The following is a 57,671-nucleotide window of genomic DNA, read 5'->3' as shown; positions in this document are numbered from 1 at the left end:
GCCTTTAACTTCAACAACTTCGTACTTATTCAGCTATTGACTCAAGGCGGTCCAAACATGATTGGTACGTCTGAGCCAGCTGGCTACACCGATCTTCTTGTGAGCTACACCTACCGCATCGCATTTGAAGGTACAGGTGGCCAAGACTTTGGTCTAGCAAGTGCAATTGCGACACTTATCTTCTTACTAGTGGGTGCATTGGCGCTAATTAACCTACGTTTCACTAAGCTGTCTCAGGATTAAGGAGAGATTCCAATGGCAATGGTACAAGGTAAATCACTTAAATACCGTGTATGGGCAACGCACATTATTATGTGGTTGTTCCTAGCAGCAATCATCTTTCCTTTACTGATGGTTGTCGCAATCTCATTTCGAGAGGGTAACTTCGCAACGGGCAGCATTATTCCAGATAACCCGTCACTAGAGCACTGGAAACTGGCACTTGGTTTCTCGGTCACGAATGCGGATGGTTCGGTAACTCCGCCACCATTCCCTGTTCTAACTTGGTTGTGGAACTCAGTGAAAGTCGCGGGTATCTCATCGATTTTGATTGTGGCACTGTCGACGACATCGGCTTACGCGTTTGCTCGTATGCGCTTCAAAGGTAAGAACACCATCCTAAAAGCGATGATGATCTTCCAGATGTTCCCTGCGGTATTAGCACTGGTCGCACTTTATGCTCTGTTTGATAAGCTAGGTCAGTACATTCCGTTCTTAGGTTTGAATACCCACGGTGGCTTAATTTTCTCTTACTTAGGTGGCATTGCTCTGCACGTTTGGACGATTAAAGGTTACTTCGAAACGATCGATAATTCGCTGGAAGAAGCGGCCGCTTTAGACGGTGCGACACCTTGGCAAGCGTTCCGTTTGGTATTGCTTCCATTGTCGGTGCCTATACTAGCGGTGGTATTTATTTTGTCGTTCATTAGTGTGGTAGGTGAAGTTCCGGTGGCATCTTTACTACTTTCTGATGTAAACTCGTATACATTAGCGGTTGGTATGCAGCAATACCTTTACCCACAGAACTATCTATGGGGTGATTTTGCAGCAGCAGCAGTTTTGTCTGCACTACCAATTACCATCGTATTCTTGCTTGCACAGCGCTGGTTGGTCGGAGGATTGACCGCTGGTGGTGTGAAAGGTTAATAAGAACGATAAGGGCGACCGCTTGGTCGCCCATTTTGTATCTCACTTAACAATTTTGGTTTGGCCGCCGATCAGTTAAGCATGAGTACAAGACTGGCGTTACGCATAGCTGGCTGTTAGCTAGATTCCTTACTATTTCACTACTAACAGTTTTTGTAACCAAGACCCGGCTTTGTCCCGGGTTTTTTTATGTCCGCTATTCGGCCAGTAGTGTCAGTATATGAGACACCTTTGTGGATACTAGTAAGCTCAAACCCCAATGCGAGCAACTCAAGGTTATCCTTTGTAACTGCAGGGGAATTTGCATTCAGATGAGGCATACACCACGTTATGTAGGCTAAAGCTCGCGACTAGAAGGTGCGCAGCCGAGGTGGCGAAGTAGGACGTATAAGCTTTCTTGCGAGAGGGCGACTTTTCGAAACAGATCGGCAAAAAGGGGATCACCACCAAAACATGCCTGAATGTAATGATTTATCTCGCTATCCTCATAGCCTTCCACATACATGGTACGGACCCATTGGTACTCTACGGCTTTAAGGTTTGATAGTGTCGTTTCGCTGAGGGTAGTGCCACCGAGGTTCAAGAAATATTCCTTCATGTTTCTGTTTCGCTAGCGGATTTAAACAGACCAAGATGAAAGAAAAATGACAAAGCGGATTAATGACAGTGCGCTAACAAAATAGAGGCCGCAGCCTCCATTGTTTTAAGTTAAGCGTTAAGGCTATTTGAGATATTTAACGTGCGCTTCCATTTCTTCGCCAATTTGCTTACGCATGTTCATCAGTCGAATCGCAGAATCTCTCAGCTCAATATCTTCATCCGTTTCTGGCACCCACTCAGGGACTTCAGTCGGCTTACCATTTTCATCTACCGCGACCATGATAACGATACAATGGGTGGTTAGGCGGTTTTTGAGATCTTTAGGGTCGCTTGCTTGAACATCAATAGCGATGTGCATTGAGCTTTTACCCGTATAGATGACCTTAGCGCTTACTTCGACCAAGTTACCTACGTGGATCGGTTGTACAAAACGAATCCCACCTGCGTAAGCCGTAATACAATATTTACCACTCCATGCAGCGGCATTGGCATAAGCGGCTAAGTCGATCCACTTCATTACGGCACCGCCGTGGACTTTACCACCAAAATTTACATCACTCGGCTCTGCAAGAAAACGTAGTGTAGTGTTGCGTTGACCAGTACTCATTAGTCAATCCTTTGTTTTTATTGATTTACTCTTTGATAACAAACCAGTAAATAAACTGCAATGACTATTTGAGCTTAGGTGAAAAATAGAAAGAGCCGCAAATTAATAGCGGCTCTTTTCATAAAGGTGAGTGGAGGTAACCAATACTAGCTTTTAGGCGTCATCACTTGATCCATGATGGTCATGCTTTGCTCAAAGTATGGGTTATACGTTAAGCGAGCATGCGTTTTACCCGGCTCGATGTAACCCCACGCTGAATACCAAATCTCTACACCTTGAGCACATTGATCCCCAACGCTTTCGGTTTGTCCGTTACTGCAAATTAAGTTGCTACCACCAATGCCGTAATTCGGGTTCTGAGGTGAAAACAACAGCCCCATGTGTGAACCATTCGAAATGCGCTGCTCAGGCAACTTCATGGTGAATCGAGTTGATCGCTTGTCACTTAAATCGTGCTCACCTTGCCAGACAATATGGCTATTTGGGTTGAGCATTTGGTTAGAGAAGGTATCAATTGCAAACTGAGTATTGATCACCTTATCCCCTTCACTCATCAGCATAAACACAGGCTTGCTGTACTGCTTACCTTCGAGTTGCTGCTGAACCACTTCCGAAGTCTGATAGTAAACCGCGGCAGCGCTCATTGGTAGTGAGTTATATCTCAGAGGGTTATCCTCAGGATCTTGATCCGCCCACGTGACGAAGTGGCTCGCTAAACCTGCAAATTGCACGGCAGTTGAATTTGGCTGCAATGCCGGGGAAAACAGCAATAGACCGTTGATCGAATCATCATTCAATGCTTCTGACGTGACTAGGTTTGCGCCGGTTGAATAACCGCCCAGCCAGACAGAATCGGTATCTTTTTTAAGAAGTTCAATATGGTGATGAACCACGCCTTGCCAATCTTCTAAGGTCGGTAGCTGTAGATCGCCGACTTTGCTCGCATGACCAGGCAGCAAAATAGTCCTGATCAAATAGCCTTGTTCAGCTAGGTGCGTTGCCACATCTACAAACGAATAGGGAGAATCCCCTAAACCATGGACAAGTAAAACACCTTGGCCATTAGGCTCGGCAGGTCGATACTCTTTTGGTGCAACCAAATCGAGCTCAGTGGACTTATCATTGGTGATGAACAGTCGATTATCAGTCAGCCAGTTCTTCGTCTCGTCTATGTATTGTTTGAAGCTCTCTTGAGAGTAGCTCGGGAGATGTTCGGCTTTTTGGAAAGCTGGATCTTGCGGCTGTGCAGTGCAGCCAATCAAAACAGTTGTGGCTGCAGCTGCGAGATAAAAAGCAATCGCGGTTTTCTTGCGCATCATATATTCGAGCTTTTCCCTTTTACTTTGATACGTCTTCATATTCTCCCTCAAGCACAGAAGAGTTTTGTGACTGCTGTGGTGAGAAAGGTGAACGATTCATTTTTAGTGATTTCTCAATCTTTTTACCTGTAATAAGCGCTGCGATGGTGAGTGGAATCGCAAGAATCAAGGTAAATACCAAGGTAAACATGCCAATGAAAAGGGCCAAAACGCCTGAAATTACTCTATTCATAATCAATACCTCTTAGTTATGTTGTCACAATACTGCAAGTTAAATGAATCAAACATGAACAAAGACAAAAAAGCCACTCATACCGAAGTAAGAGTGGCAAATAGGGGATTATTATTCGTTATAGTGTTGTGGAGCTTTGCTTATAGCCAAATGGCGTAAAGCGATATTTCTCTGTGGTTACTTAGTTGGAAACGTCTTGTAACGTACGCCCATCATCTGTTCCATACAGTGAACAACCTGACAGCTGTAACCAAACTCGTTGTCATACCAAATGTACAGTACGCAGCGGTTATCTTGAGCGATCGTAGCAGCGCCATCAACCACGCCTGCAAAGCGAGAGCCGACTAGGTCAGTAGAAACAATCTCTGTCGATTCGGTGTAGTCGATTTGCGCAGAAAGCTCAGACGTTAGTGCCATTTCACGAAGGTAATCATTAAGCTCGTCTTTATCAGTGCCGTGCTCAAGGTTTAGGTTCGCAATTGCCATAGAAACGTTTGGCGTTGGAACGCGAATCGCGTTACCTGTTAGCTTGCCCGCGAGTTCTGGTAATGCTTTCGATACCGCTTTCGCTGCACCAGTCTCGGTTAGTACCATGTTCAATGACGCGCTACGGCCACGACGCTCGCCTGAGTGGAAGTTATCAATTAAGTTCTGATCATTGGTGAACGAGTGAACCGTTTCAATGTGACCTGAGATAACGCCGAACTTATCGTTCATTGCTTTTAGCACAGGTGTAATAGCGTTCGTCGTACAGCTAGCTGCAGAAATGATGGTGTCTTGTGATTCAATCACATTGTCGTTCACACCAAATACAACGTTTTTGATGTCACCTTTGCCCGGTGCAGTAAGAAGCACTTTCTCTGCGCCTTTACAATCAAGGTGCTGGCTTAGGCCTTCCGCATCACGCCAAACGCCTGTGTTATCGACAACCAGTGCGTTGTTGATGCCAAAGCTTGAGTAATCGACCTCTTCTGGCTTGTTAGCATAGATAAACTGAATGTAGTTACCGTTGGCGATGATCGCTTTGCGCTCTTCATCGACAATAATGCTGCCATTGAACTGACCGTGTACTGAATCACGGCGAAGTAAGCTTGCACGCTTCTCTAAGTCGCCTTTCTTACCACCACGAACAACCACAGCCCGCAGTCTTAGCGGGTAACCAGGGCCTGACTTTTCAACAAGTAGGCGAGTAAGCAAGCGGCCGATACGACCAAAACCATACAGAACCACGTCACGAGGCTCAGTAACCGTTTCGCCGTTCATTGCACCCATAAGTGCAGTATGCAAAAAGTCTTTTACACCGTGCTCATCATCGCGACCTTGCCAGAATTGATGCGCCAGTTGACCAATATCGACACGGCATGGAGAAAGCTCCATTTCTGATAGCGCTTTGATTAGAGGAAGAGTTTGCTCAGGAGTAAGAGCCGAGCCTGTGTAGCGGCGAGCCAAGCGGTGAGTCTTAATAATATCGATGGTTGCTGCGTTAACCAGTGTCTTACCAAAAAGTAATACTTCAACGCCTTTATGACGGTACAGTTGACCAAGAAGGGGAGAGATAGTTTCCGCAATCGTTTGGCTCGTTTGCCAATCTAAGAGATGTTTCTCTGGACTCATTGTATTGTTGGACCTTTCACGTTTTGGGGGACTGACTCTATTTCGCCTTGTAGGGAGGTGAACAGAGGTTGTATTCATTTTGTAATTTTTATGCGGCAGGATTGTAAGGGCTAACATCTTATTCTGCTAGAAAAAATAATACCGGTCGATTTTGCTGCTCAATAGGGATGGTTTGGCAAATATAACTAGCTATTGTCCTAGATATCTAATATTGACATTTGAAAACTGCGGCGCTTATTTCGCGAATAAAAATACTTGAAGCACATAAATTATGTAAATGATGATTTAGTCATTGGATTCAATAGTGATTGAGATCGCTTAAAACACCTATTTGGTGAACGAATAGCTGTGTCGATAGTGTTAAGACTAAAGAATGGTCCAGATAGGCCGGTTTTATTGCTTTGTGCAGAGGTGAGTGATCACGTTTTTGACACTTGGGTCGCCATCAAGTGGCTAACTGGAAGTCATTAGAAAAGAGAGAGGAAGAGAAACTAAGCCACATTTCTGTATATGAAGACTACGCAGCTTAGCTTTTAGGATGTTGTTAGTGGCTTATTCGTTATCAGTAAGATCAGACAGCGGTAGCCAGTTTACCTTTACACCCGCTTGCAAGAACATCTCTTGGCTCACTGTAATCTTGTCACCCCAGCGAGACAAAAAGTCAGGTGTCTGCTCAGGACAATGAACCGCTGAAATGCCTGTTTGAATAATCTTTGCCGCACAGTTAGGGCATGGGAAATGGGTTACCCAAATTTCACAGCCATCAAGATCACGTTTGGCAAATAGAATCGCATTTTCTTCCGCGTGCAGCGTTTTCAAATACTTCATTTCACGGTCATCGGTCATTGCACTGTCGGAAATACCATGAGGGTAGCCATTAAAACCGACAGATACGATGCGATTCTGTTTAGTAATAACAGCACCAACTTGTGTCGATGGGTCTTTACTCCAAGAGCCAACAAGTTCTGCCATTTGGTAAAAGCGTTGCGCCCATTTTGAAATCATTCAATCAATCCTCGGGAAAGAATACTTAGCTCAGGCTAAGCGAAATAAGTAATGTGATGTAGATCTAGTAATAATATCCTAATTTCCCTAGAGATAGTCCAGAAAAAAGCGCATAAACCGAGTGTTTCTTTACGATCGCATCACATTGAGTGACTTAGGTCACGAGGAATGTGGCAGGCTAAATTGAACCAGTAGAGCATTCGGCTATAGCCTTTGTGAGAGATCTCTTACAAGGATGTGAGCGTTGTGATTGACTTGGGTTAGGATTAAAGTAGTGGTTGGCTATAAGTTATTGAATTAAAAGGGTTGCAATTGTTCTGGTTGTTTTTTGAACTGCGAGTTTGGCGATATTAGCCATTGTGAAAAACGGCCGATCGCATAATCTTAAGTTGTCAGCAGGAAGCAGACACGGAACAGGAAAGACCCAAGGACAGGTCATCTTCAGGACGAAGATTCGATTATTTAGGATGAATGATCGGCATGGAAAGCGAAGGACATTGGCTGGACGCTAGTAACTAGGATGGTTACACAAGGATAGGCAATGGACACTTAACGGACTAAGGCAATTTCTATCAGGATGATAGAGTCAGGACACCGCTTAAGGATAAGTGATGAGAGTTAGCGAGGATAGCTAACGGGCTGGATTGCCAAGGACACCGCTAGGATGGCGATGATAAGGAAAGTGCTGAAGGATTCAGCGTACTATCAAGGAATAGATGCAGGGAGCACCTATTAGTAGCCGGATTGCTGCGAGTAAGAATAGAACCCCACTAGGCGAAAGCTTAGTGGGGTTTTTCTTTTGCCTAAACGAAAGTGCTCAGGCTAGACGAACAAAAAATGGGAAGCCGAAGCCTCCCATTGATGTTTGATCTGTTCTTTTTCTTAGCGTTTGAACGTCACTTGTTCTTGCTCACCAAGATGAATCTGTGTTGTTGCAGGTTGCGTTTCTGCGATCACTTTACCGTGACGAACAGAGTAACGTACAGGCACTTGGCGGCGCAGCGCATCGAAGCCATTTTCAGCAGGCAGAATCAGTAAGCTACCAGGCTTACCTGCTTCAATACCGTGTTTGTCTTGGATATTCAGTGTACGAGCTGAATTATCACTGATTAAGTCAAGACCGTTGTTGATTTGGTCGTAACCCATCACTTGGCTAACGTGCAGACCCATGTGCAAAACTTGTAGCATGTTCGCTGTGCCTAGTGGGTACCAAGGGTCAAACACATCATCGTGGCCAAAACAAACGTTAATGCCAGCGTTCAGCATCTCTTTTACTCGTGTCATACCACGGCGTTTCGGATAGTCGTCAAAACGGCCTTGCAGGTGAATATTCACCAGTGGGTTAGCCACAAAGTTGATGCCAGACATTCTTAGTAAACGGAATAGACGTGAAGCATAAGCGCCATTGTAAGAGCCCATCGCTGTTGTGTGGCTAGCCGTTACTTTATGGCCCATCTCATATTTGTGCGCCAGTGCAGCCAGCGTTTCAACGAAGCGAGATTGCTCATCATCGATTTCATCACAGTGAACGTCGATCAGGCGATCGTATTTGCGTGCCAATTCGAACACATAGTGCAGAGATTCCACACCGTATTCACGAGTGAACTCAAAGTGAGGGATAGCACCGATAACATCAGCACCGAGCTTAACCGCTTCTTCTAGCAGCTCTTTACCGTTCGGGTAAGAAAGGATGCCTTCTTGTGGGAATGCAACGATTTGGATGTCGACCCACTCTTTCATTTCTTCACGTACTTCGATCATTGCTTTTAGTGCAATCAAAGTAGGGTCAGAAACGTCAACGTGTGTACGAACATGTTGAATGCCGTTAGCGATTTGCCATTTTAGAGTCTGCTTTGCGCGAGTTTTTACATCCTCGATTGATAGCATCTCTTTACGCTCAGCCCAACGTTCAATACCTTCAAACAAAGTACCAGAGATGTTCCAGTTTGGTTCACCGGCTGTTTGAGTGGTATCTAGATGAATATGAGGCTCGCAGAAAGGGGCAACCGCAAGGCCACCCTCTGCATCAAGAATATCGCCTTCAAAAGCAATATCCGCATCGTTTTCAAGAATTTGCTTGAATTGACCGTCTTCAATCAGGATCTGCTTGAGACCTTCTTGATTGCGTAGTGTCGCGTTTTTGATCAATAGCGTTGTCATGATGCTTCCTTACGCTGTTTGTGCTTTCAGCGCTTGTTTGTTTAGTAGTGAATTAAGTACAACATAGCTTAGTGCGCCGCCTAATACCGCGTTTAGAGGCACAACACCTGGGATGAATTTACCAGCAGCAACACCGATAGCGACTGCGATAATACCTGCCCAGTTAACCGGTTGGAATTCCGCTTTTTCGAAGTTCTGGTAACGTTTACGGTTCAATAAGAAGTCCGCAATGATGACGCCACCAATCGGTGGGATTGCCATTGAAAGGAACGTTAACCAGCCTACGAAGTTATTGTATAACCATAGTGCGAAGATGGTGCCCACAAGACCGTTGATGATTGACATTGCGGTACTTGAGCGACCAGTAATGTTAGAGAAACCAAGGCCTGATGCGTACAGCGCGTTTTCGTTGGTTGTCCAAATGTTTAAGCCAAGCACAATGATAGCAGGCAGTAGTAAACCTTGCGCAATCATTACGTCAGAAATATCAGCTTGACCGGTTGCAGCAGCGCCAGCAGCACCAAAGATAAACATCAGTGAGTTACCGATAAAGAAAGCGACCATTGTCACTAACACTGCGCTCGCCGGCTTTTTGCCAAAGCGCACGAAGTCAGCGGTTAGCGTACCGGCACTAACGAATGAACCGACTACCATGGCAAGTGCAACAGAAAAATCCATTGGTGTTTCTGGCTGAATCAGTTTGAGTTGTTCTAAACCGCCAATGCTATCAACTGCCATCGAAACAGAGTAGCTACCTAAAATGGCAATGGCAGGTACGGCAATCGCAGACAGAATCATGAGCGCTTTGATGCCGAAGTAAACTGTCGCGGTCATCAGTAGACCAGAAACGATAATCAGCGTGTTGGTATCAATGCCCGTCGCTTTTTGTACTGGAATAGCAAACATGGCAACGCCCACGCCAAACCAGCCAACTTGTGTACCGCCAAGAAGCGCAGAAGGAAGCCAAGAGCCTTTAGTACCAAAAGAGAAACGAGCAAGAAGGTGAGTAGAGAGACCAGTAGAAGCGCCGATGTAACCAAGAAAAGAAGTGTAGATGCCGAGGATTAGGTTACCAATAAGAACAGCGAGGAGGAAATCGTTAAATGAAAGACCAGTACCAAGAGAACCACCAGTCCACATACTTGCAGAGAAGAAAGTGAGTCCTAACATTACCATTGTTAATGAAGCGACGCCTTTCCTTGCCGTTGTCGGCACGGGTCCGAGACTGTAATTATTGTCCGCAGCCATATATAACCTCCGCAAATAGATTATCAATACAAATTGTGTGTAAATTTCGGGTAAACGGCCGGTATTATGGTGATCTAAATCACGGTGTCAATGTCTTTTTGACAAATAAATCACTTGTTGATAATTTTTGGAAATAAAATTAATATTTTCAATTGCTTATGATTTTAAAGACGTTGTCATTTATTTAGATTGTTCCTCTCATGTCTGAAGTAAAATTAAAGTTTCAGGGGGCTTTTAGGATGAATGCACTGAGTTGAGTGTGAATGTTGTTCTATATATTTTGGGGGGCTGAGTTTCAATAATGAAGATGCATCGCAAACGTTACCTTAAGAAAGGCGTGACTTTCACCCTAAGTTCTTGGGTGTAGAGTTTGATTTTTGATGTATTGGGTCTGAAACTTTGATGTAAGCACTAAAAGTGAGTGTTATGTGTGTGTGGAGATGAAAAAAAGGCCAACCTCAATGCTTGAGATTGGCCGATATACGTGTGAACAAAAAGGTTCACTAACAACGTCAGTTGGCTAGGTGACCCTCGGCTTAAGAAGGGTCACTAATACAACTGCATGATGTGTGCCAAGTTTAATATCACCATATTGCTCATTATCTGGACGAAAAACAGCAATATTCCGCTGATTATTTGCATATTGAAAATGCATCTTGCAAATAACCACTATTTTGCTAATGATATTTAACTTATTTGTCAGAGCATCACTAGGCTTGCTGTGCCCAAGAAAGCAAAGAAGCCAACCACATCGGTTACCGTTGTTAACACCACTGATCCGGCGAGGGCAGGATCAAGTTTCAGCTTATCGAGCGCAATAGGGATCAAGACACCAAACAGCGCAGCTGTGATGATGTTCACTACGATCGCAAGGGCAATGGTGGCACCAAGAATCGGAGACTGGAACCACAGCCCAGCGAGTCCACCGATGATCACCGCCCATAAAAGGCCGTTAATTGCACCGATGCCGATTTCGTTTCTTAATAATGCCCAACGGTTCCCTGAGGTGATCTGGTTTAACGCCATAGCACGAATCATCAGTGTTAGAGTCTGGCTGCCTGCAATACCACCCATTGACGCAACAATTGGCATTAAGACCGCAAGAGCGACAACTTGTGCAATCACGTCTTCAAACAGGCCAATCGTGACAGAGGCGAGAATGGCGGTCATCAAGTTGATACCAAGCCAAACGCCACGTTTTTGTGAGCTCTTAATGACCGGAGCAAAAAGGTCATCCCCTTCATCCATACCGGTACCAGCCATCAAACGAGTTTCGTAGATCTCTCGTTGGGTACTGATGGCGAATTGCCAATCGACTTCACCGACTAACAGTTGCTCGTCATCGGTGACAGGCATCGCTGATAAAGATGAGTGCTCTAGAGCTTCAATACTTTCGGCGAGGGTCAGCTTAGCGTTGAGTGTCACGACATTTTCAATCGCTAGGCTACGTAGTCGGTCACTTGGTGAGGCACGTAGTAAGTCAATGTAGCTCACTACGCCGCGAAACTGCTTACGTTTATTGATCAAGTAGATCTGTTGTGGGGCGTCATAGCTGTAACGCTCCATCAGGATTTTGGCCTTCTCAACTGAAATATTGAATGGCAGCGTGACAACTTTACGCTCAGCCCAGCGGCCTAACTCGTCGTCATCATATTCGTTCGCTTGGTCATACAGCTCTAACTCATCTTTTTCGATCAGTTGTAGTGCTTCGTTGATGATCTCTTCTGGAAGCGAATCTGCCCATTCTATCAAAGAGAGGTTATCAAGCTTGGCAAGCGTAAGCTTTAGCTCGACTTCGGAAAGTTCATCAATGATGGAGTAACGTACTTCGGCACGCGCTTCGGTCAGAACTTCGATATGCAGCTCAAGTGGAAGACCACGCCATAGCTGTACACGTTCATCAATCGGGAAGGCTTCTAAGATCAGAGCGATAGAGCCAGCTTCTAAACCTTCTTCAATCAGCTGGTTTAAGATGGCACTTTGCTGTTCTGGCTCGGCTTGAGTAATACTTTCAATCTGAAAAGATAAGTCTTGAAATTCACTCATCTAAAATGCTCCGTATTGGTACGGTTATAATTCCATGAGTGCGTTATCTTAGCAGAAACGAGCGGGTCTAGAAGGTAAAAAGAATGCAAAAAGCCCAGTAATACTGGGCTCTTAGAGGTTAGATGGAATAGAAGAAGTAAAGCTGCGACTTCATTCGGATGATAATGCCACGGATTACATCCAAAAAGGCCATGAAGCTGATCGGCTTTTCTCCGCTGACCCAAGCCAGTCCAACCGAACCCACAGGAATGTCGTAGCCCTCAGGTTCGTGAATTTTAAGACGCACGAAATGGTGCTTGTTTTGTAGGTTTTGGCCTGTTGTTTGGCGCACTGATTGGTCTAAGCCCAATAGGTTACTTTGCGCTTCGCCTGTACCTTCGACAATCCCTTCCACTTCAGCGGTAAAGATGGTGCCAGGGTAGACAGATGAGGCAAATTCAGCGACTTGACCAGGCTTCACGTTGCGAATCGCTTGGTGATTCACTCTCATCAAAACGTACTTCTCTTCTGTGTACATCTGTAGGCGCGGCATCATCGAGACACGTTGGCCCTCACGCAGAATAAAGTTAGTCACAAAGCCATCGGTTGGCGCATAGACATTGGTGCTATCGAGATCCCACTGTGCTTTTGCTAACTGTTCTTGAGCTTTCTGCCAATCAGCCTGTTTGCTCTTAGCCGCCAGTTTAGACTTGCTGATCGCCAGTTTCGCTTTGTCCGTTTCCACCTGTTTGGTTTTTAGTTCAGATTTAATGGTGTCAATATTAAGCTTGGCTTTAGCAACCGCCGTTTCTTGCTTATCAATATCGCTGTCAGTGATGGTGTCTTTCACTACACGGTTTTGATCTTGGTAACGCTTAAGCATTTTCTTTTGCAGATCGTAGTCGACTTTCGCCATCGCCAGTTGGCTTTCCGTCGTCGTCAGGTCTTGCAACATGGACGCGTAAGTCGCTTTCGAAATCGCAATGTCTTCCTGTGCGACCTCTACCGCGACTTGAGCGGCTTCTTCGCTTACTTTCGCTTGGTTGTAAGCAATCTGGTATTGAGTATCGTCAATTTGATAGATCAACTGACCTTTTTCAATTTGCTGGTTTGGCTCGATATAGATCTTGTCTACTTTTCCGGTCACGTTAGATGAATCAGGACGCAATTGAATGTGCGGAGACTGAACCACAGAACCACCGGAAAGATCCATCGGAGTAAAGTTGATTAAGCCCACCCAAACGAACATTAACCAAGACGCACCACCGAGGTACGCAAATCCTTGGGTGAACTTGTTCCACGGCATACCGACCAAACGAAGTAGGTAGATGAACAACGCCCATACTGCTAAGCCTTCTAACATTACGCTTCCTCTTGTGTTGATTCGTGTTTTGGCGCATGACGCCAAGTGTCACGTAAGTTAACGATGGCTTTTTCCATATCAACGAAGGCAAGGATGACGGCAACCACCCAAACCCAGTGCCAGATAAATCCTATCCATGTGAGTGCCGTTATTAACCCGATTTGATGGTGATCTTTGCTGTGTGCTTTATTGATTGGCAGTTCGTGGAATTTCCAGAAGCCGTAAATAGCGGCGCCAACCGTACCGATCAAGACAACGGCTGCTACAACGTGCAACGCAGTATCGGCACCAGTGCCAACAAAAGGGACGCTCAATAGACTCATCTAAGTCTCCAAAATTTCTAAGAGTTGGTAATTGTGATCAAGATTTGCCAACCTTTACTTTTTGTGACAGATTGAATCAAAAGTTAGACCTATATGATGTGATCGGTATGAGTCAGGTTCGATTTATTCGTACGCTGGGTATTAAACAAATTCACCACCTCGCAAGACGCCGTTATGGCATTGACGCACAAGGGCTACATATCCCTGAAAGTGCGTTTGAAAATGACATGACGTTACTCCCGCTTTCGGAAGTTAATCGTTGGTATGAAGAGGTGGAAAAGCGTACAGGCAATCCTGATATTATGCTCGAGTTAAGCCGTGAGCTCGACCTAGAACGTGTGGGCGCGATATCACGCTGGTTTCTTTCAGGCAGTGACTTAGCATCGACATTTCGCCGCATCAACTATGGATTGAGCTCCCTTCAGTCAGGAGCTTATCTTTCGGGATCTCAAAGTGGTTCTATCTTGAAGTGGATCTACCACAACCCTTACATCGAACCACAGTGCAAAGTTCACGATAGCATTCGTGTCGCCGTGTTCATGACCAAGATCTTGCGAGTCTATTTGGGTGAAGATTTCTCTCCGATGCGGGTTTTGATTTCTGGAACACGAAAAAACAGCGCTAAGTATGAGTCTTACTTTGGTTGTACTGTGGAGTGGAGTCAGCCCAAGACCGAGATTTGGTTTCACGCTGATCTTCGTTTAGCGACTCGGCAAAAAACGCAGTTTTCACAACGTCGCCTCGCCATGAACTTTTCAGATTTGGATGAATTTCTCAATATGCCGGAGCCTGACGATGAGGTGAAAGTGATCTATGAAGTCATCAACTACAGTCGTCACTACGGCTTACCGACTCTTGAGCGAGTGTCAGGGCTATTGGGTCTATCCACCCAGCAATTCCAACGCAAGCTACATGGCTTTGGCATGAATTTTACCACTGTCCTGGGCTATGTTCTGAGTAATACCGCGGTGACTCTGCTTGGTAAAGGTGTCTCAGTAGAAGAGGTCGCACAGCGTCTAGGCTATCAAAACTGTGCCAGCTTCAATCGTATGTTCAAAAAGCACCGTGGGTTAACGCCAAAGCAGTACATTCAGCATTTCCACGATACTTTCTAGAGAGCGATTGGGTGATTGATAGAGTGTGGCTAACGGTTATGCCAGCGCTTGCCGTAAGCGGTGCTGTAATCGGGCTCTGGCAAATGCGTCGAGGCTTCAACCGGTTCGAGCGGTCCAACGACTGTTCGATAAGGTAACACCCCGGCCCAAGCCGGAAGGTCTAAATCTGATTTATCATCATTGACACCAAAGTTGCTGATTTTGACTGACGCCTCGGTTAAAGGCAGTTTGAGCACCATGGTTGCCGCAAGCTCTTTGTCATTGCTCAGGCGCACGTGCTGGGTGCGACCTGGGGCGATATGCTCGACAAAGTGATTAAGCACTCGATCTTTTTCTTCTTTCTCTTCCACCTGTTCAAACCCGCCAAATACCACTGCAGAACGATAATGTGCGCTGTGGTGAAACGCAGAACGGGCCAGTACCCAACCATCAAACAAGGTAAAGGTTAAGCAAGTTTGCTCGCCCTTTTTTAGATCTCTCATCAGACGACTGTTATTGGCTCCATGGATATAAACGTGGTTGTCGACTCGCCAGGCCAGCATTGGAATGACGATAGGGCCGTTAGTCGAGTGGATGCCGATATGAGCAATAAGAGACTCATCAATAATGGCGTTGAGTTGCTCAGGGTCAAACACCGCTTTATGTTGCCCTTTGTTGATTTCAGTTCTTTTCGTTGTCGATAACATTGCGTAGCTTCCATTCTTAATCACTTGAATGGTTACAAGGTATCGTTGAAGTGGTACTTTGATTAGAGCCAGTTTTTAATTATGGATGGATCCAGTTTGGCGTTTATAGACAGTGGTGATTTAGCCCTAAAACGTGACACTAGCCCGTTACAAGAACAACTTTTTCATGCGATCAGAGATAAGATCGTCAACCACCTCTGGCCGCTAGGAGGTAAGCTTCCATCGACACGCAAACTGGCCGGAGAACTGTCTATCAGTCGTAATACGGTGATCGCCGCTTATGAACAGTTGGTTGCTGAGGGCTATCTTGAAAGTCGTGTGGGGTCAGGGTTTTTCGTATCGGTCGATTTACCAGAGCATTATTTACACTCCAGTAAAGAGGGAAAAGAAACAGGCTCTGCGCAGAGTGTTCGATCTGAACCGAGCTTAATCAACCAACCGTTTTCACCGGGCGTGCCAGATCTCGCTCAGTTCCCAATTGAGAAGTGGCAACGATTCTTACAGCGTCATGCTAGCCGAGTCAGCTTACTTGGAAATCAAGATGTGCAAGGCAGTCTGGCATTGCGAACGGCACTTGCACAGTATCTATCGACCAGCCGTAGTGTGTCTTGCTCGCCTGACCAAATCATCATTACCTCTGGCGCACAGCAGGCTTTGTATATTGCCAGCAGTGTGGTTTTGCAGCGCAATGATTCTCTACTTATGGAGCAGCCCGGTTACACCCAGATGAGCAAGGTATTAAACCTAAAAGATATCGATGTGACACCTCTTAGCGTTGAGGCTCGTCAAGGGTTTGATTTGCAGCACGTCGTTTCAAGCGAGGCGAAAGCCCTCTACATCACGCCAAGCAACCAGTACCCAATGGGGACAACGTTAAACACCGAGCAGCGAATAACTCTGATTCAATGGGCAGTGGAAGGAAAGCGTTGGATCATTGAAGATGACTACGACAGTGAATTTCAGTTTGCACATCGCCCATACGCCAGTTTGCAAGGGGTGGCCCATGATATCGGTGGCGCTGGGCAAGTGATTTACATTGGTTCGTTCAGTAAGGTGATGTTCAACGGCTTAAGGCTTGGTTATATGGTGGTACCAGAGCCGCTTGTTGCTCCCTGTTTGGCGATCAAAGATGCCACAGCGGGCGACACGCCAACTCACACGCAAGAAGCGTTGGCCGATTTTATTCGTGAAGGCGACTTACTGCGCCACATTCGAAAAATGCGCCGTTTGTATCAGCAAAAGCATCAGCAAGTTTGCCAATCTATCGAGAGACACTTTGCAGGGCAGGTTGAAGTCATTAGCCAAGCGGCTGGGCTGCATGTCACGTTGAGATGGCATGCCAAAGTTGATGAGGATGATTTCGTTGAGCGAGCAAGGCAGCAAGGCTTGGTGATCAGAGCAATGAATTATTATGAAGACAGTGCGCTCAAACAAGACTTCACTCTTAAACAAGGTATCGCTCTCAAACAAAGTACCAGTCGAAAGTGGGGTGGTGTTGTACTCGGCTTTGGTAATGTCGCTTACGATAACATTGAGCCAAACATCGCAAAATTAGCAACGATATTTGGCTCATTGTTGCGCTAAGACTGTTCGACCTGATTGGTTGTGTTTCTTCGCCATTTGCTCCAAGGCAAAGAGAGCAAACCAAATACAGTTAGGGCATAGAGCATTGACCAGCTTAAGCAAATGAAAACAGCAACACACAGCACCAGCGAGAAACCGGCTAACCACTTGCTTGCACCAGTCAGTAGCTTAAAAGCAGATAGCATCGCTAGTAGGTACACCAGAACGAAAATGCCGTTGGCCAGTTTCAAAAAGAACTCCAAATCAAGGCCAGAGAATTCACCAATCAAGCAAGAAGCAATTAGAACAACGGCAAGTGCGAGTGTCGCATTGGCTGGAACGCCACGAACAGACAGTCTCGCTAATGCACTTTGTGGGCGGTATTCTCGGGCTTGTGCCCACACCATACGCGACAAACTTTGCGTATACAGGTTCACACTGGCAAAACATGCCGCAAAGCCGAGAGCACTGATTAATAGCTTAAACTTCTCACCAAACAGTTGCTCTGAAAGCCAAGGGATCGAGGCACTGTCAAAACCCGCAGCACCATAAGCCTGATACTTCAAAATGACGACCGAACATGCCCAGTATGTAGCGCCAGCGACAAAACAGCCGATAAGGATAGCGATAGGGAAGTCACGTTGCGGATTCTTGAACTCTTCCCCCATGTGAGCAAACGCCTCGATGCCAACAAAGCACCAAAACATCACGCCTAATGCTGCGCCAATACTCCACATCGACTCAGTGGTCAGCACCGGCATGGCAACATCACTGACTTGTACTTCACCTTTCCACCAAAACGCTGCCACTAAGGAAAAAATGGCTAAGGCAATCACGGTTTGAAGTCGCCCCGAAGACTTTGTTCCGGCTAAGTTGACGAACACCAGTAAAGCGACCGTTAAGGTTTGCGCTACCAATGAAGAGTTAAGTGCTTCGGGTAGCAACTGTTGTAAAAAGCCTGCCGCCAAAGCAATCGCAGCAGGAACGCCCACAGGAATGACGCTAACAAATAACCACGCCACGCTTTTCTCTAGTCGTTTGTTGAAAGCCTGACGAACAAAATAAGCCGTTCCGCCAGCATTCGGGTATCGTTTACCGAGCTGAGCGAAAGTAAGTGCAATTGGGCAAATCGCAATAAACAGAACCAACCATGCCCAAAGTGAAAAGTGGCCAGCGATCCCCGCTGCAATAGCAGGTACCATGAATAAGCCTGTACCTAATAGCGTGGTCGATAATTGACCGATGCCGGATAGCAAGGTGATCTCTTGTCTTAACTGGGTCATGATGCGCTCCTTGCACGAAATACGTCAGTGGTGGGTTAAAAATTAGGTTACCGTAAGCCGCTTAAGAGTGCAGTAGTCATTTTGTCGCAGATAGCCGTCACATTGTCGGAAGGTGTTTATATATCTGTCATTTTGTCAGCTTTCATCGCAGCGGCTTTTGTGTCACATTGCCAAAACCCGCTAGGAATTGGGGTAAAGGAAGCAGTTTATGGACAAATTTGACGAGCAGATCGTCTCAATACTAAAAAAGAATGCTCGCGAGAGCGTCAGTGATATAGCAAGGCAAGTGAACTTATCCCGCTCTGCAGTGACGGCTAGGATTCAAAAACTCGAACAAGAAAACGTGATTTTAGGCTATCACGCTGATATTGCTCAGACTGACAGCAAAGAAAAGATCAAAGCGTATTTGGCCCTTAAGTTTGATATGTCGAGCTCAACGCACTATTGCGAAGCGTATGCTGAGCTTATCTATGAGTTGGATGGCGTTAAGTGGTGCCATGCTATCAGCGGTGAAACAGACATGATGCTTTACGTTGAAGTCGAAACGATGAAAGAGTTAAATTCGATTCGAGATGAATTACAGAAAATCCCTGAGCTACGTCACCTTATGACGCATACGGTACTGACAGAATTTTTTAATACGATGCAAGATGCTAAGTAACCTTAACCTAAATCTATTACGCTCTCTTTATGTGTTGCTTGAAGAATGTCATGTGAGTAGAGCCGCTCAACGTTTACATATCACGCAATCGGCGGTGAGCCGCCAACTCTCTCAACTGCGGGAAATTTGTGATGATCCGCTGTTGGTTAGAGACGGTAATCAATTGATCCCGACACCAAGAGCACTTGCCATGAAAGTGAAGCTGCAACAGCTGTTGGAAGAGTTCGATACGCTGTTAGCGGATAAGCCGTTTGAGCCGAGCACTTGGCAACAAGAGTTTGTGCTTTCATCCAGCGACTATGTTGCCCAATACATCGTCCCTGATGTTGTTGCCGTGACGAGTGAGCAAGCGCCAAATGTTAATCTCGCCTATCGTTTGTGGCAGCCTGAGTTTCTCAATCAATTTGATCAAACGGGTATTCACCTTGCATCAACCATGTTGGACGAGCCACCTGCCCATCTTAGCAGTATTAAAATCGGCCAAGATAAATCGGTCTGTTTAATGAGAGCTTCTCACCCTTTGCGCAATAACAAAGCGATCAGTTGCGATGAGTTGATTGCTTTCCCTCATTTAAAAGTGACCGGTGGTGGCGATAAAGACTCGAAAGCAGACATTGCGCTAAAACAGCTCGGTTACCAACGCCGCATCGCACTTAAAGTTCCGTTCTTTTCTGCCGCAGTGAACGCGTTGCAAACCAGCAACTATCTGATGGTTGTGCCGGAGCATATTGCACGTAATCTGTCGAATGGCTCTGAGCTGACTTATTGCCCGTTGCCATTTGATACCGAGTACCACCACTATTGGCTAATGTGGCACCCTAAATACGATGGTGATAAAGCGCACCAATGGATGAGGGAGCACGTTCTTAATGCTATGCGCACGTCGACTTACTCTATTGGTATGAATTGAAATCATAAGTGGTATGACGAACTTTGATTTCAAATCATTTCTCTAATCTTCTACTGTCGTTATTGAGCTGAGCCAACTTCCGGAGCTCAGCGATTCAGAAAGGAATTGTCATTATGACGCTCACAGTTTGGCTGTCACTTTTTACCATTTGTATTCTTGGTGCCATGTCGCCAGGCCCTAGTTTGGCGATGGTCGCTAAGCACAGTCTTGCCGGAGGTCGACTCAATGGTTTGGCAACGGCTTGGGCGCATGCTTTAGGGATCGGCATCTACGCCTTTGTCACCCTAATTGGCCTGGCTGTGGTTTTGCAGCAATCACCACTATTGTTTAAAGCGATCAGTTACACAGGTGCTGCCTACTTAGCTTACCTCGGTTACAACGCACTGCGTTCAAAAGGTGGAGTAGCCGCTCGATTGGAATCAGGCGAGCAAACTACACTATGGCAATCGGCGAAGGAGGGCTTTTTGATCTCTTTGCTTAGCCCGAAAATTGCGCTGTTCTTTATTGCATTGTTCAGCCAGTTCGTCGCAGTGGGTGACAGCGTGACGGCCAAAAGCTTGATCGTTCTAACGCCGTTAGTGGTTGATGGCTTGTGGTACACCTTAATCACCTTTTTGCTCTCAACCCCTAAACTGATTGATAAAATTCGCTCTAAGGCACAGTTGATTGACCGCTTGTCTGGCGCCGTATTGATTTTACTTGCCATTCGAGTGGTACTGACGGTTTAATTGACCGGAATTTATAAGAAGAAGACTCGCAGTAAATAGGGAGAAAAGAGATGATACGACTGGCCGTTATTGGCACCAATTGGATCACAAATCAGTTTATTGAAGCAGCATTAAAAACGGGCGAGTATCAATTGGCTGGGGTTTATTCTCGATCACTAGAGAGTGCGGAACAGTTTTCTCAGCCATATGCTCAACCTCAGTTGTTTACCGACTTGTCTGAGCTTGCTCAAGCGCCCGATATCGATGCTGTGTATATTGCGAGCCCAAACAGCTTTCATGGGCCTCAAGCGATTCAAATGATGCAAGCAGGTAAGCACGTAATTGTTGAAAAACCGATGGCCTCTAACTTTGATTTAGCTAAGCAGATGTTTGAGGTTGCAGCTGAACACAATGTGCTGCTTTTTGAAGCCTTTATGTCTGCGCACATTCCCAACTTTAAGCGCCTTAAGCAAGAATTGTCTGAGATCGGTAAAGTTCGTAAGGCGTTGATTACTTATTGCCAATACTCCTCTCGCTACCCTAAATACCTTGCTGGTGAAAACCCTAATACATTTAACCCTGCGTTTGCTAATGGCTCAATTATGGACATCGGCTTTTACTGTTTGAGCTCTGCGGTTGAGCTGTTTGGCGAGCCGAATTCAGTGAACGCGCAAGCTCAGTTGTTAAACTCCGGAGTAGATGGCAGTGGCAGCGTGATTCTTGGTTACGATGGCTTTGAAGTGGTGTTGCAGCATTCAAAAACCAGTGATTCCTATTTACCGAGTGAGATTCAAGGCGAAGAGGGCGCATTGATGGTGGAAATGATTTCAACCGCTAAGAAGCTTACCAAGTTTAATCGGGGCGATAAGGTTGGCCTTGATATCAGCGTGAAGCAAGACACGAATCCGATGTTTTACGAAGCACTAGAGTTTGCCCATCAGTTCAAGCAGAAAAAGAGCTGCGAAAAGTGCACTCAACGCTCACTGATTGTGGCAAAATTGCTGGAGGAGATTCGCCGCCAAACTGGGGTCGTATTTCCAACCGATAAGAAATTCTCAACCAAGTAGATAGAGAGAAGCAGATGCAAGCTGAAGTAAAATGGATTGAAGACTTTAAATTCTTAGGTCAATCTCAATCTGGTCATTCTATTGTGATGGACGGCAGTGGCGGCGCTACAGCTCCAAGCCCAATGGAAATGGTGTTAATGGCCGCGGGTGGTTGTAGCTCTGTTGATGTTGTTGATGGCCTGAAAGAAGCGGGTGAAGCGGTAACAGGTTGTACAGCGAAACTGACGACAGAGCGCCGTGAAACCGCGCCACGCATCTTCACTCAAGTGAATGTTCACTTTGAAGTGTCAGGTGATAACTTGTCTGCAGAGGTGGTTGCAAAAGTCGCTGCGGATTCTTTAGAAAAATACTGCTCAGTCTGCTTAATGCTGGGTGAAGGCGTTAAGATGACGCACAGCTGGGAAATTGTCTAAGACGACACCTAAACCTGTATGCATTGTGAGCCGAGCACTTCGCTCGGCTTTTTATTTTGAGTAGAGCGTGATGAACAATAGCCACAAATTTACTTTAGCCGGCGTCGCGGCGATCTTTCTGTGGAGCAGCGTGATGGGCCTAGCCCGTGCTGTAACAGAGATGCTAGGGCCGATTGGAGGCGCAGCGTCTATCTATACCGTTGCAGCCCTATTCTTGTTTCTTGTCATGGGCAAACCTAAGTGGCGTCAATACTCGCTCCGTTACGTGCTCATTGGCGGCGGCCTGTTTGTTGCGTACGAAATCTGTTTGGCACTCGCATTGGCTATGGCAAACACTCGTCAGCAAGCGATCGAAATGCTGGTGATCAACTATTTGTGGCCCGCACTAACCGTTCTGCTTGCTGTGCTTACGAGTGGTAAGAAAACCAACTGGTTGGTCTATCCGAGTATCGGGCTTGCGTTTTTTGGTGTTGCGTGGAGCATTACCGGTGAGCAAGGTCTGTCTGTCGCACAAATTGCTGCCAATGTCGCCACTAACCCGGCCACCTATGCAATGGCGTTTACCGGCGCTTTTCTTTGGGCGATCTATTGCAACCTGACCAAGCGAATTGCTAACGGGCAGAATGCCATCACGCTATTTTTCATTATGACGGCGGTAACGCTTTGGATTAAATATGCGCTGAGCAGTGAAACCGGACTGATCTTGAATCTGAATATGGAGTCAGGCGTATTGCTGCTGATTTCTGGTGTAGCGATGGGCAGTGGGTATGCGTTGTGGAATTATGCGATCATCGGCGGAAATATGGTGCTTTTGGCGACGTTGTCTTATTTTACTCCCGTACTTTCCACCATCATTTCTTCGGTGATTCTCGGCTTAGTCTTGAGCCAAAGTTTCCTGCAAGGGGTTGTGATGGTTACCGTTGGTTCACTGATGTGCTGGTGGGTCACCAGAGAGAAAAGTTAGGCTAATACTGTCTACCAAGTGATTTCTATGGGTGTGCCCACTTTAACTAATTGAAGCAGTTCATCCATCTCTTGGTTGCTGATCGCAATGCAGCCGTCCGTCCAGTCGAAGCTCTGAATATAGCGTGCTGGGCGGTGCTCACCATTTTTGAGGCCGTGGATCTTAATATTGCCACCTGGATTGAGGTTCAGCTTGGATGCGTAGGCGAGATCTTTAGCGTTTGGGTAACTGATGTGGATAGAGCGATAGAATTCAGAGTCGTCTAAGACAAAATCGAGATAGTAACGTCCTTCTGGTGTGCGTTGGTCACCTTCTTGCACTTTATGCCCTTTAGGCTGCTTGCCAAGAGCAATGCGGAACTCTTTGATAACCTCGTTATTATCAATGAGGTACATACGACGCTTAGATTTATCCACTTTGACCAAATCTATACTCGCCCATGCAGGTAAACACATCAAGCTACTCAGTAGTAGCACCCACCTAAACACAATACCTTCTCCTTGAAACTTAGCCAGTTACGATGATGTCTGAGCCGCTGGCAATCTAGACATTTCGCATTATAAAGAATGAGCGACTCATGCAAAAGATGGAAACAACATCATACAAAATGTAGCAGATATCATAGTTGAACATATTGGCTTAAGTGATTTGCGAGTCACTTAACAACCAAATTTTAATACGTTTGATTGCATAGCCCCAACTGGTACTTTTTTAATCGATTTATAATAATTATTCGATACGGGCTAGGCTATGTTTCCAAGGATGTTGCTTAAAGATATTCTCTCGGCTAGAAATCAACGTTTTCTGGCGAACGCGCTTTTTAAATATTTAGATGAAATCCTAGCGCCGGAACATATCGGCATTTTACTTGAGCCAAAACCTGGCACTCAGCCAGAATTTCGTTTTTGTCATGGTGAGCCTACCTCGTTACTCAAGTATCCCAAAACGTTTTGGACTTGGGTTTCTCAATTTGATACCTCTGACGGTTTAATTCCGATTGCCCTCAATACCTGCCACTGGGATTACACCAACTCGATGGCTGCCCACAGCTATATCTTCATGATCGACAACCACCCAGAGCAGCGAGCTTATGTTGTGATTGAAAACCTTCATGCCGGAACACTCAATAAGCTTAACCTGAAAAACCAATTAGACGCACTGCAGATTGTGGCTTCTCGTTGGCAATGTGTTCGCGCCGAAACCGAAGCAGCGAAGGAGTTCAAGCAACGTGACATGAAAGAAGCGAAGTACTTGGATGTCATCAAACAGCGCGAACTGTTTATCGAAAACATGAAGCTAGTACAAGAAGTGTCGGTAGAGATCTCAAACCCGCAGAACTTAGATGAGCTGTATCGCATGGCGATTGAAGTGATTAAGTACAAGCTGGGCTTTGATCGCGCGGTGTTTATGTTGCTCGACATTAAAAAACGCTGTTTTAGCGGAACATATGGGACGGATGAACAAGGCAAAACGGTCAGTGAACATCATACCCAGTATGATTTGCACCAGCTCGAAGAGACGTATATTGATGCGCTATTTGATGGCAAAGAGAACTTGATCGTGGTTGATGAGGCTCCGCTCTATACTGCGGGCAGTGTGGTCGGGCAAGGCTGGAATGGGATGCTAATCTTGCGTGATGGTGAAGAAATCATCGGTTGGATTGCCATGGACAACTACATCAATCGAACCCCAATGACCACTTACCAACGCCAAATGCTTGAGTCGTTTGGTTCGCTCTTATCTCAAATCTACATTCGTAAGCGTCAGGAACAAAATGTTCGTATGTTGCATACCAGCATGGTCGAATTATCACGTTGCATGACGGTCAGTGAAGTGTGTAAATCCGCCGTGACGTTTGCGATCAACCGTCTTGGTATCGATCGCTTTGCGGTTTTTCTTACTGATAAAGATTGTACTTATATGCAAGGTACTTGGGGCACGGACATTCAGGGTAACGTGGTGGATGAATCTTACTATCGCTCTGAAACGGTCGATCGCTCTATTGTTAATGCGGCTCGAATCAACCCTAATGAAGTGGTGTTTGAAGAGTCTGTGCCTATCTATCATGACTTTCATATCGTAGGTTTTGGTTGGACAGCCATGACCATGCTTGTCAGTAACAGTGGCGAGCCTATCGCTTTCATCGCCGCGGATAACTTAATCAAACGTTCCCCATTAACCCACCAACTGCGCGAAGTGATCAGAATGTTCGCGTCTAACTTAACAGAAGTTCTCCTGAGGACTCGCGCTCAAGAGGCGATTCATCAACTCAATGACAATCTAGAGAAAGAGGTCAAAGCGAGAACGCGTGAACTGCAAAATGCCAATGAGAAACTGGATACGCTATCAAAGCTTGATCCCCTCACTCAACTAGGCAATCGCAGAATGCTTGAAGCCTTGCTCGAAGATATTTGTGTTGAAGGCAGCAGCGACTCTGAGTGTTATGGGTTAGTTATTGTCGATATTGATCATTTTGGGTTCTATAACAATGAATATGGCCACCGCCAAGGGGATATTGCCTTGATGCGCATTGGCGATATTTTGCAAAAGCACACTCGCAAAGATAAAGGCGAGGTTTTTTGTCGCATCGGTGGTGAAGAGTTTGCACTCTTAGTGACAAACCAAAATGAACAGCAAGTCGCTAAATTGGCAGAGAGCATTCGAACCAGTATTGAACAAGAGCGGATTTCTCATGCGCAGAACTCAGCGGGTGAGGTGCTGACTGTCTCGGTCGGCTACTCGGTTATGGAGCTACGACAGAATGAGTTTAGTTTCGACAAATTGTACGGGGCCGCTGACTCATCGCTGTATCAAGCGAAAGACAACGGACGAAACCAAGTGATCGGTTCTGCGTTGATGTTAGTGAACGCGTAAGAACACCTGAAAAGACAAAAGCCTTACGATTGAATGCGTAAGGCTTTTTGGTTTCTGAGGCTATTGCCTAGAGTGGTGCGAGTGGCGAGTCGCCTTTTTTGGTGTGGCGATGCTTATTAGCTTTTTTGATCAGATTAAGCAATTTGGTCGATTGCCACTTTTTACTCTCACTACTGTATTGGCTTTCATTCATTGCCGCTAACTCGCTGTGAATGTCTAGACAAAGCTGGGTATCTAACCCCTCTGTTTCCGACAACCAACGCTTAACTAAGAAGCTCACTTTGACCTTATCATCCACTTTTAGAGCGTGTTTGATTTGCTCAAGCTCCGAGCTGTCTGTGACCACTGTCGGAGTGCTTATTGTTGATTGCCCACGGCGTGATTTAACCAATAAACCTGCAGTGATTATCCATAGCAGTGCAAAAAGGGCAGTCAGATATGGCCAGTAACCTGCGTTAGACACAGTCACTGTTTGCGCAGGCTCTGTGAGAGTAGTGACTGGTGCTAGCGGTTCACTATTGACGATATTGGCTGGGGCAACGTCTAAGGTGAGTGGCGCGAGTTTCGCAGCTTGTGCTTGGCTGTTTGTGCTGTCCCACCAATTAAGACTCACGCCAGCAAGCGTTATTTCACCTTGCTGCTGGGGGATCAAAACCTGTTTCAGCGTCATACGAGTGACGCCATTGCCTAGGTCACTAAACTGAGGCTTTTCTTGATACAGGCGAACCCCTTCTGGATATTCAATGTTGATATCAGGAATGTGCTCACTCGTCAGCCCCTCTACATCCAATGTAATGATTCGGGTCAGAGAGTCACCGATTTGAGTGGCATAGCGAGCCGATGAAATCGCTTGTCCTGAGGCATCACTCCATTGTTGGCTTAAAATGAGGCTAGCTGCAGGAAGCCACTGGCCCTGATAGTTGCTTGGAATAGGATGTACTTCGAGTGGAAAGGTCTTAGCGTCGGTATTGGCTGAAATTAACTTTGTTGTTCCGTTACGGCCGTTGTAAACCACACTGCCTTGAAAGCCGACACCACTCAGAGTGTAGCTACCCGCGTGATTGGCGATCACTCGGTAGTTTTGATCAACCACAGTGACTTCGACGCCACCCAAAATACTTTGATACTGATTAGGCTCTCCGATAGGTTCAAGTGAAACCCCATTTTGGTCATTTTCGAGCACATTTGGTGGAATGATCGTCGGGTTTTGCAGTCTTCGTGGGTCCGCTTTAACAATCAGACGAGTGGTTAACGTTGCACTTTCTTTTGGATACAGGGTTGATTTGCTTAGGTTGCTGGTGAGTTCAACTAAGTCGGTAACATTGGGTTGTTCGGTGTCAGCAGAGACTTCAATTGAAATGGCATTAGAGCTTGCGCCATCAATAGTAAAAGCGGGAATGGATGTAATGCCAATTCGTTGAGCGGCGAGAGAAATATTCCATTCGCTGCGTGTACTTCTGTCACCATTCATAATATTGATTGAAGTGCCAAAGCTTGGTCGCCCGACATAGAAACCTTGATCTAGTGTCGAGAAATCAATCGCGTCAGAGGACACTTTTTTATCGACCACAACGCGCAGTTGGAACACTTCGTTTTTGACGACTTTGTTCTTACTCACCGTCACTTGAATATTGGTTGCAGAAGCGAACGGGCTGACGAGTGCCAGCAGGAGTGCGCAAAGGCTAACGAAAAAGAGTGATGTAGGTTTCTTCATTACCATTTCTTACCCGTATCTTGTGGTGGTTGTTTTTGCTGAGCTTGCAGAATCATTTGTGCTTGGAGCAGGCGACTCGGATCGCGTGCATTTTCTACTTGCTGGAGCTTTCTTAGTTCTGGGTCGACCGCTTGTTGATTGGAGAGTGGATTTGCTTGTGCTTCAGCACTCTCGTCACTGTTTGGCTCAGAATTTTGTTCATCATTTTGTTGATTGGCTGCTTGTTTCGTTTGGTCTTGCTGCTGTTCTTGATCTGAAGGTTTAGACGCGTTTTCAGATTGTTCGGAATCTTCACCATTCGATTGATCATTTTGGCGGTCTTGGGGCTGTTCTTGCTCACCGCTTTTTTCGTCTTGAGCTTCCCCTTGCTCAGGGTTCTGTTCTGATTGCTGACTTTGCTGGGCATCCTGTGAAGCGTTGTTGCCTTGGCTTTTATCCTGACTAGGCTCTCCTTGCTGTTGCTGTTGCTGTTGCTGTTGCTGTTGCTCTAGCGCTTTCTTGACTACATCAAGGTTATGCTGTGCATCTTGATGGTTCGGGTTTGTGTCCAACAGTGATTGATACAGTTCTGCGGCTTGTTCTAGCTGACCACTTTGCGCATAAGCGTTGGCGAGATTGTATTGAGCATCTGCGTTATCGAGGCCTTTGAATGTATCTATCGCTGCTTCAAAATTATTGGCGTTGTATTGTGCCGCCCCTTTCCAACTTGGATCTTCAAACAGCTCTGCGGCCTGGTCATATTGCCCCTGTTCATACAGTGCCATTGCTTGCTGATCGTTGTTGATCCAAGGGTTGGCGTAAGCAGATTCTGTGGGCATCAATGGCAGTGTGATTGCCAAAAGAGCACTAAGCAGTATACCGCGGCGAAAGAGTAATAAAGCGGGTAATAACAGCAGCGGAATCAACCAGTATCCTTGGTTGTTTCTCTCCATCAGGGTTTGGCCGTGATTGGTGGCATTTGCACTGTCGACCTGACTGGTGATTTGACTGATGCGTTCCACATCACTATTGGTGGGTTGCACAGGAACAAAATCACCGTTAACTGATGAGGCTAGTTGGCGCATGTTGTCAAAGTTGGATTTCGCGATGACCGGTTGGCCGCTGTCATGAGTCATCAAGCTTCCGTCATTCAGCTGTATTGGCGCACCAGCACGAGAGCCCATACCAAGAATGGTCAATCGCCACTTTGAACTTGGCAGCAAAGATTCGATGGCCGACTTCTCTGCGTCATCAATATCATCGGTGATTAAAACAATGTCACCAGCATCCAGCCCAGCATTACTCATCATCTCAATTGCAAGCTCTACTCCTTTACTCGCGTCAGCGCCAGGGTAAGGCATTAGCTCAGGTGAGAGATTCGGCAGTTGATTGGCGATGGTTTGGCTGTCACTTGTCATTGGGCTGATTTGATACGCATCACCGGCGTAGGCGACCAAGCCCGTGCTGCCTTCCTTCCATGTTTTCAGAAGGTCTAACGCTTTGTAACGGGCTAGAGTAAGACGATTCGGCTTGATGTCGTTAGCGTACATCGACATCGACATATCCATCACCAAGACCCTTGCACTGCTATTGGTGTAGCTAGGGCGCTCTTGCGAAGAGAAGCTTGGTCCTGCCAGCGCAACAATGGTGATTAGCCCCATGATGGTGATAAGACCGAGTCCTTTCTTCCGAGGTTGTTTAGATTGCATACCCATGGCTTTGGCCAGGTGTGGCGCAATCAGAGTGCGTTGTTTATCTCGCTTAGTTAACCAAAGCATCAAACCAGCCCAAGGCACGCTAGCGAGTAACCAAAGTGTGGAGAGGAGAGTAAAATCAGACATAATCCCTCCGAATAATCAGTAAAAGCGTGAAACTTAGAAACGCGATGCCAAGCGGTAGATCGAACCATTCGTCTTGTGGGCGCCAGGTTTGTGTGGCTTGGCTAATGGGTTCTAGAGCATTAATGGTGTCGTAGATAGTGGCGAGCTCTTTAGCATTGCGCGCTCGGAAATATTGTCCACCGGTAAGATCGGCGATTTCTTGCAATGTTTTCTCATCAAGATCTCGCGCGGTATTGACCTGACGGGACATGAAAAACTCTTTAACCACCATTTCACCGGCACCCACACCAATGGTGTAGATAGTTGCGTCATATTTTTTGGCTATTTTGGCCGCTTCTAATGGGTCTAAAACGCCGGAGGTATTGCTACCGTCACTGAGTAAAATCATTACTCGTTGAGGCGCATCACTATCAATAAATGTTTTCGTCGCTAGGCCAATGCCTTCACCAATCGCTGTCTTATCACCGATCAGTCGAAGTACTAGTGAGTTGACTTGGCTTGAGATGGTTTCGCGGTCGAGGGTAAGCGGAGTTTGCAGGTAAGCATGATCGGCAAATAACACTAGGCCAAGTCTATCGCCCTCACGTTTTTGAGCGAAGTCACTTACAACGTTTTTTACTGCTGAAAGTCGGTCTATGTATTCTTGACCGGATTGCATATCTTCTTGGCTCATGGAGTAAGACAAGTCGAGAACCAGCATTAAGTCACGATGTTTGGGTTGGGTTGTGACTGGGTCACCATACCAAACAGGGCGAGCGGCAGCGGTAATTAGCGCGCACCAAAAGATCAGCGCGAGCACCTTAGCTAACAGGTTTTTGGGCGCTGACCCCATGGACGATTCTGGCAAGTAAGGCAGAGTAATTGGCGCACTTTGCTTAATACTTGGGACAAAGAAATAGATCAGCAGTGGCAGTGGTAACAGGATGAACATCCACCACCACACAAAGCTAAAACTAGCCACGGCTCAGGTTCCTCTTCTTCGGCGGTAAGGCTTGTTCTACCCAATCTAAACAGTGCTGAGTTAATTGTTCAGAGCCTTCTACGGCCTGTTTGCTGTAGAGCACTTGCTGCCAGCTATCATAGTTGGTTGAAAAGTGTGGTGTTGCGATATGGCTATCCAAAAACGCATACCACTCCTTTCCGGTGAGTTGTGCGATCTCTTCGCGTGGGAAATAGCAAAGGGCCGCTTGTCTGACGAGTTCGATGGCTTCTGCAGGTTTTTGTTCAATGGAGAGCAGTCGCAATGCGGTTTTCTTAGGGGCTAAGCGCTTTTTACGCCAACGCAAAAAAAGCAGGGTCGCAATCACAAAGAATACAATAGCAGCGAACGTTGCCCACCAACCCCAAGAAAGAGGTAACCAAGAAGGGGCATCAGGCAGATGAATTGGGTTAAGGGGTAGCGTTGATGTTTGAGTTTCATTACTCATTTTATTGTCCATATAGCTGAGATGAAAGGGCGCTTTCACTAGAGAGTGATGAGAAGCTGATGCCCATTGTCATAGCAAGTTGTCGTAATTGTTGTTCTTTATCGAGAAATGCCGACTCAATTCCTTGCCTTGTTTGACGGGAAGAAAAGTCGAGCCAACGCGTTTCTTGTTGGTTTGATACTTGCTCTGTGCCGCGAAACTGGGTTTGTCCACGTTCGAGGGGATCACTGATTTGTACCATACGCACGCGGTTGTGTTGGCATAGGCGACGGAGTTTAGGCTCATGTTCAGTCACAAAGCGAGAGAAATCACTCAATAAGATGATCTCACTTCCTTTTGGGCACAGACGGGTAAGAGCTTGCAGAGCATGATCAAAGGATTGATGTTGCGATGCCGGTGCCGTGAGTTGTTGGTTATGCACCTCAACGATGGTTTGCATCAACGCCAACGCGCCTTTATTACGAGCCGTGGGTTTGAGCTCGATAAGTTGCTCCCCAGTGTCGATAACTGCACCAATGCGGTCTTGCTGTGAAACACTGAGCCAAGCAATAAGACTGGCAATATGCGCAGCTTGGACGGACTTCAGCAGTAAGGCCGACCCAAACACCATGCTTTGTGACAAGTCGATATAAAGAATGACAGGCTTTTCACGTTCTTCAGAAAACAGCTTGGTATGAGGCTTTCCCGTTCGCGCGGTCACTCGCCAATCAATCGCGCGGACATCATCCCCAGCTTGATATTGGCGAACTTCACTAAAGTCCATACCTCTGCCAAGTTGACGGCTTTGGTGCTGACCAAGCATTTGTGACCACAGACTTTTTGCTGGTGGTAGCCATTTGATGCATTGCTGTTTGTAATAAAGCAATTCATCTAAACAGACATTAACCCCATCACTGTAAGGAGGAAGTTGGTGTTCCATACCCGACCTTAGGCACTGCCAACCAGTGACAAGAGTTTATTGATGACTTGATTTGGTTTAATGCCTTCCGCTTGCGCTTGGTAACTCAGCAGCAGTCGGTGTCGCAAGACTGGGTAAGCCATTGCTTGTACATCTTCAGGTGAAACAAAATCACGACCGTTCAACCAAGCATGCACACGCGCGCAGCGATCGAGCGCAATGGTTGCACGTGGGCTCACCCCCATCTCTAGCCATTGGGCGAGGGTATCGTCATATTTGGCTGGGTCACGAGTTGCCATGACTAAGCGGATAATGTATTGCTCTATCGATTCCGCCATATGAACATTAAGTGCCGATTGACGAGCAGAAAAAATGTCAGCTTGCTTAAGAGTAGGAGGCGTTACCTTGGCTTTACCTTGGGCTTCACCACGATTTAAACGCAAGATCTCTAACTCACTTTCCGCATTCGGGTAGTCCACTTCTAGGTGAATGAGGAATCGGTCCAATTGAGCCTCTGGAAGTGGGTAAGTTCCTTCTTGTTCAATTGGGTTTTGGGTTGCCATCACAAGAAATAGCTCTGGCAAAGCATAGGTATTGCGACCGGCTGTGATTTGCTTTTCTGCCATCGCTTCGAGCATCGCGGCCTGAACTTTCGCCGGAGCGCGGTTGATCTCATCGGCTAATACCAATGAGTTGAAAATTGGACCAGCCTGAAAGGTGAACTCACCAGTTTCTGGGCGGAAAATATCGGTACCCGTTAAATCAGCTGGCAGAAGATCTGGGGTAAATTGAATACGGTGAAAATCGCCTTCGATACAGTCAGCCAGTGACTTTACCGCGCGAGTTTTTGCAAGCCCAGGGGGGCCTTCTACCAAAATATGGCCATCAGCCAGTAAAGCGATAAGCAGTTGGTTCACTAACTCATGTTGACCAATCACTTGGCTGTTTAGGTAGTCTCGTAGTTGCTGTAGAGCCTCAGAATTCATGATCGCGTTTCTCCCTATTTGTCACTTAGTCGTTGGTGAACGATAAAAGTTCCACGTATGTGTTTGATGCATGCTTGATTGCTGAAAAATTGCCCATTACCTAATGCAATAAAATTCAGCCAGTTAGAACATTGGGGCAAAAGCATAAACTACAAGGCTCATAGTTAATTGAGCTTAGGGCTAATTGTGTCAATTTTTCGGAAATATTTAGTAAAGATTTTCACCTTGCTTCCGATATAATAAAACGGCTGGAAGGTCTATAAAAACAAGGACGGCACATCCCTCTATTGTGTCTTTGACCATGACTCCTTAAATAAACCTATTGCTTTAAAAGGCAGCAAACATGAAATTAAACTCAATCAGCATTAAGCAAAAAGTCGTTGCTGGTATTACATTTGCCGTATTGGCTTCGACGATTATCGTTGGTGTGATGGCACAAAGACAAGCTCGAAGCGTATTGGAACATCGTCTGATCGACATCGAGCTCCCACTGATGCTTGAGCAAATCAACAGTCAAATTGATCGTGATGTTAGCCAACTGCTCTCAGCGGCCCATCAACTTGCGAACAACGAATTTATTAAACAAGCGGTTGATACGACCAATATCGATTCTGACACTGAGCGTCGATTGATCCGAGAACTTAATAATGTCCGTAGCCAATATCAGCTGAATGATGCCTCGGTAGCGAACCGAAATACGGCGTATTACTGGAACCAAAATGGCTTCCTGCGCCAGCTTAATCAGCAACAAGATGGCTGGTTCTTTGGTTTTACTCAATCTGGTCAACCAACTTCGGTGAGTATTTTCCAAGAAGCGAATGGCGACGTGAAAATGTTTGCCAACTACCAATTGACTAACGGTCTCACAATGGCTGGTTTGTCTAAGTCAATGGACGACATGGTTTCGCTACTCAACAGTTTCCAAATCCAAGAAACGGGCTTTGTCTTCCTTGCTGACGCGCAGGGGGATATTCAGATCCATCGTGACAGCAGTAAAGCACAATCATCACTGTCTAGGTTGTATGGTCAAGTGTCGTCTGAATTATTGAATAAGTCGGGCTTCAATATGATTGAGACCGATTACGAAGGCCAACGCGTGTTTGTGGCGAGCACTTATATTCCAACAATGAACTGGTTTGTTGTTGGTGTTGTGCCTGTTAATGAGGTGTTCGCTGACCTCAATGCGGTCGCGAAGCAGATGCTTATTACAACCATTGTGGTTGCGGGCTTATTCATCTTTATGGGTATTTTCCTAGCGAACAGCATTGCGAGCCCAATTCGCGCAATTGCAGAACGCTTTAGCTTGCTTGGCAAAGGTGATGGCGACCTATCACAGCGTATTGAGATCAAAAACAGAGATGAAATTGGTCAACTTTCAGAAGGCTTCAATGGATTTATTGAGAAGATCCACCAGTCAATGAAAGAAGTGGCCGAGACCAGTAGCGCACTTCAGTCTGCGGCAGATGGCGTGTCGAACAAAGCACACACCACTCACGATAACAGCCAAATCCAACGTGATCAGACAATCCAAGTGGTGACGGCAATTAACCAAATGGGCGCAACGATCAGCGAAATCGCGAGCAATGCGGCAACGGCAGCGGAAACGGCAGCAGAGGCTTCTGGTAATACGCAAGTAGGCCAAGATGTTGTCAATAAAGCGAAAGATGCGATCAGCCGTCTCGCTTCAGACATTGAAAATACGGGGCAAGTGGTTGAACAGTTAGCATCAACAACACAAGACATCGGCTCAATTCTAAGTGTGATTCGAGACATCTCAGAGCAAACGAACCTATTGGCATTGAACGCTGCGATTGAAGCGGCTCGCGCTGGGGATCAAGGTCGAGGCTTTGCGGTGGTTGCGGATGAAGTTCGTAACCTAGCGAGTCGTACGGCTTCCTCTACGGAAGAGATCCAGAAGATGATCAACCAACTGCAAAGCGATGCCAAAGATGCCGTAACGGCGATGGAAGCGGGTAAAGCGGTGACTAGCGAAGGCGTGTCGGCTTCGGATGAAGCGGTACAAGTGTTGATCACTATTTCTGAACGCATTCACGATATCTCTGATCGAAATACGCAAGTCGCGACAGCAACAGAAGAGCAATCTACGGTTGTACATACCATCAATAACAACATTGAAGAGATCAATGCGGTTAATGAAGAAACAACGGGAACGGCAGAAGAGCTTGCAGCGGCAAGTGCTGAACTGAAAGAGCTGTCTGTTCGCCTAGACCGTATGGTAGGTAGCTTTAAGCTTTAGTCTGTGACTGGAATAACTGAGGCTAAGTCGGTAAACTTAGCCTCAGTTATTATTTAAAAGGTAAGTGAGATCATGAGTGATTTCGAAAAAGAACTAGAGCAAATGTCACAAGAAATGGGCGATGAGCCTGAAGTGGCACTTCCATCTCTAGAAGAGCAGCAAGCCATTGCTGCAGAGCTTAAAAAGCTAGAAGCGGAAGGTAAGCTAACACCAGAAGTGCTAGAGCAGTATTTCGGCCAGTTCTACGCAAAGAATGACAAGCCAGTTCACTAACTTGAACGATATTGAATTTTAAAAGCCGCTTTTTGCGGCTTTTTGTTTTTGTGATTTTTATTGTAGGGAATGAGTGATGTTTATTATTTATCGACTTTTGAAACTAGCAGTTATCTGCGTAATCTTTTTTACGGTCTATGATCTCATTGCTTTTGGTGAGATTACGTGGTTAACGCGCCTACTTGGTCAGTTTTAGTTAAATCATGAAAATTTATGGAAAAGTTTGAGCTCTAAACTAGAGATAACTCGTTGTTATAGCTAGGCTAACAGTATCCCTCTCAATCAAACAGAGACTTATGATGGAACAAAGGCTCTATTACTGGCTTCATCGGCTTTATATGGTGGTGCTAAAGATTGCAGCAAAAGTGCTACCGATTTCTAAACCAACTCTTTTTATTGGTAAAGATTCATTAAAGCAGCTTTGTCATAGTGTCTCTATTATGGGGATCAGCAAAGTGCTGGTGGTCACCGACGAAGGTATTGTTAAGCTAGGTTTTGTAAAGCGCTTGGTGTTTGAATTTGAGCGAGCCGGGGTTCACTGCGAAGTCTACAGTGGTGTGCTTCCAGACCCGACTTATGACCAAGTAGATTCAGGCCTGTCTCTCTATCATAAACATCAATGTAAAGGTGTAGTCGCTATTGGTGGCGGCTCACCTATTGATTGTGCCAAATTAATAGCCGCATGCGCGACGAACAAAAAACCAGTCAGGAAATTGGTCGGTTTACTCAGAGTCTGGAAAGCGCCAGCGCCCACCTTTGTTCTGCCTACCACATCTGGTACTGGTTCGGAAGTGACGGTTGCCGCCGTGGTCTCGGATCCAAAAACTCATAAAAAAACGCCAGTAATGGATCCTAAACTCGTGCCGATTGCGGCTGCACTGGATCCTAGCTTGATGTTAGCGCTGCCTGCACACATTACCGCTCAGACCGGGATGGATGCCCTTACACACGCAGTTGAAGCTTATATATCCGGCAATGCATGTGCTGAAACGGATCGTTATGCTTTGGCGGCGATTACTCTGATCGATGAGAATCTAGAAAAAGCGGTGAACTTTGGTCAAAACGCGACAGCAAGACAAAATATGGCACTTGCCTCTTATTATGCTGGGCTTGCTTTTACCAAGGCGAGCTTAGGGTATGTTCACGCCATTGCTCATACCCTGGGGGCGAAATACGGTACGCCTCATGGTCTTGCTAATGCCGTGGTACTGCCCCATGTTTTAGAGTTTTCTAAAGTCGAGGCAAAAGAGAGGTTGGCTGAGCTAGCGACATCGTTAGAGTTAACCAACCCTCTTGTTTCAGATTCAATTAAAGCGCAAGCTTTTATCGACTATGTGAGAGGGCTACAACAAAAGCTCGGGCTACCTGATTCGTTCGACAATATTATTCATGAGCACATTAGCGAACTTGCGAAACAATCTCTGTACGAAGCAAGATGGAATTATCCTGTGCCGCGTTATATGCAGCAACAAGAGTGTGAAGCGTTACTGTTGGCACTCTCGACAAGCAAATAACAAAGAGCCCTCAATTATGAGGGCTCTTTCATTCATCTGTTAACGCGACGATTTATTCGGTTGATAGGTGACGTTATTTTACTGTCCAACCAATGTTTTCACCTGCACGAATTGGCACAACGATGTCATTACCAAACGGCATTGAGTCAGCCACTGGCCACTCTTCTTTCGTTAGCGTAACAGTGTCAGTGTTACGTGGAACACCGTAGAAGTCAGGGCCGTTGTGGCTTGCGAAAGCTTCTAGGTTTTCAAGCTTATCTTCTTGCTCAAACACTTCTGTGTACAGTTCTAGTGCAGCGTGCGCAGTGTAAGAACCTGCACAGCCACAAGCCGCTTCTTTCATGCCTTTCGCGTGCGGCGCTGAGTCAGTACCTAAGAAGAACTTCTTGCTGCCGCTTGTAGCCGCTTCAATCAGCGCTTGTTGGTGCGTGTTTCGCTTAAGGATAGGCAGACAGTAGAAGTGAGGCTTAATACCGCCCACAAGCATGTGGTTGCGGTTGTAAAGTAGGTGGTGAGCGGTAATTGTTGCCGCTACGTTCTCGTTAGCGTTTTTCACAAAGTTCGCTGCGTCAGCCGTTGTGATGTGCTCAAGAACGATCTTCAAGTTAGGGAAGTCGTTTACGATTGGCGCTAAAACTGTTTCAAGAAACTCTTTCTCACGGTCAAAAATGTCAACGTGGTTGTGAGTCACTTCACCGTGAACCAATAGCAGCATGCCCACTTCTTCCATCGCTTCTAGAACATGGTAGATGTTTTTTGCACACGTTACGCCTGAGTCAGAGTTTGTTGTTGCGCCAGCCGGGTAAAGCTTTGCAGCAACGACAGCGCCAGATTCTTTCGCTTTACGGATCTCGTCAGGGGTTGTGTTGTCTGTTAGGTACAGTGCCATTAGAGGCTCGAATTGCTCACTTGGTTTCTCAGCCATGATGCGCTCACGGTAAGCCAGTGCCATTTCGGTGTTGGTAACAGGTGGGACAGTATTTGGCATGATTAGCGCGCGACCGTTGTAGCGGCTAATGTCTCGCACGGTATCCTTTAGCACTTCGCCATCGCGGAGGTGAACGTGCCAGTCGTCAGGACGTGTGATCGTAAGTGTTGTCATTTGTGCTCCCACCATATTTAGAGTTGTCTGATTGGAGCCTAAACCAAGCGAAATTTGCAAAAGCAAACGCTTACGTTTAGGCGACAGGATGATAGAGCAATCAGCTTACTATTTCATCCTCTTTTTTGGTGAGAGCAATCAGTTGCCTAAATCATAGGCAATCACGAACGCTTATTTTAGAGTCAACCAAAGCGCGTGAATGCTTCCTGGAAGGAAGAAGAAGAAGGTCAGGATTAGGTTGATAACGAAATCTTTGTTAAGACCTTTATCAATGAATACTGCAAGAGGTGGTAGGAAGATACATAGTAAGATCATTACCAGCTTGTTCATAAATTACTCCTTAGTGACGGAATTCAGAATACTGTCGTTTATTTGACGAATATTATGATGGTCGAATTTCCATTTTCCAACGTGGATCACTACTTAATCAGACAAATCAGGCTTTTCCGACACTTACGTTGAATAAATATCAAAAATGAGACGTGAATCTCATCATGTTGTTGGTGATGTTAGCCAAGACAGAGGAACCGAGATGAGTATAATAACCGCATAATAACTCTCGCTTAGGATTAGCAATGTCAGCGCCAACTCTCTCCCAAATCAATGTCTTTCCGGTAAAATCGGTCGGTGGTCTTTCTTTATCCACGTCTTGGGTTGAAAAGCAGGGACTTATGTTTGATCGCCGTTTCATGCTTGCTTTTGCAGACGGTTCGATGGTCACTGCGCGTAAATACCCGCAAATGGTTAAGGTGCAATCCAGTTTAACGCCTGATGGTGTGATTTTTACGGCTGAAGGCCAGTCGGCTCTGCGTATTCGTTACAACGACTTCAAAATGCAAGAAGCGCCAGCTCAGGTGTGGAAAGACAACTTCACCGCTTACACAACGACAGACGAAGCGGATGATTGGTTTAGCCAAGTGCTTGGTCAACGAGTCGAGTTACTGTTTACTGGTGAGCAATCTAATCGTGTTCGTGAAAAGCTTGGTCACAATGTCAGCTTCGCTGATGGTTACCCGATATTGGTGATCAGTGAAGCGTCTTTGGAAGAGCTCAATCGAAGCAGCCCAGAAACCCATACTATGGATCAATTCCGTACCAACTTGGTGGTTTCGGGCACTGAGCCGTTCGCAGAAGACAGCTGGAAACGCATTCGAATTGGCGAGGTTGAGTTTGAGGCGGTGAAGCCTTGTGAGCGCTGTATTCTCACTACAGTTGATGTTGATAAAGGGGCGTTTAGACCAAGCAAAGAGCCGTTAAACACCCTGTCAAAATTCAGAGCCAATGAGCGTGGCGGCGTATTCTTTGGCCAAAACTTGGTGGCGTTGAATGAAGGCGTGATCAACCAGAACTCTCCTATCGAAGTATTAGAGTACAAGGATAAAGAGGTTTATCCAGATAACCGCAAATCGCTACTCACCATGACGTGCGTAGAGCGAGAAGAGATTGCACGTGATTTTATTACTTTCTGGTTAGAGCCAGAGCATGGAGAAGTTCCGGTTTATCAACCGGGCCAACACTTGCCAATTACGATTTCCGTGAATGGTGAGTCGATTGGTCGCCGCTATACTTTATCTTCAAGCCCATCTCGTCCTGGCCGTTTAGCCATTTCTGTGAAGCGTATTGATGGTGGTCGAGTGTCGAATTGGTTAGCCGATCATCTTCATATTGGTGATGAGCTTGTTTGTGAACAACCGGATGGCAGCTTCCATCTTGGTGATAAACATGATCAACCGCTATTGTTGTTGTCAGCAGGTAGTGGTGTCACGCCAATGCTTTCTATGCTGCGATACTTGGTGGACCACAATCAAGTCAATGACGTTGTTTTCTATCATCAATGCCGCAGCAAAGAAGATATCCCATGCCAAGATGAACTTAATGAGCTTCGTCGCCAACACCCTGGCTTACAGGTATTGATTTCACTTTCGCAAGCACCAATAGATTGGTTTGGTCTAAAAGGACGTTTTTCTCTGGCCCATCTTAAGCAAATCAAAGATGTAGAGCAGCGTCAGGTCTTTGTGTGTGGCCCTGATGGCTTCATGCAGAAAGCGAAAAACTTGTTACTGAAAAAAGGTCTACCAGAAGCGCATTATCACCAAGAAGCGTTTGGCGTGAGTCAACCATCACAAGCACCTCTGAAGGAAGTCACAGTGAGTGTGAATGGCCAGGTGTTTACTGGTGACAACCAGAAGACCTTATTAGAGCAAGCGGAAGATGCGGGTGTCTCTATTGCTAACAGCTGTCGTGCTGGCCTATGTGGAGCATGTAAGGTAACGGTGGAATCAGGCAAAGTGACGCAACCGGACGTGCCTGCTTTACAAGATCACGAACGTAATATGGGCGTGGTTCTCGCCTGTTGCAGTACGCCACTTACCGACGTTGAAGTGATCAGCTAAGCTCAACGAACGCTAGAAAAACAAAAGCCCTTTTCTGGGCTTTTTGTTTTTTAGTCAATCCTTAAGGCTTTTCAGCGTTGTCTAACGGTGGAAGTGGTGTAACTTGTTTTTTTGGCTGTTTTACTTGCGACAAAATCACACCAGATATCACTAACATGCCTCCAAGAACATGATACTCGTGAACGGCTTCGCCAAGGGTCGTTGCTGCAAGCGTGATGGCAACAACAGGCATCAGGTTCATAAACATCGCACTCGAATCGGCACCAATGAGATCGATGGCCTTAACCCACATCCAAGGGGCAAGAATCGAAGCTGCCAATCCAGCGTAAGCAATCAAAGGTAAGGATTGCTGGTTAGGGATAAGGTTATCGCTGGTTAACCACAATGGCGTTAGCATGATCAGAGCAAGAGCGCCTTGCATGTAGACCATGGTCCAGTTTGATAAAGGCATCTTCCAACGTTTGAGTAACACGCAGTAAGCGGCATAACACACTGACGCAATCACCATAATGCCATCACCTGGGGTAATATCTTGATGAAGGAAAAACGCCACGTCTCCTTTTCCTAACATAAAGGCCAATCCAGATAGGGCAATGATTCCACCCACGATGCTGAGCGCAGAAATTGGTTTACCGAGCAGCGGCACGCTCATAAAAATCGCCAACAAAGGCACCAAGGAGGTAATCATCGCCATGTTAGATGCGCTGGTGGTAAGGCCCGCATAATAAGAGAGCGATTGGTTCAGAACCATGCCGAGCAGCGCAAGAAAGGTAAGCTTGGCTAGGTTAGGGCGAATGATTGGCCAACTTTTGATGACGCGAGGCAAACAAAACGGGGTAAGAATGACAATGGCCAACAGCCAACGGTAGAAACTCATTGCACTCGGTTCTATGGTCTCGGCCGCCATTTTGTTAATGATGGCGTTTCCGCCCCATATACAAACGGTAAAAAAAGGAAGTAGATAGACCATGTGAAGACCATCGCAATAATTGGGTAGAACATAGTCTGACAGGTCTATATACTTGTATGTATCTCTATAAAGACATTGCGAGTCATAGGAAGACAAGTTTGAGAAAATCGGTAAAACATCTTCACCCATCCTTATCAATTGATAAAGCACCATCAGATGTGTTTATGAATTTTGAGGCGTTTCTATCTAATACTGAAACGCGTATGCACAGCCACCCTTGGGGGCAAGTTCAGCTAATAAGTGGTGGAATTTTGGAAATGGAAGCCGAAGACACTCGCTTTCTAGCGCCGCCTCATTTAGCGATCTGGGTGCCAGCAGGGATCATGCATACCAGCTTTAACCGCAAACCGCTCTCTTACTGCTCACTGAATATTGCTCAAAACCTCACGCAGCACTTTCCTGACTGTACCAGTCTAATCAAAGTGACCCCGATTGTTTCGGCCATAGTTGATGATTTTCGTCAGCGTGATATCAATGTGGCTCAAAGTGAACAAGACAAAAGACTGGTTCAAGTGCTACTAGACCAGCTCGCGACACGAGATACACAGCATCATTTCCTACCTTCTACAGACAACAAATATCTCGCCAAGATCTTAGCTTCAGTAGAAGAGAACCCAATCGATAACACCAGCTTGTCTCAGTGGGCAGAACGAGTCCATACCACGGAGCGTACGTTAGCGAGGCATTGCCAAGCTGAACTCGGGATGAGCTTTACGGAGTGGCGCTTAAGGGTGCGTTATCTCTACTCGATGGATCTGTTAAGAAAAGGTCAGTCGGTGAAAGAAGTGGCATTAACGCTTGGCTACAATCAAGCGAGTCCATTTATTGCGATGTTTAAGCGATATTCAGGTCAAACGCCAGAGCAATATAAAGGGCGGTTGCTTTAGGTTTAGGAGAGACTCTGTATTTATTATTCAGTTGCGCTGAACAAAAAACGAACGACAAGGAAGTAATATGACAAAAATATACTTGTTTGATTGGGGAAATACGTTAATGGTCGATTTCCCAGATCAAGAAGGGAAAATGTGCGATTGGGACAAAGTTGAAGCGGTGGACGGCGCGCTAGAAACTTTGAAACTACTTTCCACTACGTCTGATATTTATGTCGCGACAAACGCGGCTGACTCTTCCGTAGACGACATTAAGTTAGCATTTGAACGTGTTGGCCTAGCGCCTTTCATAAAGGGGTATTTTTGCAGAGCGAACCTTGGAATCGGAAAAGGCACACCAGACTTTTTTCATCGAATAATCCCGCTGTTAAATGCTGACCCTCAATCGATCTATATGGTTGGGGATACCTACCTCAACGACATAGAGCCCGCGTTGGCTGCCGGTATTCAAGCTATCTGGTTTAACCCACGCGGTGAGAATGTGTCCGTTGACCAAAAGGTAAAACAGATAAAGCACCTAAAGGAACTTTTAACTCCAGAGCTCTAAATGCGCAATATCGTTCAATACTGCCTGTTCAATCCTCTTTATCTTGATTGCTAGAAACCAAAAAATAAAATAAGGAAAGGGAATGGACAGTGTATTTGTGGCAATGGTGATCTTTGCCTTCGTAGGGGCCGTTACCCCAGGTCCGGTAAACCTAATCGCGACTTCTACAGCAGCCCAATTTGGCAAGTCGACTGCAGCGCAGCACGTTCTAGGCGCATCTATCGCGTATGCGCTGGTGGTTTTCATTACTGGCAATACCCTGAATAGCTTGGTTGAGTGGCTGCCGAGAGTTGAGCTCGCTATGCAGTTCGTAGGAAGTGTCTTTTTGTGCTATCTCGCGTTTAAAATCTATTCTGCACCTTTTGGTCAACTTGAGGTCGAAAGCGATCGCCATTCTAGTTGGATGAGCGGTGCACTCGTTCAACTGTTAAATCCTAAAGCTTGGTTAGTCGCGATGTCTGGGGTGAGCCTGTATGTGATTGGGCAAAGTGAACAGCACGTCTGGTTATGGATGTACACACTTGTGTCACTTATTGCCTGCTTGCTTGGGGTCGGCTTATGGGCGTTAGTTGGCAGTTTATTTACTGAGCAACTTCGCGAACCGAGAAAACAGCGATTTTTTAACCGCACTATGGCGACTATACTGTTAGCCTCGGTTTTAATGATTTGGGTGTGACAAGGAATGTCGGTATGAAAAGGGACAACAGTGCGAGCTTCAAACAAAACCTGGTTTTACCGTGGATAGAGCTCCGTGTTGCCAATCGCAGCAGCGCCTGTTATGACGCTCACTCCCATGATGAGTTTTCTTTTGGGGTGATCCTTCAAGGTACTGCGGCATACAAAAATCGAAGTCAATCTCATCAGGTTGGAGCCGGGGATCTTGTCACCATCAATCCTGCCGATGTGCACTCCTGCAATCCAGAGAAAGGGTTGTGGTCATACAGCATGTTATTTGTCGATGCGCTAAAAATGGGCCAGCTACAACGTGACATCCTACGTGAGAGCAATCAACGCTTGCCAATGGACTATCATGCGTTCAATGCGGACTTTGAACGTAATGAGGCGCTTAAAGCTCAATACTTTACTCTGTTCAATGCGTTAGAGCATGAGGAGTCGAACTTAAATATTGAAACCTGCCTGTACAGCTTTATTGAATCTAGCTTGCAGATTACGCGCCCATCGTTCAAACACCGCCAACATGATGAACCGATCAAACGCATTCGAGAAAAGCTCCTTGATGAAGTGGCTCATCACCATGAATTGGAGAGTTTAGCGGAAGAAGCAGGCATGAGCCGTTATCAACTGCTTCGCGCTTTCAAAAATCAATACGGGTTGCCGCCGTACGCGTATCTGATGGATGAAAAGATTAAACGCTCGAAAGTGATGTTGAAAGCCGGTGATTCACTTTCTGACGTGGCACATAATTTAGGTTTCTCTGACCAAGCTCACTTTCAACGCCAGTTTAAAAAACGTTTAGCGGTCACACCTAAGTATTATCAGTCTCATTTTGTTGGTGTGTCCTCTTAACTTGAAGTCACACACGCTTTGCAACAAATTCCGCAAGATACCAACGAGCCCAGAATGTATAATCGGCGAATCACTTATGCGTCTCAAGCCGATGCTAGCAATACCAATTCAATGGACTCTTGATGAAACTACAGAAAATCGACAAAAAGTTGTATCGCTCACGCCTTAACGTGGTGATTGTTACGTGTATCGCTGTGTTAGCTGCCTCTAGCTTAGCCATTTCCCAAACGCTGATTTTCCTTTTCCCGTCAGAGACAGGTTCTCATTTCCATTGGAATTTACTGGGTGTTGTCGTGAGTGCCATTGGGTTAGCGATGACCCTAGTGAAGCTGAAAACTCACCCGAAGATGCGTGAAGTCGCCTATGTGTGGGATCTTAAGCAGGCGTTAAACCTTATCTATCGAAAGAAAAGAGCCTTGGATGCGGCGGCAGAAAAAGGCAATGTTGACGCGATGTTAGCGCTTCAATTCAGTTACGACGGTTCACGCCAACTCTGGCAATTAGACGACAACACCATCACGATGGACAGCTTAAATAAGGCGCAAGAAAAACTCGATAGCTTGACTGAGGAATATAGTGTGACGTTGGATATAACAGAGTATCGCTCTGAGATGTTAAAGGCGTTTTAGGCGACATTGAGAAAAGAAAAAAGCGCAAAGTATGCGCTTTTTTTGTGCGTGTTTTTACTCTTCTGGTCGCCAGCTTAACGCACTTGCAATTGCGCCAACGGCGAGTACGTCACGTTGTTGCGGGGTCATTTCAGGAAGCCATTGCACGGTTAGAACACCGTTGGTTTGAACGGCTGCAACTTCTTGTCCGTTTAGCGTAAAGCGGTAACCCAATGCTTTTTCCAGCGGCATCATTAACCCTGAACCTGTGTGAACGGTTTCGACATCAAAACGTTGTTCACCCATCACGATAGAGCCCATTTCTTTATCTTCTGTGCCGAAGTCGATCATCTTAGCGTCGCGTTCAAGGACGAATGTACCGGCAGATTCCCCTTCTAAAGATATCGCACAAGTGTATGGCGCATTACCACCAATCTGAAGCATGTTGAACTTGAACGATGTGCCGCCACCATTACAACTCAGTAACCAGGTTTTTCCGCTCTCTTTATTGGTCACTTCAGCGGCCATTTCCCCATCTTTGGTCGAAATGGTGTTAAACCAAGTAGAGGAAGACGCATCGCGCGAATATTTCCCTTGGTAAGTTGCGCCTAATGTAAATTGACCGTCACCGCCTAAGCCCCATAGGTCGCCATCGGTTTTTATCAGCATTTCTGGTTGTGCTTTAATGGCTTCCGATTTGTCCATAATCGCAAGGCTGCCACAGGCTGTTAAGCTCAGAAGAGAAAGTAAAAGAGTGATTTGCTTTTTCATTGTCGTTTCCAGTAAAGGTCTCCCAGCCATGTGGTTGGGAGAAAAGTGATTAGAGTGTGATGGTTTTATCTGAGAAAGTGATCTTCTCAATGTGGACAAGTTCATCTGTGCCGCTTGAAGGGCAGTCTACAATCGCACCATATTTCGTTGTCGTGAGTGTGCATTCAGCGTACTTGTTATCAATAAGGTAAGTATCAATACCGCCCTTACCAAAAATCTTGTTGTTGGCTGAATTGCCTTTTATCACGTTGTCTTCGTCATTGGCTGAAAGGTCGATGGCCTTGTCGCCAATAATTTCAACGTTCAGTAACCACTGAGACTTATACGTGTAGCCGTCCTGCGATTGCGCATCGTCTCTGTTCATCAAGAAAGTTGGCGTGACTGAAGCACTAGGGTAGGTGTTGTCGAAGTAAGTCACGACGCCAGCAGAATCGATACGAGCCGTGTATTGAAGATACTCATGGAATAGCGCTTCAATCCATTGCTTTGCCTCTGCATCTTGGCTCGCCATTGCTGTGCGAGTTAATGCTTGATAGCCGTCTAAGCCATGGCCGTTGTGCTTTGCTACGCCCATATAAGCTTCAAAGGCTGCTGCAAAGTATTCATGCGAATAAGAAGTGCCGATATCTGGATTGAAATCGTCGTCTTTCCAATCATCCCAACTTGTCGGCGTTGGTTGCCAAACGGCAGGATTACCCAACTTATGATCGTCATAGATCGCCAGTGCTCGAACATCAATTTGCTGTTGGAGAGTTTGAAAACCATTTTGAGTGTTTGGCGCAATACCTTGAGCTTGAGTGATGTGCAAAATCTCTTCAAATGCTGCGTCGCGATCGGCATGAGTGCCAAGATCAGGACAGTAGCTCGCGTAGTTGCTCATGTAGTGGCAATCGCCCTCTAAAGAGAGTTCACGATACATTAAAGATTGACTGTTAAGCAGCCACTGCGAGGTTTGAGTGCTAGTCACAATGCCTCCGATTAAGCCCTCTACCACCGCTTCAAAATCGGCCTCACTTTGCTTATCAGCGTACTCAAGCAACGACTCGACAAAGGCATCGGCACTGTCGAAGTTTAGCCCTGCTAATGTGCTGGCTGAAGAGGCGTTAATCCAGGTTTCGAGTTTGCCTTGGCGAGCGGCTTCTTTGGCATACAAACGCGTTGAAACAAGCTGATTTTGGTCATCGTCTGCGGTTAAGATCAGCGTTGCATTGCGCGATGCCATACTTTCTGCCATTGAGCTCTTATCTGCACCATATTGGCTGCCGGCTTTGTTGGTCAGAAAGTGCTGTAGGATTGAAACAGCTCGACGCACCTTTTCATTACTGACACCGTCATCAGTGGCAATGATATGGATTGCAGCTGCGTTCGACGCATTACGACTTGAGCGAGTCACGCTGTTCGACTTAGGTGTGATTTTTACGTAGGTTTCGATGCCATCTACTTTAAATTGTTCAGGGACAGTATTGGACATAACCACCGAGCCAAGAGCTGAATTGGCAATAATTGGCAGTGATACGTTCTTGCTTTGAGTTTGGTTGTCTGACGTTGATGATTTATCACCACCACATGCCGACAAAAGGGCGACCAGGAGTGAGAGAGTGAGGACTCTAAGCTTAAGCATGGTTACTGACCTTTAAGTTGCAGTGAGTAAGAAACCGACTTCACTGTGCCATCGGGTGCTGTTTTCACTACAAAACCTGAGAAGTCTTCGAAAAACTTGTCATTGATAAGTTCCCAATGCGTCTCTTTCTTTACGACATGCGGCTCAACTTCATTGAATGATGAACCCATAGCAAAGAAGATATCACCAAGTGCTTCAAGCAAAATCTCAGCTTCCTCGGTGTTAGAAACAATGAAGTCTCTTTTGATGCAATGAGTAATGTCAGGCAGTGGCTGATTGGTACTCGGTATGTCGATCGCTTCTACTTGACCATCTTTATGCAGAAAGTAATGGTCGCCAAAGCTTGAAGAACCATCCGTCGTATTGATGGTTGGAGTCCCCGTATAAAAGTCACAATCAAAGGTGGCACGAACCGCTAGGCTTTTTACTTGTTTCACCTCGACATCGAACCAGGTGGCCACAATATCCGTGATTTGGCTTTCTACGCTCGCTAGCGCACCTGCAGAAAAAACAGAAGAGAATAGAAGAACAGAAGAGGACAGTTTCATACGCAAATACCCGTTATTGATTTCGAAGAAGAACTGGAGCGCATGGTAAACAGATAAATATAAAAGATAAGTAAGCAACGTTATGCGCATTGATTTTAAACGGGGGAATGTAAGCGTGGACGGCTAGCAGCTTTACATTAATTTAACGAAAACCGGTCCAGTTTGTTGGTGAAAACCTAGATTTGGTACTGGAATGGATAGAGAACAAAGCAAACTCATGGGCTTTAATTGGCATGTTATTCTGTAAGGGTGTGGTTTGTAAGCCTATGTAAGCAATCCCCTGATCTCGTGGTGATTTTGGTGTCTCATAAATGAGAGGTCGCGGTGTATATCAAGGTTTACAAGCGCTATTTTGGGTTGGGCTTTTGTTGATTCTGTAACCTAATTGTTATCATTGAATTCATCATGAGACTTAATTTGTCATAACTGATCATTTCTTGACTCAAGCAGTGCGTATTTTTGGCCTTACAGTTCTTCATACAGTTCCTAGTGCTGTAATCGTTTACATTGATGTGACCATTAAGGCTGTTGTTGTAAGGTATTTCTTACTCTAATCATTTGTCATCTTTATAGGTCGCCTTGAAGAGCGAAACGTTTGCTTTATACTGCGCGAAAATTTATAAATGGCGTGCGTGTAGATGAATTCGAAGATTTTATTAATTGAAGATGACCGTGATATTTCTCAACTAACTCAGATGTATTTAACCGCTGAAGGTTATCATGTTGAGGTCATTGAGGATGGCGTGAAAGCGATTGATAAAATTAGAGAATTTGAGCCAGACCTTGTACTTCTAGACTTAATGTTGCCAGGGAAATCAGGGGCTGAAATATGCAGTGAAGCACGTGAGTTTTACTCAGGAATGATCATGATTTTGACGGCAGCCGAAGATGAGATGAGTGAAGTCAGCTTATTCAAGTTTGGTGCTGATGATTATGTAACGAAACCCGTTAGAGGCCATATTTTGGTAGCGAGGATAGAAGCCTTATTACGCCGCTATCAACGCCAACAGAAACGAGAACAGACTAACTACGTTTCTGATGCTCATGGCATCGTTGTTAACGCACAAAGCCAAACGGCCTACTATGATCATAAGCCGCTGAATCTTACTAACTCTGAGTTCGAAATCTTACAACTGCTTATTGAAAACGTAGGTGAAACCGTGTCACGGGATCACTGTTGTCGCTTGGCCAGAGGTATAGAGTACAACGCCAATAATCGGTCAATCGATATGCGAGTTTCAGGTTTACGAAAAAAACTGATTCAAGCAGAAGTATATAGTGCAACGATTAAGACGATTCGTAATCAAGGTTACAAACTGGTGAGCAGCAGCGCATGCCAATAACGTCTAAACCACGCTCAATGTTTACCTGTTTATACATTGAGAGCTTACTGGGCATGATAGTGACGTTCGCCATTTTCATGCATTTTGGTATGGGATATATACGAACCGCCGATCTGGATGTGTTTGTTGATGATGGGATGCACCACGCCCAGCGTTATGTCGAGAGTCGTTACGATCGCCATGGCCTCTATGAACGGCTCAATCGGATGGGGGAGCTGACGTTCTACGACTACAAGCTGTCACTACTGAAAGGGTGGGATGAAGAGCAGCCTCTTTGCATTCATTGCACGCTCCATATCAGTTCTCAGGGTGCCAGAGTCTATATGGATGAAGACGAGCTTTTAATGATGGCGTCTCCGATCCCAAACTCCAATTATCACCTCGTTTTCAGAGAAATAGACGATCCCCACAACGCACTGACACCTTGGTATAAAGATCAAGAAATCCACTTTATGATCTCACTCTTCATTACCATGAGTATTGCGTTGGGGCTTTTGATTTATCTGCCTCTTTATCGGGTCAATAAACGTGTAAATCGACTGATAGAGACGCAAGCGCGTTTTGGTCGAGGGGATTTAAGCGCTCGGGCGGAGGATTACCACATTTCTCCAATCAAAGAGATCGCGCAAAGCTTTAATGAGATGGCGGAAGATATAGAACGCCGAGTTAAGCAGGGGCAAATATTCTCTCATGCCATTCCTCATGAAATCCGAACGCCTTTGAGTAAGATTCAAATGGCGTGTGATCTGGTGAGACGAGACGATTGCCAGAATAAACAGCAGCTGTTTAATGATATCGATGATTACATTGAAGATATTTCCGATCTCACCAGTGACATTCTTCAGCTATCTAAACTCAATGACAAAACGGGAGTTGGCTCTCAAGCCATTGAAAAATTAGTCCCTTTAGGAAAGTTCTGCCGCTGCCGACTCGATATGATGGCAGGAAATACCGCTAAACTGGTGGTTGCAGATGATGTTGTGAACGATGAGTTATTGCTGACGCCAGCGTTTGCAAAGTTGGTGTTGGACAACTTGATCAAGAATGCTGATCGATACGGCAATGGACTGGTTGAGGTGACGCTGCGTGAATACTCCACGTGTTGGACAATTGATGTCGAAGATAACGGCAAGGGGATTCCAGAAGATAAGCGCCAAGAGATATTCGTTGCGTTTGCTCGTTTGGATAAAAGCCGCAATGCCCATAGTGGTGGATTTGGTTTGGGACTAGCCATCGCCAGTAATGCCGCTAGAAATCTGAAGTGGACGATTTCCGTAGACCAAAGCCATTTGGGTGGGGCTCGTTTTACGGTGATGATTCCTAAACGCCCAAAGGTTCAGCAAAAAATGGAAGAAACTCAGACTATTGAAAGGTGTCTTTAAGCAGTGTTACTCGTGAGTCGGGCGTAGCGCAGACCAACGAGTAACACTTAGATGAACTTATTCAGTGACTATTTGCTTAGTTGCTCTTTCGCAATCACGTAGTCTAAACCACCGATAATCGCAGCGACTTGAGCATCGTTGCACTCTTCATCGGTCACTTTCGGGCTGTCTGGGTAAACTTCTGTGGTGGTGCCGTAAGTGCATGTTGTTACGCCACCACACAGACCAAGTTTCACCATTGGGTAGTTAATCACGCCATGTTGAACCACTTCTGAGCCAATAATCTCGCCTTTTTCGTCAGCCGGAGCAATGTGCGTTACCTTGCTTACTGACTCAATCACCGCGGCTTGAAACTCTGATTGTGGGTTTTCGGTATCGCCCACCGTGTAGAAACCATCAGGGATCATGCCTTCGATGTACTCGATACCATCGCGTGCGGCTAGAGCAGGGCGGAACTCCGTTTCATCGGTATCGGTGGTTTCATGTAGGTCAATGTGTACTAGTACGTCTTTGTTGAATGAGGCAACGAGCTTCATTAGGTTCGCTGACTCTTCCGCTGGTGAGTCTTTATAGAACGAGCGGTTTGGATCTAATGCTAGTGGGTTCCAACGATTAATCGTTTCATAACCCCAAGGGCTGACACAAGGTGCAATCACCAGGTTGAAGTATTGTGAGTAGTGCGCCATTTGGGTTGCTGCGAACTTAAGAGCGCCATGAACGCCACTGGTTTCGTAACCATGAACACCGCCAGTGACTAAAGCAATCGGCTTATCTTCATCCCAATTTTTTGACTTAATGCAGAATAATGGGAAACGTGACTCATCATAAGAAAGTGCGCCATATTGCTCTACGTTTAATTTTTCGCTTAATGCCTGGATCTTCGGCACGACTTCTTGTTGATATTCACGTTTGATGCTGGTTTGCTCACGCCATTGGATTCGCTCTGCATCGCCCCATTTCTCGCCAGGAGTGCCGATAGGATAAGTGTAAGTACTGCGCATTACCTTGCCTTGTGTCTTATTGGAATAAAGTGCGGATAGGATAAAGTTCTCCGCAATTTCACGCAAATGTTATCACTTAGAATTGAAAAGCTTGACCGACCTTTGACATCCAACTTGTTTGCTAAGGTGGAAGGTTGGGAGCAGCGCTAAGGGCAACGCCTTTTATGCGTGTTCTGCGATGATCTTATTGATGGCAGAGACTAAGAGTTCAGACGTTTGCGCGCCGGAAATTAGGTGTTTGCGATTGATGATGATCGCAGGCACTGCGTTAATCCCAGCTTCCAACCATTGCTGTTCAGTTGAGGCGACCGACTCGGCCCAGGTTGGATCGTTCAAGACGGTTCTCGCAACGTCTAAATCAAGTCCCACATGTTCCGCACATTCAAGCAAGATGTTCTCTTGGCTAATGTCTTTTCCGTGGGTGAAGTAGGCGTGAAACAGCGCAAGTTCGAGATCGAATTGCTTGTTTTCACTGTATGCCCACATCAGCAGTTGGTGCGCTTTGCGAGTATTGTAGATACGGCTGTCATCTGCGAAGTTAAACTCAAAGCCGACCTCTTGGCCGAGGGTGGTGAGTGTTTGTCTTGCTGAAACGCTGGCTTCATCGGTGGTGCCGTATTTCTCGTTAAGGTGTTCGCGTAGGTTTTGACCTTCAGGCCCCATTGCAGGGTTAAGCTCAAATGGATGCCACTGAATGTCGGCATTGACCGTGTCGGCGAGAGTCATTAATGCCGCTTCCAAACGTTTATAGCCGATGATGCACCACGGGCAAACGATATCTGAAACGATATCAATCCGTACCTTATCCATTGTCTTTTCCCCTTTAGCATCAACAACTGTCAGAGCCAAGTTCAATAAAAACTTGGCTCTGAATGCGCTTAGGCAATATGCCCTAATGAGATAATAGTTAATCGCGCTACATTTTGATAATTTAGACGCTGATTATTGGAGCTTGGTCATCGCTTAAACCACAAATTTGTTGAGTATCGAATCTTGCTCACGAATGTTTTCGGTTTGAGCCTGCATGGCGATATTGGCGTTGTCTGCGGCGTCAGAAACCTGAGTAGAAAGATCTTTGATCTTTACTGTGTTGTTGTTGATCTCTTCCGCGACAAGACTTTGCTCTTCTGCTGCGGAGGCAATTTGAATGTTCATATCACTGATTCGCTGAATCGCATCACGGATACTGTCTAGCGCAACATTGGCTTCTTGGGCGCGCTCAACGGCCGCACCTGCAGTACTCTTACTCATGTTCATTGCATTGGCAACTGAACTTGCACCAGCTTGAAGTTGCTCGATCATATTGCGAATTTCGGTAGTCGATTCTTGAGTACGTTGGGCGAGGGTGCGTACTTCATCGGCAACCACTGCAAAGCCTCGACCAGAATCCCCAGCACGCGCCGCTTCGATAGCTGCGTTTAGTGCCAACAAGTTCGTTTGGTCAGCAATGTCATTGATCACTTTCAAGATGGTTTCGATGTTGTCAGTGGCCGATTCTAGCACTTTGACCTCTTCAACCGCCTCATCAATTTTTTGCGATAGGTTATCAATGGCGCTGGTGGTTTCACTCACCACAGATGTTCCCAAGCTAGTGGCATCGTCAGCTTCTTGTGCCGCCGCCGCTGCTCCTTGGGCATTATTCGCAACATCACCGGACGTAGTTGCCATTTCATGCATGGCAGTGGCGAGCTGTTCTAACTCGTGGAGTTGCTGCTGCATAGCGGCTGCAGATTCTTGTAATCCATGAGAGGTCATTTCTGAGCCGCGTAGTATTTCGGTGCCAATCGCCTTGGACTGAGTGATGAGTTGTTGGAGCGTGCCAGTAAATTCATTAAACCCAGAGGCCAGTTTCGAAAACTCTTGGTCTGTATTCGTGTTGAGTCTTTGGGTTAAATCCCCCTCACCGGACGCAACGTCTTGGATGGCGTCACTGAGTGTGTCGAGTGGTTTCATTAAGCTTCGGATAAGAATAAGTAGAATCACGACACTGATGACTAACGCGATAATGGTATAAATGATCGAGCTATTACGTAAATCAGCCAGTGACTGGTAGGCGATTTTTTCATCGAGTACGACACCGATATACCAGTCTTCTCCTGGCACTTTAGAAAAGTCCAACGTGTAGTCTTTTCCGTCGATGATCGCTTGTTGCGGCTCATCTTGAATGGGGGCTTTGCCTAAAAAGTCAGACATGGGCTTGCCATTGTATTGCGTAGTAGGGTGCGCAATCGTTGTGCCGTCTCCAGCGACAATAAACACATACCCTGCATTGAATAACTGAACTTTGTTTACCACTTCGGCTAGAGCCGCCAAGCTTACATCGTAGAAAATGGCCCCGACAAACTGCCCGCTATCTCTTACGGGGGTTGCGATGGAGACTAAGATTTCTCCGGTCGCGGAGTCAGCGTAGGGAGCAGTAATGACGAGTTTCCCTGAGTTCTTCGCATCAATATACCAAGGGCGAACTCGTGGATCCCAGGTTGGGCCAGGATTCCAGGAAGGGTCGTTATTGATGTTGGAGCCATCTTTTTCAAAGCCGAGGCCAGCTAATAAGAAAGTTTCTTTTACGATAGGTCGGGTAATGACGGCCGAAACGGCATCAGGAGAAAGGTCGACCTCTAACATGCTGGTGGCGTAAGACGCGATCGCTTTACGCCCGTTAATTTCGGCTGCGGTGGTATCTCGAACACCATCAACGATTTCGGTCACGCTAGAGGTGACTTGGCTCTTTATCTCTTTTTGAACCGTGTAGTATTGTTGAGCGGTTAAAAGCGTGACGGTCGCTAAAAGCAGAACAGATGAAGCTGCCACTATCTTATGGCTGAATTTCATTTCAGAGTCCTTTCAAAAACTAATAGGATTATTTATAGATCTATAGTTATGAAATGACTTTTCAGCCAGAAAATGTACAACTTTTCTACGAATTAGTGCCCTATAATGGCTTTTTCTAATCCAGAGAATAGGGTTTCGTTGCCTTCAAATAGCGTATTAACCACAATCGGTCGCTTCTTACCTGATTGCATCATTTTAACCGCTTCACGCACTCTTAAAACTAATTGCAGTTCGTTGGCAATAGGAGATGGTTTGTCAAAGCGCCACTGGCTTAAGTCTTTCGTCAACTTGCTCTCATGCAGGTTAGGTTTAAGATCGATGAGTTCATGGCGAAGCACCGCCAGTAACTCTTTTTGCTGTTCAGTTAGTGTTTCGATAGAGGTCAGGCGATTTAACAGGGCTGAAACCAATTCATTTGCTTTAACGAACCCTGCCTGTTTTGGAAGCGGAGTAGTGACACGTGAAGATAACTCAACCACCTCTACCTGTGTGTTTGGGGTATAGGTTAGGGACGTTAACGTATCAAACGGCAACCAAAAAAGCTGATTAGGCTCTATCGCATATTCCTGCTTACCCAGTTTCACAATGACCAAGCCCTGTTTAACACAGAGTAATTTGTGCTTAAGAGATTTTCTGCGTGGTGTGCAAAGAAGAAAATCGTGCTGTTCAGTCTGGAAAGAGATCGCGTAATGCATGATGGTGCTCATTGGTTCAGGGGCGCTAAGGTTAACGTTTCTTGAGGAAAAAGCCAATATAGAGCCATGAATGCCTCACAATAGAAGGATTGTTCTGGTCTGACCTTGATAAATCTGAGAGAACTTAAGCTGCCAAGAAGCAATTCTATGAGTAGAATAGGCCCGCTTTCTTTTTAATGACGAAAATAATGACGACAAATACAGACCCATTTATTGAAATTCGTCCATACAATGATGACGAAATTCCAGCGGCAATTGACCGCCTAGTTAATGATGAAGAATTCATTAGCGCTATTTTACATCACCGTTTCTCTAATCACGCAGGTTGGTTTAAAGCTCTCATGTCTCCTGTTGTGAAAGTTTACCTAAAGATGAAATGGTCAAAGCTTAACTCTGTGGAAGCGATTCAAGCTGAAGTTAAGAAATACCTGAGTCAAACACTGAAATCGACCACTGACGGCGTGACCTATTCAGGTCTTGAAAAACTCGATGATAATCAAGCGTACTTGTTTGTCTCTAACCACCGCGATATCGCGATGGATCCTGCACTGGTTAACTACGGCTTGTTCCAAAATGGACACAAAACCGTGCGCATTGCCATTGGTGATAACCTGCTTAAAAAGCCTTGTGCGACAGAGCTAATGAAGTTGAATAAAAGCTTTATTGTTAAACGTTCGGCGAAAGGCCCGCGTGAGATGATGAAAGCGCTGGGGACATTGTCTGGTTACATCAAGCACTCGTTAGATACTGGCCACTCTATTTGGATTGCTCAGAAAGAAGGGCGAGCGAAAGATGGTAACGACTTCACTGATCCTGCGATTCTAAAGATGTTTCATGTTGAAGGGCGCAAGCAAAAAGTGGCGTTTCCTGACTACGTGAAGTCACTGAAGATTGTTCCGGTTTCGATCTCTTATGAGAATGACCCGTGTGACATCGCCAAAGCGATTGAGTTGCATGCGAAAGAGTCAGAGGGGAGTTACGAAAAAGGTGAATTTGAAGACATCGAAAGTATCATCCAAGGTATAGTTGGTGACAAAGGACGAGTTCATGTCGCATTTGGTGACGTGATTGATCAAGACTTTGAAACACCAGATGCATTGGCAGAAGAGATTGATCGCCAAATTCACGCGCATTACAAACTGTTTCCAATTAATGAACTTGCCGCAGGTAATGAGCAAGTGGATGAAGCGGTCAAAGTAAAACTGACAGAGAAGCTTAATAAATTGCCTGAAGGTGCTCAGCCATATTTGGTGGCGAGTTATGCAAACCCGGTAAGAAATCAACCGGCATAACGTTTACTGACTAGTATAGAAAAAGCCTCGCCACGTAATGTGCGCGAGGCTTTTTTAGTTTTTTCAGGGGAAATTTAAGGAGCAATAGCGCCGCCCAAATCGAGATTCGTTGGCCATTTAGAGATACGATTCCCTCCCAAAAAAATGTTTCCTTTTACGGTCATCGTCTCAGGGAACTCGGTGATCTTTGAGCCACCAATATATAAGTTTCCGTCAACCTGTATCCCTTCAGGGAGAGCTTCCAATGGAGTGCGGATCACACTGAGATCGCCTTTTACTCGAAAGCGAGGAGGTAAGGAAGCAAGCGGTGTATCGGTAAAGTTGATGTAACCACCGACTTTAACGCCATTCGGCCACCGGGTTACTTTTGATCCTATAAGGTTTGCGTAGCCCCTTATGTTTACGCCCTTTGCGACACTCCGAAGCTCACTGTTTGAAGCGTCAAGACTCCCCTGGATATCAATACCTTCAGGTAATTTTTCGATCACGGTTTTTGCAATGTTTAAGTTGCCCTTAATGACGAGTCCACTCGGCAGCTCAGTATAAGGTTTATTGCGTAGATCGAGGTTTCCGTAATTGTCGAGATGGTTGAGGATACGGAATTGGTCTAATGACTGGGCGTTAGAACCAGTACTTAAACATGCCAATAAAATAAAGTAGCAGGTGCGCAGCATAGTTAGGTCACTTGATAGATTCTTAATCAATATGAATAGTAAGCGGCGTTAGGTCAAATAATCTTAGCTTTAGGCATAAAAAAACGGGCAGAGCTGCCCGTTTTGAGATATCGAAAGACAATTATCGTGCTAGCGAACGTGTCTTTAATTCGAAAATCAGTTTCTCAGCGCTCACTTCAAACTTGAAACGAGCGGTTAGCTCTTTTGAGTCTTCTTCAATTGAAGAGACTTCATACTCGACACCGCTGCATACTTGCTGTGCGAGCTCAATGTACTTAGCCAACTCCGATTCCAGAAGCGCTTTCCCTGCTGCCATGATGGTAACTTCAGCGACGTCATCACCTTCTTTGATGATAAAGCCCATTTCACCAGCACAACCACATGCTTCACATACTTCTATTTGCTCTAGTTCGGTGGTCATCTCAATATCCTCTTACAAATAATGGGGCTATATTAACGGGAAATTTGAAGCTAATCCATAAAAAAGCAAGCACTTGGTTTCATGCTGTTTTCAGTATGTTATGTTGACTTGTGAGTGAAAAGTGACCATGAATCTGATGAGTACGCGAATATTCGTGTGATGAAGATCAACTTATTACGAAAATTCATGTCATTATCTTGTCAGAATGCTATTCAGTTAGTTGTAAGCGATACCGATTTATAACATTATCGGTGCTTTATAATTATATAAATAACAAGAT

At 45.8% G+C, this 57,671-nt stretch carries 55 protein-coding genes (1 of these 55 cut by a window edge); 23 read left to right on the top strand and 32 right to left on the bottom strand.

The window, feature by feature from the left end; genetic code table 11:
- Together malF and malG are read left to right on the top strand one after the other, a co-directional pair.
- Positions 1–243, top strand: the final stretch of a protein-coding gene (malF, locus tag EJ063_RS02410; protein ID WP_126572410.1) for a maltose ABC transporter permease MalF. The gene continues 1,329 nt to the left of window position 1, outside the view; the window shows 243 of its 1,572 coding nt (coding positions 1,330–1,572); its start codon lies beyond the left edge, outside the window; the stop codon is at positions 241–243.
- A 12-nt stretch (positions 244–255) separates the two neighbouring features.
- Positions 256–1,146 carry a maltose ABC transporter permease MalG gene (gene malG, locus EJ063_RS02405; RefSeq protein WP_126572409.1) on the top strand — a complete coding sequence of 297 codons (891 nt, stop codon included), beginning with the start codon at positions 256–258 and terminating at the stop codon, positions 1,144–1,146.
- Between the two features lie 337 nt (positions 1,147–1,483).
- Here malG and EJ063_RS02400 read toward each other — a convergent pair whose 3' ends face one another.
- The 11 genes from EJ063_RS02400 to EJ063_RS02350 form a co-directional block, all read right to left on the bottom strand.
- A complete protein-coding gene (locus EJ063_RS02400) occupies positions 1,484–1,744 on the bottom strand; it encodes a hypothetical protein (RefSeq protein ID WP_439333252.1) in 261 nt (86 codons plus the stop codon).
- Between the two features lie 123 nt (positions 1,745–1,867).
- Positions 1,868–2,353 (bottom strand): acyl-CoA thioesterase, encoded by a 486-nt coding sequence (locus EJ063_RS02395; protein WP_126572407.1) that lies wholly within the window; start codon positions 2,351–2,353, stop codon positions 1,868–1,870.
- A gap of 146 nt (positions 2,354–2,499) precedes the next feature.
- The gene (locus tag EJ063_RS02390; RefSeq protein ID WP_126573094.1) at positions 2,500–3,669 is read right to left on the bottom strand and encodes an alpha/beta hydrolase; all 1,170 of its coding nucleotides are present in this window, start codon (positions 3,667–3,669) and stop codon (positions 2,500–2,502) included.
- Positions 3,670–3,691: 22 nt separating this feature from the next.
- Positions 3,692–3,904 (bottom strand): hypothetical protein, encoded by a 213-nt coding sequence (locus EJ063_RS02385; RefSeq protein ID WP_126572406.1) that lies wholly within the window; start codon positions 3,902–3,904, stop codon positions 3,692–3,694.
- A 177-nt stretch (positions 3,905–4,081) separates the two neighbouring features.
- Complete coding sequence (locus EJ063_RS02380) at positions 4,082–5,518, bottom strand: glyceraldehyde-3-phosphate dehydrogenase (protein WP_126572405.1); 1,437 nt, start codon at positions 5,516–5,518, stop codon at positions 4,082–4,084.
- Between the two features lie 552 nt (positions 5,519–6,070).
- Complete coding sequence (locus tag EJ063_RS02375; RefSeq protein WP_126572404.1) at positions 6,071–6,523, bottom strand: dCMP deaminase family protein; 453 nt, start codon at positions 6,521–6,523, stop codon at positions 6,071–6,073.
- An 882-nt stretch (positions 6,524–7,405) separates the two neighbouring features.
- On the bottom strand, positions 7,406–8,683 hold the full coding sequence (locus EJ063_RS02370; protein WP_126572403.1) for a cytosine deaminase: 1,278 nt from the start codon (positions 8,681–8,683) through the stop codon (positions 7,406–7,408).
- A 9-nt stretch (positions 8,684–8,692) separates the two neighbouring features.
- The gene (gene codB / locus EJ063_RS02365) at positions 8,693–9,931 is read right to left on the bottom strand and encodes a cytosine permease (protein ID WP_126572402.1); all 1,239 of its coding nucleotides are present in this window, start codon (positions 9,929–9,931) and stop codon (positions 8,693–8,695) included.
- A gap of 699 nt (positions 9,932–10,630) precedes the next feature.
- Entirely contained in the window at positions 10,631–11,977 is a 1,347-nt protein-coding gene (locus EJ063_RS02360) for a magnesium transporter (protein ID WP_126572401.1), read from the bottom strand.
- Between the two features lie 118 nt (positions 11,978–12,095).
- Positions 12,096–13,319 (bottom strand): HlyD family secretion protein, encoded by a 1,224-nt coding sequence (locus EJ063_RS02355; RefSeq protein ID WP_126572400.1) that lies wholly within the window; start codon positions 13,317–13,319, stop codon positions 12,096–12,098.
- The gene (locus EJ063_RS02350; protein WP_126572399.1) at positions 13,319–13,642 is read right to left on the bottom strand and encodes an MFS transporter; all 324 of its coding nucleotides are present in this window, start codon (positions 13,640–13,642) and stop codon (positions 13,319–13,321) included. The genes EJ063_RS02355 and EJ063_RS02350 overlap by 1 nt, the downstream gene beginning before the upstream one ends.
- Positions 13,643–13,749: 107 nt before the next feature.
- On the opposite strand from EJ063_RS02350, the gene EJ063_RS02345 reads away from it, so the two are divergent.
- Positions 13,750–14,757, top strand: a complete 1,008-nt coding sequence (locus tag EJ063_RS02345; RefSeq protein WP_126572398.1) for an AraC family transcriptional regulator — start codon at positions 13,750–13,752, stop codon at positions 14,755–14,757.
- A gap of 29 nt (positions 14,758–14,786) precedes the next feature.
- On the opposite strand, the gene EJ063_RS02340 is transcribed toward EJ063_RS02345, so the two are convergent.
- On the bottom strand, positions 14,787–15,443 hold the full coding sequence (locus tag EJ063_RS02340) for a pyridoxamine 5'-phosphate oxidase family protein (RefSeq protein WP_126572397.1): 657 nt from the start codon (positions 15,441–15,443) through the stop codon (positions 14,787–14,789).
- Positions 15,444–15,524: 81 nt separating this feature from the next.
- Between EJ063_RS02340 and pdxR the strand changes: the two genes are divergently transcribed.
- Positions 15,525–17,027, top strand: coding sequence for a MocR-like pyridoxine biosynthesis transcription factor PdxR (gene pdxR, locus EJ063_RS02335; RefSeq protein WP_126572396.1), 1,503 nt, complete (start codon positions 15,525–15,527; stop codon positions 17,025–17,027).
- Here pdxR and yjeH read toward each other — a convergent pair.
- On the bottom strand, positions 17,024–18,289 hold the full coding sequence (yjeH, locus tag EJ063_RS02330; RefSeq protein ID WP_126572395.1) for an L-methionine/branched-chain amino acid transporter: 1,266 nt from the start codon (positions 18,287–18,289) through the stop codon (positions 17,024–17,026). The genes pdxR and yjeH overlap by 4 nt on opposite strands.
- A gap of 208 nt (positions 18,290–18,497) precedes the next feature.
- On the opposite strand from yjeH, the gene EJ063_RS02325 reads away from it, so the two are divergent.
- The 6 genes from EJ063_RS02325 (at position 18,498) to yddG (ending at position 23,011) form a co-directional block, all read left to right on the top strand.
- Complete coding sequence (locus EJ063_RS02325; protein WP_126572394.1) at positions 18,498–18,950, top strand: Lrp/AsnC family transcriptional regulator; 453 nt, start codon at positions 18,498–18,500, stop codon at positions 18,948–18,950.
- Positions 18,940–19,860, top strand: a complete 921-nt coding sequence (locus tag EJ063_RS02320; RefSeq protein ID WP_126572393.1) for a LysR family transcriptional regulator — start codon at positions 18,940–18,942, stop codon at positions 19,858–19,860. The genes EJ063_RS02325 and EJ063_RS02320 overlap by 11 nt, the downstream gene beginning before the upstream one ends.
- A 113-nt stretch (positions 19,861–19,973) precedes the next feature.
- The gene (locus EJ063_RS02315; RefSeq protein WP_126572392.1) at positions 19,974–20,588 is read left to right on the top strand and encodes a LysE family translocator; all 615 of its coding nucleotides are present in this window, start codon (positions 19,974–19,976) and stop codon (positions 20,586–20,588) included.
- 50 nt (positions 20,589–20,638) lie between these two features.
- Positions 20,639–21,634, top strand: coding sequence for a Gfo/Idh/MocA family protein (locus EJ063_RS02310; protein WP_126572391.1), 996 nt, complete (start codon positions 20,639–20,641; stop codon positions 21,632–21,634).
- 14 nt (positions 21,635–21,648) lie between these two features.
- On the top strand, positions 21,649–22,047 hold the full coding sequence (locus EJ063_RS02305; protein WP_126572390.1) for an OsmC family protein: 399 nt from the start codon (positions 21,649–21,651) through the stop codon (positions 22,045–22,047).
- A gap of 70 nt (positions 22,048–22,117) precedes the next feature.
- Positions 22,118–23,011: an aromatic amino acid DMT transporter YddG gene (gene yddG, locus EJ063_RS02300; RefSeq protein ID WP_167469855.1), complete on the top strand. Its 894-nt coding sequence runs from the start codon at positions 22,118–22,120 to the stop codon at positions 23,009–23,011.
- Positions 23,012–23,022: 11 nt separating this feature from the next.
- Here the strand turns inward: yddG and EJ063_RS02295 are convergent, their stop codons facing one another.
- The gene (locus EJ063_RS02295) at positions 23,023–23,466 is read right to left on the bottom strand and encodes a L,D-transpeptidase family protein (protein ID WP_126573093.1); all 444 of its coding nucleotides are present in this window, start codon (positions 23,464–23,466) and stop codon (positions 23,023–23,025) included.
- Between the two features lie 295 nt (positions 23,467–23,761).
- On the opposite strand from EJ063_RS02295, the gene EJ063_RS02290 reads away from it, so the two are divergent.
- Positions 23,762–25,885 (top strand): sensor domain-containing diguanylate cyclase, encoded by a 2,124-nt coding sequence (locus EJ063_RS02290; RefSeq protein WP_126572388.1) that lies wholly within the window; start codon positions 23,762–23,764, stop codon positions 25,883–25,885.
- Between the two features lie 67 nt (positions 25,886–25,952).
- Here the strand turns inward: EJ063_RS02290 and EJ063_RS02285 are convergent, their stop codons facing one another.
- The 6 genes from EJ063_RS02285 to EJ063_RS02260 are packed head-to-tail and all read right to left on the bottom strand — an operon-like array spanning position 25,953 to position 32,730.
- Positions 25,953–27,599 carry a BatD family protein gene (locus EJ063_RS02285; protein ID WP_126572387.1) on the bottom strand — a complete coding sequence of 549 codons (1,647 nt, stop codon included), beginning with the start codon at positions 27,597–27,599 and terminating at the stop codon, positions 25,953–25,955.
- Positions 27,599–29,419: a vWA domain-containing protein gene (locus EJ063_RS02280; protein ID WP_126572386.1), complete on the bottom strand. Its 1,821-nt coding sequence runs from the start codon at positions 29,417–29,419 to the stop codon at positions 27,599–27,601. The genes EJ063_RS02285 and EJ063_RS02280 overlap by 1 nt, the downstream gene beginning before the upstream one ends.
- Complete coding sequence (locus EJ063_RS02275) at positions 29,412–30,380, bottom strand: vWA domain-containing protein (protein WP_126572385.1); 969 nt, start codon at positions 30,378–30,380, stop codon at positions 29,412–29,414. Before EJ063_RS02275 ends, EJ063_RS02280 begins: the two co-directional genes overlap by 8 nt.
- Entirely contained in the window at positions 30,373–30,846 is a 474-nt protein-coding gene (locus tag EJ063_RS02270; protein WP_126572384.1) for a DUF4381 domain-containing protein, read from the bottom strand. The genes EJ063_RS02275 and EJ063_RS02270 overlap by 8 nt, the downstream gene beginning before the upstream one ends.
- Position 30,847: 1 nt before the next feature.
- Positions 30,848–31,765 carry a DUF58 domain-containing protein gene (locus EJ063_RS02265; protein WP_126572383.1) on the bottom strand — a complete coding sequence of 306 codons (918 nt, stop codon included), beginning with the start codon at positions 31,763–31,765 and terminating at the stop codon, positions 30,848–30,850.
- A gap of 8 nt (positions 31,766–31,773) precedes the next feature.
- On the bottom strand, positions 31,774–32,730 hold the full coding sequence (locus EJ063_RS02260; protein ID WP_126572382.1) for an AAA family ATPase: 957 nt from the start codon (positions 32,728–32,730) through the stop codon (positions 31,774–31,776).
- A gap of 343 nt (positions 32,731–33,073) precedes the next feature.
- Between EJ063_RS02260 and EJ063_RS02255 the strand changes: the two genes are divergently transcribed.
- The 3 genes from EJ063_RS02255 to EJ063_RS02245 all read left to right on the top strand — a co-directional run bounded on the left by EJ063_RS02255 (position 33,074) and on the right by EJ063_RS02245 (position 36,774).
- The gene (locus EJ063_RS02255) at positions 33,074–34,987 is read left to right on the top strand and encodes a methyl-accepting chemotaxis protein (RefSeq protein WP_126572381.1); all 1,914 of its coding nucleotides are present in this window, start codon (positions 33,074–33,076) and stop codon (positions 34,985–34,987) included.
- A 72-nt stretch (positions 34,988–35,059) separates the two neighbouring features.
- Complete coding sequence (locus EJ063_RS02250) at positions 35,060–35,260, top strand: restriction endonuclease subunit S (protein ID WP_126572380.1); 201 nt, start codon at positions 35,060–35,062, stop codon at positions 35,258–35,260.
- Between the two features lie 299 nt (positions 35,261–35,559).
- Positions 35,560–36,774, top strand: coding sequence for an iron-containing alcohol dehydrogenase (locus EJ063_RS02245; RefSeq protein ID WP_126573092.1), 1,215 nt, complete (start codon positions 35,560–35,562; stop codon positions 36,772–36,774).
- Positions 36,775–36,847: 73 nt separating this feature from the next.
- On the opposite strand, the gene pyrC is transcribed toward EJ063_RS02245, so the two are convergent.
- Entirely contained in the window at positions 36,848–37,876 is a 1,029-nt protein-coding gene (pyrC, locus tag EJ063_RS02240; RefSeq protein ID WP_126572379.1) for a dihydroorotase, read from the bottom strand.
- Positions 37,877–38,047: 171 nt separating this feature from the next.
- Positions 38,048–38,206, bottom strand: coding sequence for a YqaE/Pmp3 family membrane protein (locus EJ063_RS02235; protein WP_004411392.1), 159 nt, complete (start codon positions 38,204–38,206; stop codon positions 38,048–38,050).
- A 245-nt stretch (positions 38,207–38,451) separates the two neighbouring features.
- Here EJ063_RS02235 and EJ063_RS02230 point away from each other — a divergent pair, with 245 nt between their 5' ends.
- Positions 38,452–40,269 carry a hybrid-cluster NAD(P)-dependent oxidoreductase gene (locus EJ063_RS02230; protein ID WP_126572378.1) on the top strand — a complete coding sequence of 606 codons (1,818 nt, stop codon included), beginning with the start codon at positions 38,452–38,454 and terminating at the stop codon, positions 40,267–40,269.
- A 61-nt stretch (positions 40,270–40,330) separates the two neighbouring features.
- Here the strand turns inward: EJ063_RS02230 and EJ063_RS02225 are convergent, their stop codons facing one another.
- Positions 40,331–41,239, bottom strand: a complete 909-nt coding sequence (locus tag EJ063_RS02225; RefSeq protein ID WP_126572377.1) for a DMT family transporter — start codon at positions 41,237–41,239, stop codon at positions 40,331–40,333.
- Positions 41,240–41,295: 56 nt separating this feature from the next.
- Here EJ063_RS02225 and EJ063_RS02220 point away from each other — a divergent pair, with 56 nt between their 5' ends.
- The 5 genes from EJ063_RS02220 (at position 41,296) to EJ063_RS02200 (ending at position 44,832) form a co-directional block, all read left to right on the top strand.
- Entirely contained in the window at positions 41,296–42,126 is an 831-nt protein-coding gene (locus tag EJ063_RS02220) for an AraC family transcriptional regulator (protein ID WP_439333251.1), read from the top strand.
- Positions 42,127–42,193: 67 nt separating this feature from the next.
- Entirely contained in the window at positions 42,194–42,676 is a 483-nt protein-coding gene (locus EJ063_RS02215) for an HAD family hydrolase (RefSeq protein ID WP_126572375.1), read from the top strand.
- 82 nt (positions 42,677–42,758) lie between these two features.
- On the top strand, positions 42,759–43,352 hold the full coding sequence (locus EJ063_RS02210; protein ID WP_126572374.1) for a LysE family translocator: 594 nt from the start codon (positions 42,759–42,761) through the stop codon (positions 43,350–43,352).
- 14 nt (positions 43,353–43,366) lie between these two features.
- Entirely contained in the window at positions 43,367–44,203 is an 837-nt protein-coding gene (locus tag EJ063_RS02205; protein ID WP_126572373.1) for an AraC family transcriptional regulator, read from the top strand.
- Between the two features lie 122 nt (positions 44,204–44,325).
- Positions 44,326–44,832 carry a DUF3087 domain-containing protein gene (locus tag EJ063_RS02200; protein WP_126572372.1) on the top strand — a complete coding sequence of 169 codons (507 nt, stop codon included), beginning with the start codon at positions 44,326–44,328 and terminating at the stop codon, positions 44,830–44,832.
- Positions 44,833–44,886: 54 nt separating this feature from the next.
- On the opposite strand, the gene EJ063_RS02195 is transcribed toward EJ063_RS02200, so the two are convergent.
- From EJ063_RS02195 to EJ063_RS02185, 3 genes are read right to left on the bottom strand one after another with little or no spacing between them, the layout of a single operon-like run.
- Positions 44,887–45,582 (bottom strand): VV20781 family protein, encoded by a 696-nt coding sequence (locus EJ063_RS02195; RefSeq protein ID WP_126572371.1) that lies wholly within the window; start codon positions 45,580–45,582, stop codon positions 44,887–44,889.
- Between the two features lie 49 nt (positions 45,583–45,631).
- Entirely contained in the window at positions 45,632–47,203 is a 1,572-nt protein-coding gene (locus tag EJ063_RS02190; protein ID WP_126572370.1) for a hypothetical protein, read from the bottom strand.
- Positions 47,204–47,205: 2 nt separating this feature from the next.
- Positions 47,206–47,751: a hypothetical protein gene (locus EJ063_RS02185; protein WP_126572369.1), complete on the bottom strand. Its 546-nt coding sequence runs from the start codon at positions 47,749–47,751 to the stop codon at positions 47,206–47,208.
- Positions 47,752–48,389: 638 nt separating this feature from the next.
- Between EJ063_RS02185 and EJ063_RS02180 the strand changes: the two genes are divergently transcribed.
- Complete coding sequence (locus tag EJ063_RS02180) at positions 48,390–49,094, top strand: response regulator transcription factor (protein ID WP_126572368.1); 705 nt, start codon at positions 48,390–48,392, stop codon at positions 49,092–49,094.
- On the top strand, positions 49,085–50,476 hold the full coding sequence (locus EJ063_RS02175; protein WP_126572367.1) for a sensor histidine kinase: 1,392 nt from the start codon (positions 49,085–49,087) through the stop codon (positions 50,474–50,476). Before EJ063_RS02180 ends, EJ063_RS02175 begins: the two co-directional genes overlap by 10 nt.
- 68 nt (positions 50,477–50,544) lie before the next feature.
- Here the strand turns inward: EJ063_RS02175 and EJ063_RS02170 are convergent, their stop codons facing one another.
- The 4 genes from EJ063_RS02170 to EJ063_RS02155 form a co-directional block, all read right to left on the bottom strand.
- On the bottom strand, positions 50,545–51,477 hold the full coding sequence (locus tag EJ063_RS02170) for a M14 family metallopeptidase (RefSeq protein WP_126572366.1): 933 nt from the start codon (positions 51,475–51,477) through the stop codon (positions 50,545–50,547).
- A 162-nt stretch (positions 51,478–51,639) separates the two neighbouring features.
- On the bottom strand, positions 51,640–52,287 hold the full coding sequence (locus EJ063_RS02165; protein WP_126572365.1) for a DsbA family oxidoreductase: 648 nt from the start codon (positions 52,285–52,287) through the stop codon (positions 51,640–51,642).
- A gap of 153 nt (positions 52,288–52,440) precedes the next feature.
- Positions 52,441–54,309 carry a methyl-accepting chemotaxis protein gene (locus EJ063_RS02160; protein ID WP_126572364.1) on the bottom strand — a complete coding sequence of 623 codons (1,869 nt, stop codon included), beginning with the start codon at positions 54,307–54,309 and terminating at the stop codon, positions 52,441–52,443.
- Positions 54,310–54,401: 92 nt separating this feature from the next.
- Positions 54,402–55,004, bottom strand: coding sequence for an AraC family transcriptional regulator (locus EJ063_RS02155; protein WP_126572363.1), 603 nt, complete (start codon positions 55,002–55,004; stop codon positions 54,402–54,404).
- A gap of 188 nt (positions 55,005–55,192) precedes the next feature.
- Here EJ063_RS02155 and EJ063_RS02150 point away from each other — a divergent pair, with 188 nt between their 5' ends.
- Positions 55,193–56,296 (top strand): 1-acyl-sn-glycerol-3-phosphate acyltransferase, encoded by a 1,104-nt coding sequence (locus tag EJ063_RS02150; protein WP_126572362.1) that lies wholly within the window; start codon positions 55,193–55,195, stop codon positions 56,294–56,296.
- 74 nt (positions 56,297–56,370) lie between these two features.
- Here EJ063_RS02150 and EJ063_RS02145 read toward each other — a convergent pair whose 3' ends face one another.
- Both EJ063_RS02145 and EJ063_RS02140 read right to left on the bottom strand, forming a co-directional pair.
- The gene (locus EJ063_RS02145; protein ID WP_126572361.1) at positions 56,371–56,970 is read right to left on the bottom strand and encodes a hypothetical protein; all 600 of its coding nucleotides are present in this window, start codon (positions 56,968–56,970) and stop codon (positions 56,371–56,373) included.
- Positions 56,971–57,091: 121 nt separating this feature from the next.
- Complete coding sequence (locus EJ063_RS02140; RefSeq protein WP_126572360.1) at positions 57,092–57,391, bottom strand: YfcZ/YiiS family protein; 300 nt, start codon at positions 57,389–57,391, stop codon at positions 57,092–57,094.
- Positions 57,392–57,671 lie beyond the last annotated feature (280 nt).

Origin of the sequence: Vibrio aquaticus, assembly GCF_003970385.1 — a bacterium.
Classification (GTDB): Bacteria; Pseudomonadota; Gammaproteobacteria; order Enterobacterales; family Vibrionaceae; genus Vibrio; species Vibrio aquaticus.
This window is presented reverse-complemented; position numbering and strand designations above follow the sequence as displayed.

Coding starts and splice junctions, on each gene's coding strand:
- EJ063_RS02165 (WP_126572365.1), bottom strand. CDS start 52,287: ATGGATAAGGTACGGATTGATATCGTTTCAGATATCGTTTGCCCGTGG.
- yjeH (WP_126572395.1), bottom strand. CDS start 18,289: ATGACCCAGTTAAGACAAGAGATCACCTTGCTATCCGGCATCGGTCAA.
- pdxR (WP_126572396.1), top strand. CDS start 15,525: ATGGATGGATCCAGTTTGGCGTTTATAGACAGTGGTGATTTAGCCCTA.
- EJ063_RS02175 (WP_126572367.1), top strand. CDS start 49,085: ATGCCAATAACGTCTAAACCACGCTCAATGTTTACCTGTTTATACATT.
- EJ063_RS02255 (WP_126572381.1), top strand. CDS start 33,074: ATGAAATTAAACTCAATCAGCATTAAGCAAAAAGTCGTTGCTGGTATT.
- EJ063_RS02345 (WP_126572398.1), top strand. CDS start 13,750: ATGAGTCAGGTTCGATTTATTCGTACGCTGGGTATTAAACAAATTCAC.
- EJ063_RS02160 (WP_126572364.1), bottom strand. CDS start 54,309: ATGAAATTCAGCCATAAGATAGTGGCAGCTTCATCTGTTCTGCTTTTA.
- EJ063_RS02260 (WP_126572382.1), bottom strand. CDS start 32,730: ATGAATTCTGAGGCTCTACAGCAACTACGAGACTACCTAAACAGCCAA.
- EJ063_RS02310 (WP_126572391.1), top strand. CDS start 20,639: ATGATACGACTGGCCGTTATTGGCACCAATTGGATCACAAATCAGTTT.
- EJ063_RS02270 (WP_126572384.1), bottom strand. CDS start 30,846: ATGAGTAATGAAACTCAAACATCAACGCTACCCCTTAACCCAATTCAT.
- codB (WP_126572402.1), bottom strand. CDS start 9,931: ATGGCTGCGGACAATAATTACAGTCTCGGACCCGTGCCGACAACGGCA.
- EJ063_RS02155 (WP_126572363.1), bottom strand. CDS start 55,004: ATGCATTACGCGATCTCTTTCCAGACTGAACAGCACGATTTTCTTCTT.
- EJ063_RS02350 (WP_126572399.1), bottom strand. CDS start 13,642: ATGAGTCTATTGAGCGTCCCTTTTGTTGGCACTGGTGCCGATACTGCG.
- pyrC (WP_126572379.1), bottom strand. CDS start 37,876: ATGACAACACTTACGATCACACGTCCTGACGACTGGCACGTTCACCTC.
- EJ063_RS02195 (WP_126572371.1), bottom strand. CDS start 45,582: ATGAAAAAGCAAATCACTCTTTTACTTTCTCTTCTGAGCTTAACAGCC.
- EJ063_RS02140 (WP_126572360.1), bottom strand. CDS start 57,391: ATGACCACCGAACTAGAGCAAATAGAAGTATGTGAAGCATGTGGTTGT.
- EJ063_RS02360 (WP_126572401.1), bottom strand. CDS start 11,977: ATGAGTGAATTTCAAGACTTATCTTTTCAGATTGAAAGTATTACTCAA.
- EJ063_RS02185 (WP_126572369.1), bottom strand. CDS start 47,751: ATGAAACTGTCCTCTTCTGTTCTTCTATTCTCTTCTGTTTTTTCTGCA.
- EJ063_RS02205 (WP_126572373.1), top strand. CDS start 43,367: ATGAAAAGGGACAACAGTGCGAGCTTCAAACAAAACCTGGTTTTACCG.
- EJ063_RS02215 (WP_126572375.1), top strand. CDS start 42,194: ATGACAAAAATATACTTGTTTGATTGGGGAAATACGTTAATGGTCGAT.
- EJ063_RS02315 (WP_126572392.1), top strand. CDS start 19,974: ATGACGCTCACAGTTTGGCTGTCACTTTTTACCATTTGTATTCTTGGT.
- EJ063_RS02320 (WP_126572393.1), top strand. CDS start 18,940: ATGCTAAGTAACCTTAACCTAAATCTATTACGCTCTCTTTATGTGTTG.
- EJ063_RS02355 (WP_126572400.1), bottom strand. CDS start 13,319: ATGTTAGAAGGCTTAGCAGTATGGGCGTTGTTCATCTACCTACTTCGT.
- EJ063_RS02285 (WP_126572387.1), bottom strand. CDS start 27,599: ATGAAGAAACCTACATCACTCTTTTTCGTTAGCCTTTGCGCACTCCTG.
- EJ063_RS02325 (WP_126572394.1), top strand. CDS start 18,498: ATGGACAAATTTGACGAGCAGATCGTCTCAATACTAAAAAAGAATGCT.
- EJ063_RS02375 (WP_126572404.1), bottom strand. CDS start 6,523: ATGATTTCAAAATGGGCGCAACGCTTTTACCAAATGGCAGAACTTGTT.
- EJ063_RS02170 (WP_126572366.1), bottom strand. CDS start 51,477: ATGCGCAGTACTTACACTTATCCTATCGGCACTCCTGGCGAGAAATGG.
- EJ063_RS02200 (WP_126572372.1), top strand. CDS start 44,326: ATGAAACTACAGAAAATCGACAAAAAGTTGTATCGCTCACGCCTTAAC.
- EJ063_RS02290 (WP_126572388.1), top strand. CDS start 23,762: ATGTTTCCAAGGATGTTGCTTAAAGATATTCTCTCGGCTAGAAATCAA.
- EJ063_RS02150 (WP_126572362.1), top strand. CDS start 55,193: ATGACGACAAATACAGACCCATTTATTGAAATTCGTCCATACAATGAT.
- EJ063_RS02145 (WP_126572361.1), bottom strand. CDS start 56,970: ATGCTGCGCACCTGCTACTTTATTTTATTGGCATGTTTAAGTACTGGT.
- EJ063_RS02370 (WP_126572403.1), bottom strand. CDS start 8,683: ATGACAACGCTATTGATCAAAAACGCGACACTACGCAATCAAGAAGGT.
- EJ063_RS02250 (WP_126572380.1), top strand. CDS start 35,060: ATGAGTGATTTCGAAAAAGAACTAGAGCAAATGTCACAAGAAATGGGC.
- EJ063_RS02380 (WP_126572405.1), bottom strand. CDS start 5,518: ATGAGTCCAGAGAAACATCTCTTAGATTGGCAAACGAGCCAAACGATT.
- EJ063_RS02210 (WP_126572374.1), top strand. CDS start 42,759: ATGGACAGTGTATTTGTGGCAATGGTGATCTTTGCCTTCGTAGGGGCC.
- EJ063_RS02295 (WP_126573093.1), bottom strand. CDS start 23,466: ATGTGTTTACCTGCATGGGCGAGTATAGATTTGGTCAAAGTGGATAAA.
- malG (WP_126572409.1), top strand. CDS start 256: ATGGCAATGGTACAAGGTAAATCACTTAAATACCGTGTATGGGCAACG.
- EJ063_RS02190 (WP_126572370.1), bottom strand. CDS start 47,203: ATGCTTAAGCTTAGAGTCCTCACTCTCTCACTCCTGGTCGCCCTTTTG.
- EJ063_RS02395 (WP_126572407.1), bottom strand. CDS start 2,353: ATGAGTACTGGTCAACGCAACACTACACTACGTTTTCTTGCAGAGCCG.
- EJ063_RS02180 (WP_126572368.1), top strand. CDS start 48,390: ATGAATTCGAAGATTTTATTAATTGAAGATGACCGTGATATTTCTCAA.
- EJ063_RS02390 (WP_126573094.1), bottom strand. CDS start 3,669: ATGCGCAAGAAAACCGCGATTGCTTTTTATCTCGCAGCTGCAGCCACA.
- EJ063_RS02305 (WP_126572390.1), top strand. CDS start 21,649: ATGCAAGCTGAAGTAAAATGGATTGAAGACTTTAAATTCTTAGGTCAA.
- EJ063_RS02280 (WP_126572386.1), bottom strand. CDS start 29,419: ATGTCTGATTTTACTCTCCTCTCCACACTTTGGTTACTCGCTAGCGTG.
- EJ063_RS02230 (WP_126572378.1), top strand. CDS start 38,452: ATGTCAGCGCCAACTCTCTCCCAAATCAATGTCTTTCCGGTAAAATCG.
- EJ063_RS02385 (WP_126572406.1), bottom strand. CDS start 3,904: ATGAATAGAGTAATTTCAGGCGTTTTGGCCCTTTTCATTGGCATGTTT.
- EJ063_RS02225 (WP_126572377.1), bottom strand. CDS start 41,239: ATGGTCTATCTACTTCCTTTTTTTACCGTTTGTATATGGGGCGGAAAC.
- EJ063_RS02340 (WP_126572397.1), bottom strand. CDS start 15,443: ATGTTATCGACAACGAAAAGAACTGAAATCAACAAAGGGCAACATAAA.
- yddG (WP_167469855.1), top strand. CDS start 22,118: ATGAACAATAGCCACAAATTTACTTTAGCCGGCGTCGCGGCGATCTTT.
- EJ063_RS02265 (WP_126572383.1), bottom strand. CDS start 31,765: ATGGAACACCAACTTCCTCCTTACAGTGATGGGGTTAATGTCTGTTTA.
- EJ063_RS02220 (WP_439333251.1), top strand. CDS start 41,296: ATGTATCTCTATAAAGACATTGCGAGTCATAGGAAGACAAGTTTGAGA.
- EJ063_RS02245 (WP_126573092.1), top strand. CDS start 35,560: ATGGAACAAAGGCTCTATTACTGGCTTCATCGGCTTTATATGGTGGTG.
- EJ063_RS02400 (WP_439333252.1), bottom strand. CDS start 1,744: ATGAAGGAATATTTCTTGAACCTCGGTGGCACTACCCTCAGCGAAACG.
- EJ063_RS02235 (WP_004411392.1), bottom strand. CDS start 38,206: ATGAACAAGCTGGTAATGATCTTACTATGTATCTTCCTACCACCTCTT.